General features: G+C 47.6%; 50 protein-coding genes and 1 riboswitch. Of the genes, 43 read left to right on the forward strand and 7 right to left on the reverse strand.

Annotated features, from left to right (window positions below):
* Positions 1-71 precede the first annotated feature (71 nt).
* The 6 genes from IFU39_RS22585 to IFU39_RS22610 all read right to left on the reverse strand — a co-directional run bounded on the left by IFU39_RS22585 (position 72) and on the right by IFU39_RS22610 (position 7,865).
* On the reverse strand, positions 72-3,323 hold the full coding sequence (locus IFU39_RS22585; protein WP_192134956.1) for an efflux RND transporter permease subunit: 3,252 nt from the start codon (positions 3,321-3,323) through the stop codon (positions 72-74).
* Between the two features lie 33 nt (positions 3,324-3,356).
* Positions 3,357-4,304 carry a TetR/AcrR family transcriptional regulator gene (locus IFU39_RS22590; RefSeq protein ID WP_206759583.1) on the reverse strand — a complete coding sequence of 316 codons (948 nt, stop codon included), beginning with the start codon at positions 4,302-4,304 and terminating at the stop codon, positions 3,357-3,359.
* Between the two features lie 683 nt (positions 4,305-4,987).
* A complete protein-coding gene (locus IFU39_RS22595; RefSeq protein ID WP_091012904.1) occupies positions 4,988-5,302 on the reverse strand; it encodes a DMT family transporter in 315 nt (104 codons plus the stop codon).
* Positions 5,302-5,643, reverse strand: coding sequence for a DMT family transporter (locus IFU39_RS22600; RefSeq protein ID WP_017691902.1), 342 nt, complete (start codon positions 5,641-5,643; stop codon positions 5,302-5,304). The genes IFU39_RS22595 and IFU39_RS22600 overlap by 1 nt, the downstream gene beginning before the upstream one ends.
* Positions 5,640-6,263, reverse strand: coding sequence for a TetR/AcrR family transcriptional regulator (locus IFU39_RS22605; protein ID WP_091012907.1), 624 nt, complete (start codon positions 6,261-6,263; stop codon positions 5,640-5,642). Before IFU39_RS22605 ends, IFU39_RS22600 begins: the two co-directional genes overlap by 4 nt.
* Before the next feature lie 126 nt (positions 6,264-6,389).
* On the reverse strand, positions 6,390-7,865 hold the full coding sequence (locus IFU39_RS22610) for a phospholipase D family protein (protein ID WP_192134960.1): 1,476 nt from the start codon (positions 7,863-7,865) through the stop codon (positions 6,390-6,392).
* A 228-nt stretch (positions 7,866-8,093) separates the two neighbouring features.
* On the opposite strand from IFU39_RS22610, the gene IFU39_RS33445 reads away from it, so the two are divergent.
* The 10 genes from IFU39_RS33445 to IFU39_RS22660 all read left to right on the forward strand — a co-directional run bounded on the left by IFU39_RS33445 (position 8,094) and on the right by IFU39_RS22660 (position 22,593).
* Positions 8,094-9,077 carry a MerR family transcriptional regulator gene (locus IFU39_RS33445; protein WP_341074053.1) on the forward strand — a complete coding sequence of 328 codons (984 nt, stop codon included), beginning with the start codon at positions 8,094-8,096 and terminating at the stop codon, positions 9,075-9,077.
* 267 nt (positions 9,078-9,344) lie between these two features.
* Positions 9,345-10,895 (forward strand): phytoene desaturase family protein, encoded by a 1,551-nt coding sequence (locus IFU39_RS22620; protein WP_192134962.1) that lies wholly within the window; start codon positions 9,345-9,347, stop codon positions 10,893-10,895.
* Positions 10,892-12,355, forward strand: coding sequence for a phytoene desaturase family protein (locus tag IFU39_RS22625; protein WP_192134964.1), 1,464 nt, complete (start codon positions 10,892-10,894; stop codon positions 12,353-12,355). The genes IFU39_RS22620 and IFU39_RS22625 overlap by 4 nt, the downstream gene beginning before the upstream one ends.
* Complete coding sequence (locus IFU39_RS22630) at positions 12,352-13,224, forward strand: phytoene/squalene synthase family protein (protein ID WP_192134967.1); 873 nt, start codon at positions 12,352-12,354, stop codon at positions 13,222-13,224. Before IFU39_RS22625 ends, IFU39_RS22630 begins: the two co-directional genes overlap by 4 nt.
* A complete protein-coding gene (locus tag IFU39_RS22635) occupies positions 13,224-13,991 on the forward strand; it encodes a carotenoid biosynthesis protein (RefSeq protein WP_091012919.1) in 768 nt (255 codons plus the stop codon). The genes IFU39_RS22630 and IFU39_RS22635 overlap by 1 nt, the downstream gene beginning before the upstream one ends.
* Positions 13,960-14,721, forward strand: a complete 762-nt coding sequence (locus IFU39_RS22640; protein ID WP_192134969.1) for a lysophospholipid acyltransferase family protein — start codon at positions 13,960-13,962, stop codon at positions 14,719-14,721. Before IFU39_RS22635 ends, IFU39_RS22640 begins: the two co-directional genes overlap by 32 nt.
* 1 nt (position 14,722) lies before the next feature.
* Entirely contained in the window at positions 14,723-15,871 is a 1,149-nt protein-coding gene (locus IFU39_RS22645) for a glycosyltransferase (RefSeq protein WP_192134971.1), read from the forward strand.
* Between the two features lie 8 nt (positions 15,872-15,879).
* Positions 15,880-17,361 carry a phytoene desaturase family protein gene (locus IFU39_RS22650; protein ID WP_192134973.1) on the forward strand — a complete coding sequence of 494 codons (1,482 nt, stop codon included), beginning with the start codon at positions 15,880-15,882 and terminating at the stop codon, positions 17,359-17,361.
* A gap of 226 nt (positions 17,362-17,587) precedes the next feature.
* On the forward strand, positions 17,588-18,655 hold the full coding sequence (fni, locus tag IFU39_RS22655) for a type 2 isopentenyl-diphosphate Delta-isomerase (protein WP_192134975.1): 1,068 nt from the start codon (positions 17,588-17,590) through the stop codon (positions 18,653-18,655).
* Positions 18,656-19,338: 683 nt separating this feature from the next.
* Positions 19,339-22,593 (forward strand): S-layer homology domain-containing protein, encoded by a 3,255-nt coding sequence (locus IFU39_RS22660; protein ID WP_192134977.1) that lies wholly within the window; start codon positions 19,339-19,341, stop codon positions 22,591-22,593.
* Positions 22,594-22,725: 132 nt separating this feature from the next.
* On the opposite strand, the gene IFU39_RS22665 is transcribed toward IFU39_RS22660, so the two are convergent.
* The gene (locus tag IFU39_RS22665) at positions 22,726-23,118 is read right to left on the reverse strand and encodes a hypothetical protein (protein WP_192134979.1); all 393 of its coding nucleotides are present in this window, start codon (positions 23,116-23,118) and stop codon (positions 22,726-22,728) included.
* 254 nt (positions 23,119-23,372) lie between these two features.
* Here IFU39_RS22665 and IFU39_RS22670 point away from each other — a divergent pair, with 254 nt between their 5' ends.
* The 33 genes from IFU39_RS22670 to IFU39_RS22830 all read left to right on the forward strand — a co-directional run bounded on the left by IFU39_RS22670 (position 23,373) and on the right by IFU39_RS22830 (position 57,338).
* Complete coding sequence (locus tag IFU39_RS22670; RefSeq protein WP_192134981.1) at positions 23,373-23,843, forward strand: GNAT family N-acetyltransferase; 471 nt, start codon at positions 23,373-23,375, stop codon at positions 23,841-23,843.
* A gap of 121 nt (positions 23,844-23,964) precedes the next feature.
* On the forward strand, positions 23,965-25,065 hold the full coding sequence (ychF, locus tag IFU39_RS22675; protein WP_017691917.1) for a redox-regulated ATPase YchF: 1,101 nt from the start codon (positions 23,965-23,967) through the stop codon (positions 25,063-25,065).
* A 523-nt stretch (positions 25,066-25,588) separates the two neighbouring features.
* A complete protein-coding gene (prfA, locus tag IFU39_RS22680) occupies positions 25,589-26,656 on the forward strand; it encodes a peptide chain release factor 1 (RefSeq protein ID WP_091036276.1) in 1,068 nt (355 codons plus the stop codon).
* A 24-nt stretch (positions 26,657-26,680) separates the two neighbouring features.
* Positions 26,681-27,565, forward strand: a complete 885-nt coding sequence (prmC, locus tag IFU39_RS22685; protein WP_192135133.1) for a peptide chain release factor N(5)-glutamine methyltransferase — start codon at positions 26,681-26,683, stop codon at positions 27,563-27,565.
* A gap of 85 nt (positions 27,566-27,650) precedes the next feature.
* The gene (locus IFU39_RS22690) at positions 27,651-28,871 is read left to right on the forward strand and encodes an FtsW/RodA/SpoVE family cell cycle protein (RefSeq protein WP_091012935.1); all 1,221 of its coding nucleotides are present in this window, start codon (positions 27,651-27,653) and stop codon (positions 28,869-28,871) included.
* Between the two features lie 271 nt (positions 28,872-29,142).
* Entirely contained in the window at positions 29,143-30,363 is a 1,221-nt protein-coding gene (locus IFU39_RS22695; protein WP_192134983.1) for an FtsW/RodA/SpoVE family cell cycle protein, read from the forward strand.
* A gap of 256 nt (positions 30,364-30,619) precedes the next feature.
* Positions 30,620-31,279: a stage II sporulation protein R gene (gene spoIIR / locus IFU39_RS22700; RefSeq protein WP_192134985.1), complete on the forward strand. Its 660-nt coding sequence runs from the start codon at positions 30,620-30,622 to the stop codon at positions 31,277-31,279.
* A gap of 466 nt (positions 31,280-31,745) precedes the next feature.
* Positions 31,746-32,918, forward strand: a complete 1,173-nt coding sequence (locus IFU39_RS22705) for an L-threonylcarbamoyladenylate synthase (protein ID WP_446740351.1) — start codon at positions 31,746-31,748, stop codon at positions 32,916-32,918.
* Between the two features lie 175 nt (positions 32,919-33,093).
* On the forward strand, positions 33,094-33,654 hold the full coding sequence (locus IFU39_RS22710; RefSeq protein WP_076209792.1) for a manganese efflux pump MntP: 561 nt from the start codon (positions 33,094-33,096) through the stop codon (positions 33,652-33,654).
* A 58-nt stretch (positions 33,655-33,712) separates the two neighbouring features.
* Complete coding sequence (locus tag IFU39_RS22715; protein WP_036612575.1) at positions 33,713-34,285, forward strand: low molecular weight protein arginine phosphatase; 573 nt, start codon at positions 33,713-33,715, stop codon at positions 34,283-34,285.
* Positions 34,286-34,381: 96 nt separating this feature from the next.
* A riboswitch (ZMP/ZTP riboswitch) is annotated at positions 34,382-34,463 on the forward strand.
* Positions 34,464-34,604: 141 nt separating this feature from the next.
* Positions 34,605-35,198 carry a TIGR01440 family protein gene (locus IFU39_RS22720; RefSeq protein WP_076254013.1) on the forward strand — a complete coding sequence of 198 codons (594 nt, stop codon included), beginning with the start codon at positions 34,605-34,607 and terminating at the stop codon, positions 35,196-35,198.
* 216 nt (positions 35,199-35,414) lie between these two features.
* Positions 35,415-36,665 carry a serine hydroxymethyltransferase gene (locus tag IFU39_RS22725; protein ID WP_342345678.1) on the forward strand — a complete coding sequence of 417 codons (1,251 nt, stop codon included), beginning with the start codon at positions 35,415-35,417 and terminating at the stop codon, positions 36,663-36,665.
* A gap of 429 nt (positions 36,666-37,094) precedes the next feature.
* On the forward strand, positions 37,095-37,724 hold the full coding sequence (gene upp, locus IFU39_RS22730) for a uracil phosphoribosyltransferase (protein ID WP_017691929.1): 630 nt from the start codon (positions 37,095-37,097) through the stop codon (positions 37,722-37,724).
* A gap of 223 nt (positions 37,725-37,947) precedes the next feature.
* The gene (gene wecB / locus IFU39_RS22735; RefSeq protein ID WP_036667768.1) at positions 37,948-39,105 is read left to right on the forward strand and encodes a non-hydrolyzing UDP-N-acetylglucosamine 2-epimerase; all 1,158 of its coding nucleotides are present in this window, start codon (positions 37,948-37,950) and stop codon (positions 39,103-39,105) included.
* 185 nt (positions 39,106-39,290) lie between these two features.
* Entirely contained in the window at positions 39,291-39,545 is a 255-nt protein-coding gene (locus IFU39_RS22740) for an AtpZ/AtpI family protein (RefSeq protein WP_017691931.1), read from the forward strand.
* Positions 39,538-39,915 carry an ATP synthase subunit I gene (locus IFU39_RS22745; RefSeq protein ID WP_017691932.1) on the forward strand — a complete coding sequence of 126 codons (378 nt, stop codon included), beginning with the start codon at positions 39,538-39,540 and terminating at the stop codon, positions 39,913-39,915. Before IFU39_RS22740 ends, IFU39_RS22745 begins: the two co-directional genes overlap by 8 nt.
* A gap of 45 nt (positions 39,916-39,960) precedes the next feature.
* Complete coding sequence (gene atpB / locus IFU39_RS22750) at positions 39,961-40,779, forward strand: F0F1 ATP synthase subunit A (protein ID WP_017691933.1); 819 nt, start codon at positions 39,961-39,963, stop codon at positions 40,777-40,779.
* A 78-nt stretch (positions 40,780-40,857) separates the two neighbouring features.
* The gene (gene atpE, locus IFU39_RS22755) at positions 40,858-41,082 is read left to right on the forward strand and encodes a F0F1 ATP synthase subunit C (RefSeq protein WP_017691934.1); all 225 of its coding nucleotides are present in this window, start codon (positions 40,858-40,860) and stop codon (positions 41,080-41,082) included.
* Between the two features lie 113 nt (positions 41,083-41,195).
* Positions 41,196-41,684 (forward strand): F0F1 ATP synthase subunit B, encoded by a 489-nt coding sequence (gene atpF, locus IFU39_RS22760; RefSeq protein WP_036612568.1) that lies wholly within the window; start codon positions 41,196-41,198, stop codon positions 41,682-41,684.
* A complete protein-coding gene (locus IFU39_RS22765) occupies positions 41,681-42,229 on the forward strand; it encodes a F0F1 ATP synthase subunit delta (protein WP_036612565.1) in 549 nt (182 codons plus the stop codon). The genes atpF and IFU39_RS22765 overlap by 4 nt, the downstream gene beginning before the upstream one ends.
* A gap of 16 nt (positions 42,230-42,245) precedes the next feature.
* On the forward strand, positions 42,246-43,760 hold the full coding sequence (atpA, locus tag IFU39_RS22770; RefSeq protein WP_036612563.1) for a F0F1 ATP synthase subunit alpha: 1,515 nt from the start codon (positions 42,246-42,248) through the stop codon (positions 43,758-43,760).
* 170 nt (positions 43,761-43,930) lie between these two features.
* Complete coding sequence (gene atpG, locus IFU39_RS22775; protein ID WP_076319219.1) at positions 43,931-44,803, forward strand: ATP synthase F1 subunit gamma; 873 nt, start codon at positions 43,931-43,933, stop codon at positions 44,801-44,803.
* A 93-nt stretch (positions 44,804-44,896) separates the two neighbouring features.
* On the forward strand, positions 44,897-46,300 hold the full coding sequence (atpD, locus tag IFU39_RS22780; RefSeq protein WP_036612557.1) for a F0F1 ATP synthase subunit beta: 1,404 nt from the start codon (positions 44,897-44,899) through the stop codon (positions 46,298-46,300).
* A 60-nt stretch (positions 46,301-46,360) separates the two neighbouring features.
* Positions 46,361-46,765 carry a F0F1 ATP synthase subunit epsilon gene (locus IFU39_RS22785; RefSeq protein ID WP_036612555.1) on the forward strand — a complete coding sequence of 135 codons (405 nt, stop codon included), beginning with the start codon at positions 46,361-46,363 and terminating at the stop codon, positions 46,763-46,765.
* A gap of 606 nt (positions 46,766-47,371) precedes the next feature.
* Positions 47,372-47,629, forward strand: a complete 258-nt coding sequence (locus tag IFU39_RS22790; RefSeq protein ID WP_017691941.1) for a DUF1146 family protein — start codon at positions 47,372-47,374, stop codon at positions 47,627-47,629.
* Positions 47,630-48,151: 522 nt separating this feature from the next.
* A complete protein-coding gene (murA, locus tag IFU39_RS22795; protein WP_192134991.1) occupies positions 48,152-49,498 on the forward strand; it encodes a UDP-N-acetylglucosamine 1-carboxyvinyltransferase in 1,347 nt (448 codons plus the stop codon).
* 467 nt (positions 49,499-49,965) lie between these two features.
* A complete protein-coding gene (gene spoIID / locus IFU39_RS22800) occupies positions 49,966-51,306 on the forward strand; it encodes a stage II sporulation protein D (RefSeq protein ID WP_192134993.1) in 1,341 nt (446 codons plus the stop codon).
* Positions 51,307-52,326: 1,020 nt separating this feature from the next.
* Positions 52,327-53,067, forward strand: a complete 741-nt coding sequence (locus IFU39_RS22805) for a M23 family metallopeptidase (RefSeq protein ID WP_192134995.1) — start codon at positions 52,327-52,329, stop codon at positions 53,065-53,067.
* Between the two features lie 170 nt (positions 53,068-53,237).
* Positions 53,238-53,525, forward strand: coding sequence for a sporulation transcriptional regulator SpoIIID (gene spoIIID, locus IFU39_RS22810; protein ID WP_024632710.1), 288 nt, complete (start codon positions 53,238-53,240; stop codon positions 53,523-53,525).
* A gap of 219 nt (positions 53,526-53,744) precedes the next feature.
* Complete coding sequence (gene mreB / locus IFU39_RS22815; RefSeq protein ID WP_036612542.1) at positions 53,745-54,743, forward strand: rod shape-determining protein; 999 nt, start codon at positions 53,745-53,747, stop codon at positions 54,741-54,743.
* Between the two features lie 100 nt (positions 54,744-54,843).
* A complete protein-coding gene (locus tag IFU39_RS22820) occupies positions 54,844-55,728 on the forward strand; it encodes a flagellar hook-basal body protein (protein WP_076209801.1) in 885 nt (294 codons plus the stop codon).
* A 533-nt stretch (positions 55,729-56,261) separates the two neighbouring features.
* The gene (locus tag IFU39_RS22825) at positions 56,262-57,101 is read left to right on the forward strand and encodes a flagellar hook-basal body protein (RefSeq protein ID WP_076319216.1); all 840 of its coding nucleotides are present in this window, start codon (positions 56,262-56,264) and stop codon (positions 57,099-57,101) included.
* A gap of 12 nt (positions 57,102-57,113) precedes the next feature.
* Positions 57,114-57,338 carry a DNA-directed RNA polymerase subunit beta gene (locus IFU39_RS22830; RefSeq protein ID WP_017691949.1) on the forward strand — a complete coding sequence of 75 codons (225 nt, stop codon included), beginning with the start codon at positions 57,114-57,116 and terminating at the stop codon, positions 57,336-57,338.
* The last annotated feature ends 333 nt before the right edge of the window (positions 57,339-57,671 follow it).

The raw sequence follows: 57,671 nt of genomic DNA on the forward strand, positions 1-57,671 counted from the left end.
CGAGAGGTTAGAGCGTATAGTCTGTATTTAAGATGTAATCGAACCGTTACATGAGCACGATCAACTACTTCTTAATCTTCGATTCTTTTCTTTTTAAATTTCATCAGGAACTCATACACAATCGGTACGATAACCAGCGTGAGCAGCGTGGAACTGATCAGACCGCCGATTACGGTAATTCCCAATCCTTTGGAGATGATACCCGCACTCTCTTCGAGACCCGTAACCAGTGGCAACAGGGCACCGATGGTTGCGAGAGCGGTCATCAGAATTGGACGCAGACGTGTTGCACCGGCTTCCAGCAAGGCTTCACGGGTAGGCATACCCTCTTTTTCCTTGTGAATAACACGGTCGATCAACACGATGGCGTTGGTGACCACGATCCCGATAAGCATCAGTCCACCCATCATAGCGGAGACGTCAAGTGTACCCCCAGCGATGAACAGACCTACCATAATACCAATCACCGTAAATGGCAGGGAGAACAGGATGGCGAATGGTGCCAAACCGCCGCCGAACGTTACAACAAGCACGAAGTACACAATGGCGATGGCTGCCAGCATGGCGAGACCAAGCTGAGTAAAGGTATCATTAATCTGTTCAGTTGTACCGCCGAACTTCACTTCAACGCCGTCAGGCAGATCCAACTTGTCGATCTCAGCCTGTAAGCTACTTGAAGCCTTCGTTACATCCGAAGCCAGGATGTTGGCTGTCACTTGTACAACCACCTTACCATCAATTTGCATGATGGAGTTCGGGGATGTGCCTTCTTCCACTTTGGCAACATCTTTAATCGGTACTTCGATGCCAAGCGGTGAAGTGACGGTTTCATCCTCAATCTCATTAATGCTGTTGAATGTTTTATCGTCGGTCTCTACATATACTTTATACGTTTTGTTATCAATATCGACTTCCGTGAGCACAGGACGTTCGCGTGCCGGACTCAGTGCCATAGCCAGTTGGCCTGCAGTCAAGCCCAGGGAACTTAATTTCTCCTGATCTGCCACGAGCGTATACTGCCCGTAGGTGTCAGCGAGAGTCGTATCTGCTTTTTCAAAATTATCCGTATCCGCTTCAACCAGTTTCAGAATTTCGTCCGATACAGGTTTGAGTTGCTCTACATTATCGCCATAGATGGATAGGCTCAGGCCACTGCCACCCAGACCGCCGGACATGTCGAGCTCATTCCAGGTTCCTACGGTAACTTCTTTTTTCAGACCTTCTACTAGTTGTTCTTTCACTTTTGTAAAGTCTTTTGTATCTTCGTTATATTCAATATAGAAGAGGGCCGAGTTGGAACCACCGCCACCCATGCTGCTCAGTGGGTTACTTCCGCCGATGGAATATTGCATTTTCTCCAGACCCGGTTGTTTCAGCAACCACTTCTCTGCAACGAGTGCTTCTTTTTCTACATCTTCACGCAAAGCTCCTGTTTGTGGACTGTACGTAATGGTCACATATTTATCCTGTTGTTCCGGCAAGAAGCTTGCACCGATGAATGGGTACAGGAACAAACTGCCGACCAGCAGGATCACTGCAATACTGACTGTGATGAGTTTGTGTGATAGTGTCCAGTTCAGCAGGCGTTTGTAACCTTCCGCCATCTTGCCTGGTTTTTCTTCGTGATTCTGCTTGTTCTTGAGTCCTTTACGGAACAGGGAATGTGCAAGCATCGGCACGATGGTAATGGCAACGATCAGGGATGCCAGCAAGGCAAATACCATGGTCAATGCAAATGGCAGGAACAGCTCGCCCACCATACCGCTTACCAATGCCAGTGGCAGGAATACCGCAATCGTTACGATTGTGGAAGAAAGGATTGGCACAAACATCTCGCGCGTTGCTTCGCGAACCAGTTCACGACCTTTCAGTTTCTCACCTTTGAGTGTTAATCTGCGGTAGATGTTCTCGATAACCACGATGGAGTCATCGACAACCCGTCCGATGGCAACCGTCATGGCACCCAGTGTCATCATGTTCAAGGTAATATCCATTATATTGAGCGCAGTCAATGCCATGAGCAAGGAGAGCGGGATCGAGATTATGGAGATAATGGTTGAACGAATATTACGCAGGAACAGCAAGATGATCAGGATAGCAAACAAAGCACCAAAAACAGCTTTGCCCAGCATCGTGTTCACCGAGTCCTGGATCGGTTTACCTTGGTCAAGCAGTACAGTCAGATCTGCATTTTTGAACTGCTTCTGCAATTCTTCCGCTTTGTCTTTGACTGCATTCACGACATCAACCGTGTTGGCGTCATTGGATTTTACAACGGAAATACCGATGGATTCCTTGCCGTCTGTCCGGGAAATGGATTCCGCTTGACCGATGACTTCGATCTTGGCAATTTCACTTAGTGTTACAGTTGGAATACCAGGCGCATTGGCAGCACCTGTAGGGCTACCCGCACTGGCATTACCGCCAGCTGCTTGGCCTGCGGCCGGGTCTGTTCCTTGGGCAGAGCCAGGAGCGGTAGCTTGACCTGCTCCGCCAGCCGAGCCTTCACCTGTTGGTGCTCCAGATCCTTGTGGGGCTGCACCTGAACCATTGCCTGCAGAAGCGCCGGCACCGCCGGGTACAACTGGAATGGCAAGGTTTTTCAGATCATCGATGTTGACGATGTTGCCATCTACGACAACGGCTTTCTGGGATTTATCCAGTTCGAACAGTCCCAGGGGAACACGAATGGATGAACCTTGAACGATGCCGTTTACCGTATCTTCCGTTAGGCCCAGCTCGGCCATTTTGGCTTGATCAAACTTCAATTGAACTTCTTTTACATATTGACCGGAAACCTGAACCTGAGCTACACCGTCAATGTCTTCGAGTGCAGGCTGAATATCCGATTCAACCAGTCGTGTCAATTGTTCCAGGTCACCACCGTCCTTGTCGGACAGGCTTAGAGATACAACCGGGAAAGAGTTAATGCTGAACTTGGAAATGGTCGGCTTCTGTACGCTGTCAGGCAGTTGTACTTCATTGAGTGCCTCACGAACGGTTGCCGTCGCGTTGGTCAGATCTGTTCCATAATCAAATTCGAGTGTGATGGATGCTGCATTCTCCATGGAAGTGGAGGTAACCGTCTTAACGCCATCAACATTCCGCAGTTTTACTTCCAGCGGCTTCGTGACATCTTCAACAATTCCCTCCGGTGCAGCCCCCGGATCAATGGCAGTGACATTCAGAAACGGTACGTTGATGTTCGGAATGGTCTCTTGCTTCATCGTCAATCCGCTGTACAAACCTGCGAAAGAGATGATGATTGTCAGAATCCAGATCGCAAACTTGTTGTTCAGGGAAAAATTAATAATACCTTTCATACGATGGTTTCTTCTCCTCTCTGTTTCTCCTGTTTATGTGTGTGACGAGTCAGCAGGGATGAACCGGCTATACATGGCATCCAAAATATGCTGAAGCTCGGAATGCAAGGGTTGAATGGCAGTTACGTTCTCCAGATTGTGCATCATGCCTAGAATAATGGCACGCCGCGGCGTGAATTCCATCATCTCCTGTCTGAGAATGGCAATGGTTTCAAGTGCATCATTCTTCGGTTGCCCTGCGGGCAAATCGGAGACGGCGATATCCTGCATTTGTTTGATGATATGGATAGGATGTCGCATCACCGTGGAATCTGGTTGGGCCTCTGTAATCCAGGCAGGCCATTCCTCCAGAGGAATCAAAGGCTCAGGTCGCTGGTTAAGAAATCCATGTGTGGCATAGTCCATCATTTGCAGCAAGTTTGTTGCCATTTTGGTAACAGTGAGAGATGGCATCTCTGTAAACCAGATTTTTACATAGGAGAGGAACAGTCCGTGTGTCAACAAAATAAGATCAATCGTATATGGTTCAATCTCCCGTCCATACTGCTCTTCCAGCTTATCCTTAAACCAATGTAAGGTACGGATCTCCAGATCTCTTTGCTGTGGATGGCACTGTTCCTTGCGTTGCTGTTCATCATCCATCATCATGCTTCGCAATTGTACCCGCAAAAATTCCTTGAATTCGGCTACATGAATGAGCAGTGTTTCGATCTGCTTGTGCAGGCGTTCTCGCGAGGAGAGGCTGGTTTCATGCTCAATCTGCGTCATCTCGTCCATTAGTGTGTACATGCAGTACTCCAGGGTACTGGCTTCTAATTCCTCTTTGGATTTGAACATGATATAAAGGCTGCCTTTGGACATCCCGCATAGTTCGGCAATCTCTTGCATGGATGTTGCAGCACTGCCTTTGGATGAGAATAACTTGAGTGCTGTAGTAATGATGAGCTTTTTCTTCTCATTCATCTCATGTATAGGGTTCATTAACGATGCATTCACCTCATCAGGGAACTTGTGAGTTCTTGAATTGACTTTAAGGTCAAACCAAGTATAAACGATCTGGTTGAAGGAATTCAAATGGGAGTAAATTGGAAAACTAATATGGAGGAAAGAGGACGATCAAAGGGAAAAACAACAACATGTAACAAAGTGTAGCCTGTATGTACGATAGGGTGTTGCTATCAAGAACGTTTAAGTTAGGCTCCTCCAGTGAAGGCGTACAAGGCGAGTATGATAATGGCGACTAGCGCGAGGAGATAGAAGATGGCCATGCCGATCAGCAGGGCATACCCTGTATAAGAGCCCATGCGTGCCAATAATTTTCTCATGATTACAACATCCTTTCTTACGTGGCAGAGTATAAAGAGGTTCCCTATCTATATCATATCCCAAAAAAGACGACTTCCTGATCGAAGTCGTCTTTTTTATTTTACTAAATTTAATAGATATCCTAATGGAAGCTAAGAAGTACACGATACCGGAGATTGCAGAACCGACTTGAAGAAACGAAGTGTTCGCCTTAAAGCTTTCTGTAAGAAAGCTTCTTCGGAAGCATATGCTATCACCGGATTTATCCCTCTTCAAAGGGAATCAAAGAAATCTGGGGATAACAGCGATCAGAAAGTGGTACTGGAATCGGAGTTATAAAGTGTAATTCAGTTGTTCCATTATGTGATCAGTTTCAAACCAACGGCTGCCACCAAAATCATCGCGATAAACAGGAGACGCTTCGCTTCTTTCCGTTCACCGAACAGGAACATGCCTGTAAGCGTACTGCCGACCGTCCCGATCCCCGTCCACACGGCATACGCTGTGCCCATCGGGATGGACGTCATGGCGTAGGACAGCAGCGAGAAGCTGAACACAAATGATACCAGCATCAGTACGATATATGGCCATCCTTTCTTGGTGGAAGCACCATTAATACCGATTACGCCGAAAATTTCACATATCCCTGCACCTACAATTGCCATCCAAGCCATTATACTGCACCTCCTTTGGCTTCTTGCTGATCCGTAACCAGCTTCAGTCCGATTACGCCGCAGAGCAGCAGCCCGATGAGCAATACTTTGGCCAACCGGAACGGCTCACCGAACAGTACCATCTCCGTAAGGACGGTGCCCGCCGTACCAATTCCCGTAAAGACGGCATACACCGTACCCACAGGCAGCCTTTTGGAAGCGGCAATGATCAGTCCAAAGCTGATCACGATGGCAATCCCCGTCAAAGTCCACTCCCAGGCATTCGAGGCATGTTTCAGCCCGCTTACCCAGACAATCTCAATAATTCCACCAATAAATACATATAACCAGTTGCGGTTCATGTTGTTAAATCTCCTTCCGGCACAACGCTTTGTGCCTCTTCGTTCAAATGATGAATGCCATGCCAAAAGACAGGCCAGGATGCTTCCAACCGTCTCTTGTACCGACGGGAACTTCCATAGATAATCTCCACGGTAATCCCGTCGAGGAACGTCATAAATGCAATGGCTGCCTGTTCCGCAGGAATGGGCGGAATATCTCCATGACGCATTGCCCGTTGCAGCAAACGAGTCAGCGCACGTTCCATACCATCGATAAACGGATACACTTGATCCATCACTTCGCCATACAGAGAAAGGGGTGGGTAGAAACAATTGCGCAGCATCAAGCGGGCTGACGCATGGGCATTGTATTCTTGTTCGAACCAGATCAGCAAGCCCTTCAGCCTCTGCTCCAATGGCAGATCCTCATGATCACGGAAATATTCGAGTGTGTGCCGTGTTACTTCGTGAAAAGCAAACGATAGCGTGTGTAAAAACAAGTCATCCTTGCAGCTGAAATGTGCATATATGGACGGTTTTTTAATCCCGACTTCATCAGCAATAGCTCTCAGAGAAGCCCCCTCATAGCCATCTCTGGCAAAATGGAACAGGGCTGCATCCCGAATGGATTGTGCAGTCATCAGATCACCTTCCTAACGGTCGTTAGGTAATTATATTTTCACACTTCACATCCCCTGTCAAGATGAAAATATCCGCCTGCACAGTAGAGTACAGGCGGATATAACAGGTATGAATGTGGTTTTTGATCAAAAGGTTGTAAAACCCAGAATCAGTTGCAACTTATATAGGATACCTTTCAAAAACGTAGTCTTCTCCTGGAACTCATCCAGGTCTAACGTGAATTCGGCATCATTATTATTCCAAATACGCTCGAAATAATTCGCGATATCAAGCGTGAACTTATTGTCTGGAGGAGCAGCAATCCATAAATCATTTTCCAGATTGTAGTCATTCAGGTTTCGAGGTGTGAAGTTGGTTGAACCCCCGAGGACAATATGATCACCAGTTGCTTTGGCAAGATAGATCATCTTGGTGTGGTATTGCTCCTTGGTGGTGTTATACCAGCGGATCTGAATTTTACCGTCGGATTTATCATGCAATTCAGCAGCGACAGGGCGGTTCGGAATACCGATCTTTTCCTGACCAAAGGCATTTTCATTTGGATCCAGTACAAGCCGGATCTCGGTTCCTCGTTTTGCCGCTTCCAGCAGGGCTTCCAACACTTTCGGAGAGGCCACATAGAACATGCCCATCCATAAGGTGTCACCTTTGCCAGCTTGATTGATCTCATGGAGTACGGCGTCATTAACCTTGCCTTCAGTTAAATAGCGAATTCGTAGGTCTCCCGTGTTTGAATCCGTGGAAGGGTCCGTGTAGGTTGGAACCTGGCCTCCGCCTGAGATATCCAGTACAGCTTGCTCTGACTGAAGAATATCGCCAATGATTGGACCTGTTACTTCAAATGCAATATTCGAGTGGTAGGCACTCGCATCATGGATATTGCCAGAAGAGACAATCGCCGTCTTCTCACTAACCACAACTTTGCGATGATTGGCCTTCACATTGAGCAGCTTGAGATAGGAACGCACAGTGACATCCGGACCATCCGTGGCCATCAGGTTTTTGATCCAGCCATCTCCAGATTGCCCAAACCATTGGAAGAAGGTCCGCCAGACCGCAGAGTATACTGGAGTTGAATCACGCAAAGGGTCCACATCCGTGATTACCACATGAATGCCTGCTTGTTTCATTTGTTCCAGCAACGGATTAGGTGCTGAGTTATAGTTGGTATTTACTTCATCAGTAATAAACCAGATGTCCATATCAGGATGCTGATTTTTTTTGGCGACCAGCGCTTCGGTGAATTCAGTACTCACGGGAGGAAAGTTCTGTCCCTTATGCTGATAATTATTGAACAGGAACATATCCACCAGGACAAATTGCTCTGCTTCCTCCACAATTTGCATCATGCGCTGGAAAATCTGCTGTTCGTGCTGCATCTGTCCGTCGGAGGAAGGATAAGTGAGGTCATGCAGGAACTCGACTTGATCCACCCGATACTCCGGACTTTCGTAGGAAATGCCCGCTGGTAATGGTTTGTAGGTTTGATAGAGCATGACGGCGATGAGCCATAGGACCAATAGGACGATTCCTGTTCGTATGTATGGAAATTTGCCGCGTGAAGACTTGCGGTCTGATGTATGGCGGCGTAATGAGACCAACGGTGGACTCCCCCTTCTATACTTGCTGACTTCTATTACCACACGGATGATAACGTTGACGCAGGAGAACCCGCTAGCATAACGAATGTAGCGGTAAAATGCATATGGCAAAATTGGCAGGATGCAATCGACAGGTGTCTGAGCGTTGTGTATAATGAGTGTATTATTTTTGTAGAATGTTAGGGTTTTCATATGCCTGACAAGGACGGGGAACCAATGATATAACCTGTGAAATCTGGACATTTAGGAAAGAAAGTGGGTAATAAGGTGTATTCCATCAAACAAGTCGCTGCCATGCTCGGTATCCCGACGGTGACGCTCCGGGCTTGGGAGAATCGGTATAGTGCGGTCACCCCTGAGCGGACGGAATCGGGTTATCGAATGTATACCGAAGAGAATGTTGCGGATCTGCGCTGGTTGAAAGAACAGGTTGAGCTACATCAGACCAATATTTCGGAAGCGGTACGGATGCTGAAAGTAAACAAATTAAATCCGCCCGAAGCTATACCCACGCCGATCATGGCTCCGGTGCCTACGATGGAAGAAGCCTACGCACGCATGGCAGATCAGATCTATGACTCGCTCTACAACTTTCAGGGTGAACGTGCCAATGGTCTGATTGATTTTGGTTTCACCATGTATGGATATGACTCGATGTTCTATCATGTGCTGGTGCCCATACTGGTTCGGGTTGGAGATGCATGGGAGCAAGGCAGGGCTTCGGTGGCTCAGGAACATTTCATGACACAGCTGATATCACAGCGGTTTTATCAGTTTTTCCATCTGTTCCCGATCTATCCGCATCTGCCCAAAGTTCTGGCGTTGTGTCCGGAAGGGGAGCACCATCAGGTTGGATTACTGCTGTTCTCTCTTTTTATGCGTAAAAATGGAGCGGAAGTACTGTATCTCGGTGCGAACACGCCAGAAGAAGGCATCTTCCCGATTATTCGGGAGCAAAAGATCAAGTTGGTCTGCCTTTCGATCACAAGTCCAGGGCTTCTTGAACGGTGTGATCAGCTTATAGAGCGAATTAAAAACGAGTTTCCACATATTCGCTTTGTACTTGGTGGAAAGGGCTATGAGCGTGCAGAACATGCTCGTTACCCGGAATGGATTATGCCAGAGGATTCAGCGGATTGGCAGTCATGGATAGAACGTGAGTATCTCGCAAATCGACCACCTGGTGCGAGGTTTGGACAGGCGAATAATTAAACATATCTTATTATTCAATGAATAAGCTAGTGTATACAGGACATCCTTTGACGAAAGTGATCAAGGGATGTTTTTTTTGCGTTTATGAATGGAGTATTCACGTGTTTTGACCGACGGGTCATTTTTTGGTTTACAAGGTCGTATAATATTTGTATTATATTTGTATAATGTTTTTGCTGGTTACCGCTTAAAGTGTTCTTGGGCGGTTTAATAATAGGCTAGGGGCTAGAGAACTATAGGAATTCCCTACATAGAGAGGTGAGTGGCATGATACCGAATCAACAACGCAAACGTGCAGCTGTGATTGGCGCGGGTCCGGGTGGACTTGCAGCAGCGATGTTATTGTCCGGTCAGGGGTACGAAGTAGATGTGTATGAGAAACAGCCGGTCATCGGGGGGCGTTCTGCCAGATTGGAACTGGGCGAGTATCGATTCGACCGGGGGGCAACATTTTTGATGATGCCTCAGCTGATTGAAGAGATGTTCGACGTCGTGGGACGCAAGTTATCCGATTATGTGCATATGAAAGAACTAACCCCGCTGTACGCACTGAACTTTGGTGATACGGTGTTCACACCTTCTCGTAATCGGGAAGATACAGCTGCACAGATTAAGGAATTGTTTCCGGGCAATGAAGACAATTACCTTCGGTTCATGCAAGAAGAGGAAGTGAAGTTTGGCAAAGTCATGCCTTTGCTGCGCCGTCCGTTTGGCAAGCTGACTGACTATCTACGCAAAGACGCGGTAACTGCTCTACCTAAGCTTGATGTCCACAACACCGTCTATGGGATCTTGTCCCGCTATTTTACAGATGAGCGTCTACGCTGGGCATTTACATTCCAATCCAAATATCTTGGTATGTCTGCCTGGGATTGTCCGGGCACCTTTACCATATTATCGTTTATTGAGCATCACTACGGATTGTTCCACCCCATTGGTGGCGTGAATCGGATCTTCCAAGCCATGGCTGATGTCGTGGAAGAATACGGAGGACGCATACATACTTCCACCCCGGTGAAACAGGTCATCGTTCGCAATGGTCGTGCAGAAGGTGTGTTGCTTGAGAACGGTGAACGCATCGACGCGGACCATGTGGTGGTGAACGCTGACTTTGCACATGCGGTGAACCATCTGTTCGAACCGGGCGTACTTAAGAAATATACCCCGGAGAAAATGAAACGCAAAAAGTACTCCTGCTCGACAGCGATGCTGTATCTGGGTGTGGATGGTGGAGTGGATCTGCCGCATCACTCGATCTATTTTCCCGAGGACTACCGGTTAAACGTGGATGAGATCACAAAGCACAAAATGTTATCAGCCGATCCATCTCTATATATTCATAACCCTTCCAGACTCGATTCGACGCTGGCACCGGAAGGGAAATCCGCTTTATATGTTCTCATGCCTACGCCTAATCTTACCGCAGGCATCGATTGGGAAGCAGAACGTGAAAATGTGCAAGAGGCCATGTTGAAGCGCATGGAAGGTATTCCTGAGCTGGCAGATATTCGCAGCCGGATCGAAGAATGTATGCTGTTCACTCCACTCGATTGGGAGAATGAACTGGATGTGTACCGCGGAGCAACGTTTAACATGGCGCATAATCTGGGTCAGATGATGTACCTGCGTCCCCATAACCAGTTTGAAGAGTTGAAAAGTGTATGGCTGGTAGGCGGCGGAACACATCCGGGCAGCGGGTTGCCCACGATCTTCGAATCGGCACGGATCAGTGTCAGACTGATTCAGGAAGAGGACGCGCGTACAAGCTCCAAACGATCCTCGTATGTGAAGACGGCAGAAGCCAGAGGGCATTCATGAAGCGGGCCGCTATTGTAGGCGCAGGGATTGGCGGACTTACTTCGGCGCTGTTGTTGAACCGTCAAGGTTGGGATGTCACTGTCTATGAACGGGGTTCTCGCGTTGGCGGACGCATTGGATATGAGCAGGAAGGGGAATACCGGATCGATCAAGGGCCGACGATTGTGCTATTGCCTGAGATGTTGCTTGGCATACTGGAGGAGGCAGGCGTAGATCGTTCGAAGATTGAACTGCTTCGCTGTGATCCGTTATACAGAGTGCATTACCATAGTGGTCGTGTCATGACCAAGATGACGTCACGTGAAGAGCAGACGGCGGAGATTGAACGTTTATTCCCGGGAGAGAGCCGGGGATTCACACGATTCATGAAAGATATGGACACGTTATTTCCAGCAGGCCGGGCAGCGTTTCTGGAAAGGGCTTTTCCGCGCAAAAGGGATTTCTTCACCCCTTCGCTCATGTCCCTCATGGGCAGATTGCGTGCACACAAAAGTGTTCGGAAAGCGGTAGGCGATTATTTTGAGCATGAGGAATTGCTTGATGCATACTCTCTGCAAAGTCTATACATCGGTGGATCACCGTTTGGAACGCCAGGTATCTATTCCCTTTTGCCTTACGCAGAGCATGAATATGGTATCTGGATGGTGAAGGGCGGGTATGCAGCATTACCGGCCATTCTGGAACAGGAACTGATCTCACGTGGTGGACGTGTTGTGCTGAATGCGGAAGTTACCGGGCTCACGATTAAAAACGGTGTATGTGAAGGTATAGAAACGGTAGCAGGCGCAGAAAATGTGGATGCAGTTATCTACAATGGCGATTTCCCCCATCTTTCGGGTTTGCTTGGTCAAGCACCAGAGGTAGCGCGTAAAAGAAAGCCATATCTCCCCTCTTCCGGATGTGTATTGCTCTATGTGGGCGTGGACAAAACCTGGGAAGATGCAACGACGCACCAGTTCTTCCTGCCACCGAGTCTGGAAGGTAGTTTACAGGAAGTCTTCAATCAGCGACGCATTCCGGCAAAGTCCTCATTTTACGTATTTAATCCGGTCGCATTGGATGAGACAGCAGCGCCTTCAGGACAGAGTGTATTGTATTTCCTCATTCCCGTGCCCGATGCCGAAGGTGTCGACTGGGATCAGGAGAGCGAAGCATTGGCAGAACGTGTATTGGAAGAAGCGGAGCAACGTGGATTCCCGGGACTTCGTGCAGCGATCAGGTGGAAAAAGGTGCGTACACCCGCTGACGCAGAGCGAGACGGGCTATATGGAGGCGGAAGCTTCGGTATTGCGCCAGTGTTGTTCCAGTCCGGTGTATACCGACCACAACCCAAACCATTCCCTAATATCAAGGGGTTATATGCCGCAGGAGCATCTGTACATCCTGGAGGGGGAGTGCCGATTGTGATGCAGAGTGCACGTATGGCCGTCAATCAACTCACGAAGGAGATGGGAACATGAATGAAGCGATTTTGAGCAGGTGTGAAGAGTTGATGCAAAAGGGTTCTTCCTCTTTTTATCAGGCCTTTAGAGGGCTGCCAAGTCCACGTCGGGAAGCGGTATATGTCATTTATGCCTTCTGCCGCATGATTGATGACAGTGTAGACGAGCCGGAGCATTCGCCCTATACAATTCACGAAATCCATGATTTATTTGGTCAGTTGGACGACGCGGAAGGACATTTTATCTGGCCAGCACTGAGATGGTTGTTCAGCAGTTTTCCTCATCTGGATAAGAGGCCATTCTTCCGCCAGATGGAAGGGCAGCTCACGGATCTTAAAGTAACGCATTATACAACGATGAAGGAACTGGAGCATTATTGTTATCTGGTGGCCGGAACCGTAGGCGAGATGTTGTTGCCTGTATTGCGGGATGATAACGGCGCAGAAGTAGCCGTGAACGGGATTGCTTTGGGTAAAGGGATGCAGATCGTCAATATTATTCGGGATGTTGGTGAAGATCGGGCCAGAGTGCGCCGGTATGTTCCGCTGGAGATCATGGAGAAGCATGGTTACACCGAACAGGACTTTGAAGACGGAATCGTGGACGAACGCTTTATTGCCATTGTTCATGAATTAAAAGCGGCAGCATTGAACTGGTTCCGTATTGGCATGGATCGTCTGGATACGTACCCAACGGAAAGTGCGTTTTCGATTGAGCTGGCAGCAGCCTTTTACTCCACCATTCTACACGCGGTTGAGCGCAACGACTATGACGTATATACCAAACGGGCATATGTTAGTGATGAATTGAAACTGGAGATGCTGGGTGCGATTGTGAAACGTTACCCGATGCTGGCCTATCAAGCCTCCCGAACGGCGGTATCCTAATGATCCAGTGGCTTTACTGGGCTTGGTATGTCATTGGAGCAACCTTGATGCTGACGATCGGCGTGCCGGATGTGTTGTCCTTTTCAAATGGATTATTTCTAATCTTCTACGCATTGTATGTGCTGGATCTGATCTACCAGGGGCGCAATCGGACAGGTCTGTCCGACCAGTCAGTCATCTGGTTGAAACCCGGGCTGTGGATCGCTTCCGTGATCATCTGGTTGGGTGGTATGGGCGTGGAGTGGGTAGGGGTGCATACGCATTGGCCCTTTGGTGAGTATGCTTACTCTGACTTTTTCGGGATTCATCTGTTCAGTGTGCCTGTTACGCTGGGTTTCGCCTGGATCGCAGTGGTGGGTAACTCGGCGCTGTTAAGTGGCGGGGGTTCAACCTGGACTGGAAAACTGCTTCGAGCCGTGAAGACCGGGTTCTGGGCGGTGGTTCTTGATCTGGTACTCGATCCTGTCGCGCATGCAAGAGGATTCTGGGAGTGGCAGGCTCCAGGTGGATTCTACGGGGTCCCGTGGACCAATTACATAAGCTGGTTTATCATGGGCGCATTCCTGTCCCTGTTCCTTCCGGCCATGCCTGGTGACCGTAGCTCATTACTGCGTGCAAAATGGTTGTATCAGCTCTTTATTCTTCTATTCGGCCTACTCGCCCTGAAGGAAGGAATTACAGGCAGCTTTATCATCGCCATTGCAGGAGTGCTTCTTGCGGAAGGGAGCTGGCTGTATGATTCGCGCCGTAAAATCAAAACCGTTTAACCATATTTTTGCCTTATACAGTCACTATTATCTGCTGCGTCGGCGCTTCCGCTCCTTCACGCTCACGGGGTCACTGGACCCGCAGGTGGACATCAGGGACAACTCCCCGATTGATCCGACTCGTCCGGTGATCTATTTCATGAATCACAGCTCCTGGTGGGATGGTCTGCTGCTCTATCATGCGGCCAGGCAGACATCGCGGGGTGATCATTATGTGATGATGGAGGAGCAACAGCTTCAGCAATATGTTTTTTTCCGTAAATTGGGTGCGTATTCGATCAATAAAGAGAGTGCGTCCGGTATTCGGACTTCTCTACAGTACACCAGTGAGCTGTTGAATTCGGGCAAAAGGGTCTGGATTTTTCCGCAAGGAGAAATATTGCATCAGGAGGCCAGACCGATTCAGTTCCGTCCAGGCATCGGACTATTGCTTCGTCGCTCTCCGAATGCCATTGCCGTACCGGTAACCTTGTGCCATGGGATGGTTCAGCATGATCTACCGGAAATCTCGATGCAGGTAGGCCCGCCTGTGATGGAAGACTGGAAGGCATGGAAGAGTGAAGAGATTGCCACCAGACTTGGTCATGTGCTGGAACGGCAGTTAGACAATCACAGATCAGAGCTTGTACGGCTGGGGCAGGGAAGTTTGCCAGATGCGCTTCCGCTGATTCGTCATGGACGTTCGACAAGTGAAAAATACGATGCCACGCGAAAGCGGGTGAACCGTTAGGATGAATACATCTGAAATCTTCTGGATTGTGCTTACAAGCATATTGGGAATACAGTTGCTGTTCGCTCTATGGAACGTCTCCTGTCTGCCCAAAGTACGTTCATTCCGGTCAGACAAGATACAACCCCCAGACCTGATGGTCTCGGTACTGATCCCGGCCAGAAATGAAAGACTACATATCGAAGGATGTCTGGAAAGTGTGCTCGCGAGTGATACGTCGGGATTCCGGATGGAAGTGCTGGTGCTGGATGATCGCTCCGAAGATGAGACAGCCGCCATGGTCCAGGCAATCGCGGAGCATGATGAACGTGTGCGACTGTTGCATGGTGTCGATCTTCCCGAGGGCTGGATGGGGAAATCCCATGCGTGTCACAGGCTGGTTCAGGAGGCCAAGGGAGAATGGTTTATGTTTGTGGATGCGGATGTCCGTCTCGAGCCAAGTGCCATTCGGCAGACGCTTGCGGCAGGGTGTGAGCAGAGCGGGGGGCTTATAACCGGTTTTCCTTATCAGGTAACAAAGACATGGATGGAAAAGCTTGTTGTGCCCATGATGGTCTTCACCATCATCAGTCATCTGCCCATTTTCATGATACGCAGATCATCCAGTCCGATGTTTGTGGCCGCTACGGGGGCTTTTTTGCTGATTCATCGCTCCAGTTACGAAGCATCCGGCGGTCATGCTGCCATTCAGGCACATCTGGTGGATGATATGAGTCTCGCCAAAGCAGTCAAGCGTGCAGGTCACCCGGTGATGCTGACCGATGTGCATGATGTAACGAATACCCGCATGTATCAGAACGGTGTTGAAGTATGGAACGGATATAAGAAAAACATGTACGAAGGTATGGGGCGCAAAGACGTACTGCTGCTTGGCACGATGTTAATGTATACGCTGATGTATATTGTGCCTCCCATGGGCTTGATTATAGGATTAATCTCAGGTAGTTCGACGCCCATTCTGTATGGAGTGTTAGGAACATTACTAGGTATGGCTGTGAAAAGAGTAGCGGATCATGCTGGCGGACAGCCCTGGTGGCTTGCCCTTCTGCAACCGGTCAGCATGGCCTGTGTCATTGCCATCGGACTTGCTTCCTGGCAGGCAGGCCGCTCCGGCAAGGGGTATGTATGGAAAGGTAGGCGGTATAATTGAAGGGTCACATGAGAGGTAACGTCACAATTATTGGTGCAGGATTCGGAGGTCTGTCATGTGCGATCCGATTGGCTTCACAAGGTGTGCAGGTGACCATTCTGGAACGACAGGATCATGTAGGTGGCAAACTGCAACAGATTGAGCGGGACGGGTATCATTTTGACCGGGGACCGAGCACAATCACGATGCCATCCACTTTTCGTTCCGTCTTCGACTATGCAGGTGTAACAATGGAAGATTACGTACAGCTATATGAGTTGGAGCCACGCACGCGTAATGTATTTGCAGATGGCACAGTGGTCGATTTGTCAGGTAATCGCGGGTGGATGAAGGAACAGATCGCGGCGTACAGTCCGGTGGATGCGGCTCATTATGATGCATTTATGGATGAGTCTGCCGCACTGTATGCGGAAGCCAATCGTCATTTTCTCGGTAAGTTGTTGCTATCTCCTTCTGACAAATACAATCTTCAGATGCTGCGCAGTCTGCTCCGCGTGCGGCCAACGGTGAAGCTGGATAAGTTGCTGCGTTCGTATTTCCAGCATCCGCATACACTCGCTATGTTCGGGCGGTACGCGACCTATGTGGGATCATCGCCGTATCAGTCTCCTTCGATCTTTGCCATGATGGGTCATGTGGAAGCAGAGTTGGGCATCTACGGGGTCAAAGGAGGAACCTATCAACTGATTGAAGGCATGACTCGATTGGCACAGGAAAAAGGTGTACAGATCATTACGGGCATAGAGGTCCGGCAGATTGTTGTTCGGAATGGCAAAGTGGCAGGCGTGGATACGGATCAAGGCTTCCGGGAAGCCGATCAGGTGGTTGCCAATGGAGATGTGCTTAGCGTGAATCGACTACTGCTCGCACCGGAACATCGGAAAGAGATGAGTGATGCCCGCATACGGAAGTATGAACCATCCATTTCGGGATTTGTGACGTTAGCAGGTGTGCGAAAGCAATACGATGCACTGTTGCATCATACGGTTTTCTTCCCGGAACGGTATGAACCGGAGTTTGACCATATTTTCCGTGAACGTAAAATGCCAGACGATCCGACGATCTACATCTGTTACTCTGGTTATTCCGAAGCAGGCATGGCCCCGGCGGGAGCCAGCAATCTGTTCATTCTCGTTAATGCCCCCTACTTGTCGGATTCATGGAATTGGGAGCAGCAGACGGAACGTTACGGAGCGTTTGTACTGGAGCAATTGGCAGCGTGGGGAATTACCGGGTTGAACCAATCCGATGTGCTGATTCGATACACACCGCGAGATATCGAACGGGATACGTTGGCGCATCAAGGGTCGATCTACGGCATCTCCTCCAATTCGGTAAAACAGACCTTCATGCGACCGGGCAACCGAAGCAAAGATGTACAAGGACTTTGGTACGTAGGCGGTACAACACATCCAGGCGGCGGAACCCCGATTGTGACCTTATCCGGGCAGCTTGTTGGTGAGCAGTTGGCATCGGAAATCTTGAGATAAGTAGGCATGAAATAGTGGTGCTCCGGGATTTAAGTGAGACATTTGGTGTCGGGGCATTCTTTCAATAGCTGGTTTGGAACGTTATACTGGGTAGAGTTAAACTGCTGAGCTGCAATGCTTATAGGATTATTGTTTTTGTCTTTTGCAAAAGACGTATATACATAGAAGTAAGGGACGGGCAGGTTATCCTGTCGATCCGCACGATTCTCACATAGGAGGTCTCATCATGAATGAACAAGAGCGAGCCGGCGAACGGCTGCTTCCCGAAGTGGCTACGGGAGAACGGAAGCTAGAGCACGTGCGCCTCTGTCTTGAGGAGAATGTGGCAGGAGAAGGGGTAACCAGCGGTATGGAGCGGTATGCGTTTCGCCATCACCCACTGCCGGAGCTGGATTTTGAAGAGGTGCATCTGGAGACTTCGTTTATTGGCAAAAAAGTACGTACACCCTTGCTCATCAGTTCGATGACGGGTGGAAGCAAAACAACGGGCGCTATCAATGAGCGCCTCGCCCGAGTAGCGAACGCCAGAGGCTGGGCGCTCGGCGTAGGTTCGATCCGGGCTGCCGTGGAACAGCCGGAACTTGCGAGTACCTTCGATGTGCGGCGCTGGGCACCGGACATCCCGGTCATTGCCAACCTGGGCGCTGTGCAGCTGAACTATGGTTTCACAACAGCTGATTTCCAGCGTGCCGTAGATATTGCGGGTGCGGACATGCTCGTGCTTCATCTGAACACGTTGCAGGAAGTTTTCCAACCAGAAGGTAATACGAACTTCAGCGGATTATTTCAGCGGATTGAGAACTTGTGTCGTGAGCTAGATGTACCTGTTGGCGTAAAAGAAGTCGGTTTTGGCATCGATGGCGTGACAGCTCAACGCCTATATGAAGCGGGTGTTGCGTTTATCGATGTAGCTGGTGCTGGTGGTACAAGCTGGGTGCAGGTAGAGAAGTATCGTAACAATAACCCGGTACGCCGGGCGGCAGCTGAAGCTTTTGCTGACTGGGGCACTCCGACAGCGGAGTGTATTCAGGAAGTACGAGGGCTGAATCCAGCGGGGGCCCTGATTGGCAGCGGTGGACTGTACACTGGCGTGGATGCGGCCAAAGCCCTCGCTCTCGGTGCAGATCTCGCCGGCTTCGGTCGATCTCTGCTCGAATCCGCAGTCGCTTCCGATGATGCGCTGGATGAGCGGTTAGAACAGGTCGAATTCGAGCTGCGTACCGTGATGTTTGGCATTGGGGCTGGGCGGATCGAGGATTTGAAGCAGACGTCACGTCTGGTGGAACGGCGGTAGATAAACCAGACATGGCATCTTGCTGAACAGTCTGACTTGTGAGCGGCGTATTCGCTGGGTCTGATGGAGCAACGTTCGCTAACGAACCTGTAACACCTTATTTGGCGATTTAGGCGTTAGTTGGGAATCTGACGAATCTCACACACGCTAAGAGGCCAGAAAACAGCGATTTAAAGCGGATGACGCCAAAGAAAGAGTAGTTAACGAGTCTATAGTTCGTTACATTTTCAATATGTATGAAAAGTGCTGAATAGTGTCTCTCAGGTTCGTTAGATTGTGAGGGAATGAACTTAGCACATCAACTTTGGACTGCGGTAAGTCAATTAATTAATATTGGTGTATTACTTTGAGCATGTCGACGATAATTAACGGCATGCTTTTTTGTCATGTATAACAAGATGAAGATTTAATTCAGAGTAAAATTTTTTATTGTTTGTTAATACATTACACATTATGATTGATGAGTCTTAAGGAATGGTTTTTAATGACTTTTTTAGGTAAAAAGACTCACTTATAATTAAGGGAAGGATGGATTGATTTACGACTAAAGGTTAACACTTTGAACGTATAAGTATATATTTAAGTTTTAGATAGCCAAAGTAATAACGAAGGTTTGTTAAGATTATTTGTTAAACTCATACATATAAGGCATACTACACAAATTCTAAGAGGTGATACATAACATGAAGTTCAAGAGGCTATTAATTTTCATGCTAGTTATTAATTTATTATTGGTTAATCTATTGATTACAGGAGGAGGTACAGAAGTAGCTCATGCGAATTATGAGCCTCGTACAGATAGAATAACTACGAAGTCTTCCAAGTCGAATGATAACTTCATAGACTCGTATAATTCCAACAGTACTAGTACGTCTACATCAATTAAAACAATAAGCGACACTATTACTACGTCATATTTGCCGAAACCTAACGTAACGGTAACCACAACGGATAACTCCATAACGTTGTCTTGGGATGAAGTTCCGGGAGCGGTAAAATATGCCGTCACGGTTAATCGAGATGGCAGAGATGTGGGGGAACTGAGAACATATACAATAACAAGAGCGGTACCTGAGTATACATATAGGATCACGGTTCTCGCTCATGACGGAGAAAAATATGGAGAACAAGAGTTACTCTTCGTTAGATTGAAAGACCCTGCACCAATTTACGATGATGCGGGTAGAATTGATTTTACTGGAAAGCTCGCAGGGAAATTAGATCGAATTGATGATGGCTTCAATTATGTAAACTGGGGGCTTGTGAATGGCAATGCGATCAGTCTGTTTTACAAGCAAGATACCAATGTACAGGCAGAGGTGTACGTCAATGACGTGAAAAATACTGATCTGAACAGCCAATCCAGTTCGAGTACTTTCATTAATGATCTGAAACCAGGTGAGAAAAATGTGATCAGGTTAGCTTGGACGAATCCTACAGACTCCACTCAACGTTCATTAGAATTTATAATCACGCCTCCTGCACAGGATGCTTATACTTTAGGAGATTCCAAGGCAGGATTTGGCGCCGTCGTTGATCTTAAGAAATACGGCAAATGGTACCTGGTGGATAATCAGACCTTAATCTCTCAAAATACAGTTTCAAAATATATTGATACACAAGGTGACAGCGCTAAATGGAGTGTGGACGAGTACTCCAAGTTCACGGATAGTGTGGGCTATGAATTAAACAAAATAAAAGAAGATAAGCAATCTCCTTTTCAGACGTTATGGTGGACAGTCAATGCGTTTGATAATGGGGAGTACGTTCATGGTTATTCAACTCCTGTAGGGATCGTTACCAAGGAGGATCTAGAGAAATATACAGGGATTGTTTTGTATGATCCTAAACGTCCGAATCAGATGATATCCAGCCTGGCTTTGGCTAATCCTAGTACATATAAGCATGCATTTGGAAAGTCGGGGAATCAGGGGCCTGTTTTTACGGAGATAGCCACTGGATCTGATGAATTCCCAAATAATCATATAAACTTTGTTCCAGCAGGCAGCGCGTTACAGAATTTCAAATACAAAGCCTTCTTGAAGTATGATGGTGCATTTAAAGGACAGGGGACTTCTGAAGATCCTTACGTTATTCCGACGCTAGCTGATGGGGAACCTGTGATCACGAAACTAGATAGTCCTAGATACTCCCAGTCGAGTGCTGTGGGTAATAATGCGATTCGGTTGCAGTGGCATGCAGTGGAAGGTGCTGAACAATATATTCTCAAGCGTGGTTCTGAAATTCTATATGAGGGTCCGCTTTTAGAATATGTGCATGAAGGTGTGAATTTTAATTCGATCACTAAGTATACATTAGTAGCTCGCAAAGGCGATGTTTACAGTGAAGAAGCGAAATTTACAATCGGAATTAGAAATTTTATTCCATATCCACCTGATTTCCGAGCTGAAGCACTGGATTCCACCAAAGTTAGACTTACGTGGAGCAAGGCAGACTATGCAGTAGAGTATGTGATCACCCGTAATGATCAGCCTCTAGCGGTAACTAAGTCAACCTCATACGAGGATGTAAATGTAACACCTGACACCACATACATCTATAAAGTGGTTGGCAGGGACGGAGACAATGAAGGTTCAGCCGCAGTTAAAAGTGTGAAAATTCCTAAAGTGACTGAGGACGAGGCACCGAAAGGCCAAATTAACATAAGAGTCAATCGAGTGTACGATAATAGAGTGGACCTACAATGGAATCTGGTGGAGGGAGCAACCCAGTATGAGATCTACCAGGATCAAGTGAGTAAAGTATGGTCAGGTCATTCAAATACGATGATAGCGTACACGCTCCAGCCAGGAAGAACATATACCTATCGGGTTGTAGCGAGTAACAAATACGGAAAGGTTGAATCTAGTACAATCGAAGTGCAGACGGCGGGCATACCTCAACCGATGAATGTGGCTCCAATGAATGCCTCGAACGCAACGATTGCCTTTGAATATCAACCTATTGAAGGAGCAGTTCATTACGTTGAACGTAATCCACAAACGAAGTACGAACCTCTAGGAAACGGTGTTTACCGTAAGACGTATTTGAATACTGCCACTGGAGAAACACGTGATGAGGGTATGGTGACTGCTGTGAACGGTAAGTTGCAGTTTAGTGAAGTGGGCGTCGAACGAAATAAATATTATGAGTATAATGTCATCGCTGTTCGTGTCAGACCTGATGGATCAGAAGAGGTCATTGGCAAGCAGACGGTTGCTGTAACAACTCCAGCAGATGGAAGTGGTGCAACGGTATATGGATATAGTTATCCTGTTCCTCCTTACCATAATGTTAATAATACCCCTATCCCTAGTACGGTTACGGGGAAAAACGACAGCATTACAATTGATACTCAAGTTGTGGCTTCGAATGGAGAAGTGAAAAATCCAGCAAGTGTTACTTTTAGAGATATAGAAAGTAGTTATGCTAAGGAAGCTATTATCTACTTGGCACAGAAAGGAATTGTTAAAGGTTATTCAGACGGTTCGTTTGGTGGACATCAAAAAGTGACGAGAGCCGAATTTGCAATTTTCTTACAACGGGCCCTTGGATATAATTCTGTGGTTCCTTACATTAATGAATTTAAGGATGTTCAATCTAACTCTTGGTATTATTCGGAGATAACTCCTGCATTACAACAAGGTATACTTAAAGGATTCAATGATGGTACGCTTAGACCGAATGTGGACGTTACAAGAGAAGAAGCATCAAGTATGATTGAGAACGTAATGAAAAAACAAGGGTATGTATTATCATCATTCACACTCTACGATGACAACCAAATGATCTCCAATTGGGCTAGAAATAGTATCAGTCTTGTAACTCAAGAATCTGTTATGAAAGGATATCCCGATCAGAAGTTTATGCCTAAAAAGCAGCTAACCCGACAGGAGGCTGCAATGATAATCTATAACCTATTGCATAGCAAGAAGTAAAAGGCCCGTTACAGTTCTTTTTTACAAACTTATAACTGTGGTGAACGATGTGTTGAAATAAAATAGAACCAAAACTGCAATCTTCTTAAGAGGGAGATTGCAGTTTTTTTGATGATTGACTGATATACCCTTTTACATACATTCATCTTTCACGGTGACATTCTCATTGGTTACAGTAACGTAGGAATTGCCGGACAAGTATTCCGTATAACCGCAGACCGTTTTATTATAGGTTTTTCCGCGGCTGTCCGTAAACGCCAAGGATACGGCCCCCTCCCCAGAGAGTTTCAGCTGTGGGGCGAATTTCATCTTTGCTCCGCTGGAAATATCCTTATCGACTACATAGGTGGAGCCATTCTCATTGTTGTTTAACGAGTTGTCGCCTTGGACCAGGCTAGCTTGAATATTGGTGAGGTCATAGTCGGACTGATTATGGATTGTGATCCTTAAGTGGCGAAAGGGATCCATTGCATTCAGAAAGCTCATAAAAGCGACGATGGCGATTCCGAGTATGATAGCGGACAAGATAATAATTTTCTTTTTGGAGAATCGGCGACGTGTGTTGAATATAATGCACTCCTTTCCTATGAGGTATAAACGACGGGAGGAGATCAAAAGTTATAGATAAAATGGATACATATGAAAATTGGAGTTCAAATCGTCAGAATTACTTCATGCGCCAAGCGGGAGAACAGGATACAATAAGATACTAGCAGTGCAAAAAGGACTTCACAGGGATCCTACATAATGAAGATCACTCAAAATAAGGAGGGGAATAAATGGAACTTTCTCCCATGAATCAGGAAGATTATGCGAGTTTTTGCATTCGATCGATTAAGGATTTTGCACAGGAAAAAGTAGAAGCAGGCACTTGGGCTGAGGAAGAGGCGCAGCAACTGGCGGAGGAATCTTATGAACGTTATCTGCCAGAAGGCTTGAACACACCCGGAGCGTATCTCTACAATCTGATGCATCCTGTAGACGGAAATGTGGGGTATATCTGGTTTAACATCACGGATAATCGTCGTGGCAAAGATGCATTTTTGCTAGACATTGTGGTTGAAGAAGCACACCGCGGTAAAGGGTATGGAACAGAGACGATGGAGGCGCTTGAACAGACGGCCTTGAGCCTTGGCGTGGATCGCATTGGTTTGCATGTGTTTGGACATAATGTGCGGGCGAGCAGCCTGTATCGCAAGATGGGATATGAGGTAACGGATCTGACCATGTACAAGGAAATCAAAGGGTAAACCAATAGCGGATGGGACTCTGGTCGAATTGGCGAAGTTCCTTGATGCCTTGAGGTTTGTCATATATAATGTATAGGATTATCCATACCGAACAAGTAATCAATGAGGAGTTGTCATATACATGGCTTTGAAAGCTGGAATCGTGGGTTTGCCTAACGTTGGTAAATCTACATTGTTTAACGCAATAACACAAGCAGGTGCCGAATCGGCAAACTATCCGTTCTGTACAATTGACCCTAACGTGGGGATCGTTGAAGTACCCGATGAGCGTTTGGACAAACTGACAGAACTCGTTGTACCTAAGAAAACAGTGCCAACGGCGTTTGAGTTTGTAGATATCGCTGGTCTTGTTCGTGGTGCGAGCAAAGGCGAAGGTCTTGGTAACAAGTTCCTTGCCCACATTCGTGAAGTAGATGCAATTGTACACGTGGTACGTTGCTTTGTAGATGAGAACATCACACACGTCGATGGCAAAATTGACCCGGTAAGTGACATCCAGACGATCAATCTGGAGCTGATCTTGGCCGATATCGAGAGTGTTGAGAAGAAAATCGATCGCTCCAAGAAAAACATGAAGGGCGGCAACAAAACTGCCTCTCAAGAAGTAGAAGTATTGGAGAGAGTGAAGGCTGTTCTGTACGATGACAAGCCGGCACGCAGCATGGAACTTACGGATGATGAGCTTCTGATCGTACGCGATCTGCACTTGCTTACACTGAAACCTGTTCTGTACGCAGCCAATGTAGCTGAGGACGAAATCGGCGATGTGGCGAACAATGCTTACGTGCAAAAAGTAAGAGAATTCGCAGCTGCTGAAAACGCAGAAGTGGTGCCAATCAGTGCGAAGGTTGAAGAAGAGATTTCTGAGCTGGAAGGCGAAGATAAACAAATGTTCCTGGAAGAACTCGGTATCGAGGATTCCGGTCTGAACCTGTTGATCAAAGCGGCTTACAAATTGCTCGGTCTGTACACATACTTCACAGCAGGTGTACAGGAAGTTCGAGCTTGGACAATCCGTAAAGGTACAAAAGCGCCTGGCGCAGCGGGTGTCATTCACACCGACTTCGAACGTGGATTCATCCGTGCAGAGGTTGTTTCCTACGACGATCTGGTTGCAGCGGGTTCCATGAACGGTGCCAAAGAGCGCGGTCAACTTCGTCTTGAAGGTAAAGAGTACGTTGTAAATGACGGCGACGTTATGCACTTCCGTTTCAACGTATAATTCCTAAACCGTTCACTATGGTTTAAAAAATGGTTATAGCAGCCCTGTTATCTTCTTTGGAAGATAACAGGGCTTTTTATGTTTTTGATCGCTATATATTGTGTACAAGCACTGGATTGATCGCGCGTAGTGGATATAATAAAAGGAAAAGACACAATCCGAAATATGTAAATAGAATTATTTTTGTATTGCGCGCCGAACAGTTACTATTCAGAACCATAAGAATATGCTATAATTAAGAGTCGTATACCACGTTAAATTCGCGCTGTAACAGATGAGTTGAAGCGAGTTTCATACAGGGTACACGATTTCTTGATATCAACTTTAAAAGTAAAGGATTTGATGACGTTGTAGCGATGTTATACGTCGATCATACATGAATGTGAATACATGCTGCGGTCAGGGGATTCGTGAGAATCCTGTGCGTTGTGGAATATAGATTATAAATGTAATTAATGTTGAATTGAAATAATTATTGAAAATGTGATGTGCTTGGACAAAATAATGCGTGAGGTGACTATACATGTTGGATAAATTACAGGCGTTAGCCGACCGTTATGACAAGTTGAGCGAGCTTTTGTGTGACCCGGATGTGGCAAGTGACAACAAAAAGTTGCGGGAATACTCCAAAGAACAATCCGATCTGCAACCGACTTATGAAGCGTACAATGAATACAAGCAGGTAAGTCAGGATCTCGAAGCTGCAAAGGAAATGCAGGGTGAGAAACTGGATGATGAGATGCGCGAAATGGTCAAAATGGAAATAGACGAACTGAGCACTCGTCAGAAGGAACTGGACGAATTGATTCGTGTGCTTATGCTACCAAAAGATCCGAATGACGACAAGAACGTTATTGTTGAGATTCGTGGAGCAGCTGGTGGAGATGAAGCAGCATTGTTTGCAGCAGATCTTTATCGGATGTACACGCGTTATGCAGATGCACAAGGCTGGCGTGTAGAGCTGATGGACGTTAACACAAATGATCTCGGTGGATTCAAAGAGGTTGTTTTCCTGATCAACGGACGTGGCGCATACAGCAAAATGAAATACGAAAGCGGCGCACACCGTGTGCAGCGTATTCCAACAACTGAGTCTGGCGGACGTATTCATACGTCAACTTCAACGGTTGCGGTTATGCCTGAAGCCGAAGATTTTGATATCGAAATTCATGATAAAGACATCCGTGTGGATACGTTCTGTTCCAGTGGTGCCGGTGGACAATCGGTTAATACCACGAAATCCGCAGTACGGGTAACGCACGTTCCAACGGGAATTGTTGCGACATGTCAGGATGGAAAATCACAGAACTCCAACAAGGAAAAAGCGTTGCAGGTTCTGCGTACGCGTATCTTCGATATGAAACGGATGGAAGAGGAAGCGAAGATCTCTGTTGAGCGGAAGAGCAAAGTGGGAACGGGTGACCGCAGTGAGCGGATTCGTACGTACAACTTCCCACAAAGCCGTGTGACGGATCACCGGATCGGCCTGACAATGCACAAGCTGGATCAGGTGATGAACGGAGAGATTGAAGATATTTTGTCTGCACTGACCATTGCTCAGCAGACTGAGATGATGGATAGAGGAGAATAATCTGTGACCCGCGCGCAGTTTGTCATGACGCCGGAACAGAGCTGTCGGGAAGCCTTCGTGGAGGCTTCCTCTTTTTTGGAAAAGTGCGGCGTGTACGAGCCGCAAAACAATGCTCGGCTGCTGCTGGAACATGTACTCGGCGTCTATGGCGCCGCGTACTACATGATGCAGCCGGAGCCTTTTCTCAGCGAGCATCGCAGCCGCTGGGAGGACGCCGTCACGCGCAAGGCTGCGGGTGAGCCGGCGCAATATATTATCGGCAGCCAGGAATTCTATGGGCTGCCGTTCGAGGTCACGCCGGCCGTGCTGATTCCGCGGCCGGAGACCGAGCTGTTGGTCGAAGCTGTGCTGCGCGAAGCCGACCGCGTGTTTCCTGACGGCGCTCCGCTCGCCGTCGATATTGGCACGGGCAGTGGTGCCATCGCGGTGACGATGGCTTCACTGCGCCCGCGCTGGCAGGTCGGCGCCGGGGATCTCTCGGCGGCTGCCCTGCAAGTGGCCGCGCGGAACGCGGCCGCGAACGGGGTACAGATCGACTTCCGTGAAGGCGATCTGCTGGCCCCGTTCGCCGGGGCACGGGTGGACATCTTGGTGTCCAACCCGCCATACATCCCGGCGTCGGATATCGCCGGGTTACAGCAAGAGGTGCGCGATCATGAGCCGCGCATGGCATTGGACGGCGGTCCGGACGGGCTTGCACCGTACCGTATCATGCTGGAGCAACTGTCGCTGCTGCCTGCGCCGCCGCAGATTATTGGTTTTGAGCTGGGCCAGGGGCAGGCTCGCGACATCGCGGCTCTGCTTGAATCGGCGGGACATTGGTCGGAGATTATCATTGTACCGGACCTTGCCGGAATCGAGCGGCATGTCCTGGGTGTTCGTACTTCGGAACAGGTGACGAAAATGTAAGGTTCCGCGGGTTTTCTTTTTACCGTGAAATCCTCTACAATGAGATATACCGAAGATTTCTGAATGCTTGGGGGAACATAATTACATGCTGCACAAATTTAAAAAGATAGACTATTCTATCGTGTTTATACTTGTTATTCTGATGGTTATCAGTATTTTGTCGATTTACAGTACAACGTTTGGTCGTCCGAAGCTGGAGGGACTCCCGAAAAGTGCAGTGATCTTTTATATTTTGGGATTCATCGTCTTTTTTGGAATGTCGATGATCAACTATAAATTCATAATCAAAAATTATTTATATATCTATGGCGTGGGTATGTTACTGCTCATTTTCGTAATGTTTTTTGGTAAAGAGTATTACGGTGCAAAAGGTTGGCTGTCCATCTTCGGGGTCAGTTTGCAACCAGCTGAGTTGTTCAAGCTATGTCTGATTGTGTTTTTATCGGCCTTTTTGGCCCGAAAGAAGAATCGTCCGCTCTATTTCGGACGTGATGTTATTCCGATCTCACTCTGCGTTCTGCCGCCATTACTACTCGTATTGCTTCAAAATGACTTGGGAAATGCGTTAAGTTATGTTGTCATTCTTGTGGGCCTATTATGGATCGGCAACATTAAATTTACGCATGCCCTCATTGGTTTTATTATTGCTGTGGCTACCTTTATCGGTGGTACACAGGCATATATTCATTATCATGATGAGATTGTTAAATTCCTGAATGACATTGGACGTTCGCACTGGGCAGATCGTTTTGACCCCTGGCTTGTACCAGAGTTGACCTCAAGAGATGTACTCTGGCAGACGTATAATGCAAAGCTTGCGATTGGTTCTGGCGGGATTACGGGCAAAGGTTATATGGAAGGCACAACGATTCAGTCGAATCGGGTGCCGCTGGCCTATGCTGACTCCATCTTTGTGCAGATTGGGGAAGAATTTGGTTTCATCGGTGCCTCGGTACTGCTTCTCCTGTACTTTATCCTGATTCACAGGCTGGTGCTGATTGCACTGGAGTGTAAGGATCGAGCGGGGCCTTATCTCATTGTTGGGATTATAGCGATGCTGCTCTACCAGATCTTTGTTAATATTGGCCCATTTATTGGTCTGATGCCACTGACAGGGATCACACTGCCATTTATCAGTTCGGGCGGTACCTCCATTATGCTCAACATGATTAGTATGGGGATTGTGATGAGTATCAAGGTTCACACGGAAGAGAACGAAGATATTCTCGGCTCTTCGGAACAACCGAGTATTACCGATCTGGTGATGAAAGTGCTGAGACGCAAGCCATCCCAGCAGGAGCAATAACGTTCTCGAATCAAACCTTGAAATAGCAACGTCAGATATTCGTATATAAGCCGCTTAACAATAGAACCCTTAAACAGATCAGCCCTATTCACTTAGGGGTGAAGGTTTTGGGGTTTTTATTGTTTTAAGTGTGGGAGACAGGCCGTTGAATGGTTGAAAGTCATCCTGAAAAGATCCAGATTTCCATTTTATTATCCAATTATATACAATGGTAATATTGAGTTCAATTGGAAATGATAGATTGTTAGATTTCAGGGGGATGGACGGAGTCATGTTGAGAATGTTGAAAAAGATGGATGGTGTGATTCTCTTTGTAATGCTGTTGCTCATGATTATTAGTGTATTTGCGATTTACAGCGGAACACAGACAGATGCCAAACTGGCGAATCATCATGTCAAAACGATTTATTTCTATGTGGCTGGGTTCATTGCGGTGCTTGTGATCGGGCTTGTGAATTACAAGTTATACGTGAAATATGCGTTTTATTTGTACGGGTTGGGAATTATACTACTGATCCTGGCTAATGTCCTGGGCAGTTCGATCAATAACGCCAATGGTTGGCTGAAGCTGGGCGAGAACTTTTCTTTTCAACCGGCAGAGCTGTTCAAGATGATTCTGATTCTGTTTCTCGCCCATTTGATCGTGAAGAGACAACGAGGCACGCTGAAATTTTGGAGAGATATTGTGCCGATTGGCTGTTGGGCGTTTATTCCGTTTGCCCTTGTTATGGCTCAGAATGATTTGGGGAATGCGCTGGGGTATGTAGTAATTTTGGCTGCGGTATTCTGGATCGGAAATATGAGGCTGAAGCACGCATTGATTGCATTGGCGATCGTGGGGGTAGCGTTCTTTGGTTTTGTTAAAGCCTATACCTTCTACCATGATGAAGTTTTCACTTTTCTTGAAAAGATAAAACGGGAGCATTGGGCGGAGCGGATTGATCCTTGGCTTGTACCGGAAAAGGCTACCTCCAAAGCTTCCTGGCATACGAAAAATGCAGGTTTAGCCATTGGTTCAGGAGGTATCATCGGCAAAGGTTATTTGCAAGGAACATCCGTTCAGAGCGGACGAGTCCCCTATACGTATTCTGATTCCATTTTTGTTGTGATCGCAGAGGAGTTTGGCTTTGTTGGTGCATCCGTACTGATTCTGTTGTACTTTATTCTGATTCAACGTATGGTGCTGATTGCTCTGGCATGCAGAGATCGTGCTGGACCCGTCATTATTGTAGGTATTATCGGAATGTTATTGTATCAGGTGTTTGAGAACGTGGGGGCGTTCCTCGGACTGATGCCACTCACAGGTATTACGTTACCGTTCATCAGTTACGGCGGCACCTCTTTGCTTATAAATATGGCTTGCATCGGTGTAGTCATGAGCATTAAGTTGTACGGGCAAGAAGAGGAGGATGAACTTCTGATGGGAGAGCAGCAACCCCGGTTGTCGGAACGTTTATGGAATATGCTCAAGAAAGAGAAAAGTGCTGTGTAACTGTTGAGTCGGTGTAGGTGAAAAGTAAAGCGGTGAGACGTATAACGTGATCGTTTATAGGAATGAAGAGGTTGATTTGCCCTGTAACCAGGTGCGGATCAGCCTTTTTAACATGATGGGTGAGAAAGTGTAAATCATAGAAACGATTTAGTAGATTTATTGCAAATGCTAGGTTTACTTCCGTCTCTACCGGGCATACTGATAGACATGAGAGAGTTGCAGGCAACGTGATCAGAGAGCCGAGGGGGAGAACGGAATGAGCAGACGAATTGTAAAGCAAATTGGACTTATTATTGTATGTCTTATGATGATTATCATGATGTGGGAAGGTCAGAAAACGGATGCAGCTGTGGCGGCAACAGCAATTCCTGAACAATCGATTCGCTTGCGGATTCTAGCAAACTCGGATGCACCGGGAGATCAATTGGTGAAACGCGAGATTCGGGATGCTGTCGTTGCTCAGATGGGCGAGTGGGTAGCCGAACTGGAAAATCCGCAAAGTCTGGATGAAGCGCGCAAGGTTATTCGTGAGCATTTGTCCGAGATTGAGAATAGAGTAGGAGAAGAGTTGGCCAGTCGCAGTTTAAATTATGAGTATCAGGTGGAGCTGGGTTCTGTTCCGTTCCCGACGAAGCTGTATGGGGGTACCGTCTATCCTGCCGGAGATTATGAAGCGGTTCGGATCACGCTGGGCGAAGGCAAAGGTCAGAACTGGTGGTGTGTGTTGTTCCCGCCGTTGTGCTTCATTGATGCAGGGACCGGGGATGCACTGGCGAAACCTTCAACCGTATCAGCCGCAGCTGCTGAACCAGGAGATGCCGAGGCATCTGTGCAGGGAGACACACCGGAAGCGAGATTCTTTCTGTGGGATATGGCTGTGAAACTGTGGAGTTGGGTAACTGGATTGTTCTCATAACAACGTATTTATAATATAGTAGAGGGCGACTTCGATTCAGGGAGCTGCCCTTTTGATATGAATTAGTGGTGAAATTCCGAGCGAAGTATGAAGGGCATCCGAGTTGGGATAGGTATGTTATAATTACTTATAGTGCGTGTTCAAAAAGTCTGGTTTTCAGTACCAAGAAGATGGAATGAAGCTAGAAATGGAGTAGCGGAGCGTAGGCAAACTACGTGAGCAACCAAAATGTTTCCTTCGGAAACATACTTCGTAAGCCTCCCGCTTATTTCGGCTGAATTTCATATTCGACGTTGATGATGCTAGGCATCTATCGTAATCAAAAGCGTACTTTTTAAACAACCTCTTATATTGAATATGGATATGAACTAACCTACTTGAAGTTTAGGAATGATGATATATGAGCAGAGAAAACGAACCAGTGCAACACACCTCTGAGATGAGGGATGGTAGAGAAGAACGTGATATGAAAGCTCCGGGAGAGCTGGTCACCGAGATGTGGGATGTACGTGTCTTGGTGAGCGCTGAGAACGATCACGGATTGGGTAATATTGAATTAATGGATGTGAAAAAGGGGAGCGCCGATCAACAGGCGCTCGCTGACTTGCAGGCTGCCGCAGCCTGCATTCGTCAAGGTCAGACGGTGGCCTTTCCGACCGAGACGGTCTATGGCTTAGGTGCCGATGCGCGTAGCACAGCAGCCGTGGAGGCTGTATTTGTCGCCAAAGGCCGACCTTCCGACAATCCACTGATTGTGCATATCGCGCACCGTGACCAGTTGGATTCGCTGGTCACGGAAGTGAACGAAACGGCGGAAGCGCTGATGGCGGCCTTCTGGCCGGGACCACTGACGCTGGTGTTGCCGGTTAGGCCAGGGGCGGTGTCCCCGCGTGTCACCGCCGGTCTGGACACGGTGGCCGTGCGCATGCCGGACCACCCGGTGGCCTTGCAGTTGATCGCCGCGGCGGCATGCCCTGTGGCTGCGCCAAGCGCCAACCGCTCCGGGCGGCCAAGCCCCACACTCGCGTCTCATGTGCGCGAGGATCTGGATGGCCGCATCGGCGGCATTGTGGACGGCGGCCCCACCGGGGTGGGCGTCGAGTCCACGGTTGTGCAGGTCGGTGACGACGGTACCGTCACCATCCTGCGCCCTGGCGGCATTACGGCGGAACAACTGTCCGCCGTTGCCGCCCGTGTCGCCACGGACCCCGCGCTGCTCGCGGAGGGGGCCGATGGCGTGGGTAGCCCGGCGCCACGCTCGCCGGGCATGAAGTACACGCACTATGCACCCGCAGGGGCGCTGTGCGTGGTGGAGGGGCCGCCCGCAGTGGTGGCGGCCTGGATCAGCGCCGCCCTCGCAGAGGCGGCGCAGCGCGGAGAGCGCACCGCTGTGCTGGCGTTCGCCGAGCACGCGGAGCAGTACCGCGCCGATGCCGTGTTCTCGCTGGGTGACGCCAGCGAGCTGGAAGAAGCAGCGCGCCGGCTATACGCCGCGCTGCGCAGCTGCGATGAGCAAGGCGCCACATATATTGTGGCTGAAGCCTGCTCACGCGAAGGGCTGGGAGCAGCCGTCATGAATCGGTTGCTCAAGGCTGCGGGGAACCAACTCATACAAGTTGGCAATCAGCAACCCTCATAACCTCTCCTGATCATACAGTCAGGAGAGTAATCACTCTTTTTCCAAAACAAAATCAAGATTCTATAAAGCCAGCAACTGACCAGACATCCGTCGCCGTTTGCCTTTCATCGGTCATGTTTAGGTCCTTGTCCGCATATCGTGTACAAGAACCTTTACGTGACTTGGGGGTATGGGGATGTGGGATGTGTCTGCCCATGTAGGGCAGTTGGTAACCATTTTGATCATGGCTATTGCGCTTGGCCTCGATGCGTTCTCACTCGGGATCGGAATTGGCATGAAGGGCATTCGGCTGCGGGATGTATTGCGAATCAGTATTGTAACGGCGCTATTTCATATCATCATGCCGCTCATCGGCATGTATATGGGCAAATACGTCAGCTCCCTGCTCGGTGACATTACGACGTATGCGGCAGGTGGATTGCTTGTTTTGCTGGGTGCTCATATGATTCTGAATGCATTCCGTGAAGGCGATACAAAGCTGGTGGACCACCGTTCCCTGCTCGGCGTTGTTTTGTTCTCCCTCAGCGTAAGTGTGGATTCATTCTCCGTTGGCGTATCCTTAGGGATGTTCAGCAGTGATCTGATCTTAACTGTACTTGCTTTCGGTGTGTGTGGCGGGGTGATGTCGGTTATGGGTCTGCTATTAGGCCGTCGGGTGAGCCAGAATCTCGGGGATTACGGCGAAGCCATTGGTGGCGCAATCTTGCTTGCGTTTGGACTTTTGTTTATATTTTAGAATAAAACTTGAGATATCATATCATTCGCATCATATGTAAAATGGGGAGGCTAACACAATGAAACATATTTTATTCGTGTGTACAGGAAATACGTGCCGCAGCCCCATGGCAGAGGGGCTTTTGAGAAAACTGGCATCGGAGCGTGGCATTCAGGTAGAGGTTCGCTCCGCAGGTGTGGCAGCAACGTCGGGTATGCCGATCTCCCGACATGCTGAAGCGGTTTTGAGAGATCATAACGTTGAAGGTCCACCTCATTCCACACAGCTTAGCTCTAACCTGGTAGGTTGGGCCGATCTGGTTCTTACATTAACACGGAGTCATAAGCAGCATGTCATGCAGGTTTTTCCCGATTCAGTCCACAAAACCTATACATTGAAAGAATATGTGGAGGATGATGAACAGGTATTAAGTGATGTTCAGGAGTTGGACAGCCTGTTTGCAACGCTTGAGATGAAACGTGCCCTTGGCCAAGAGATCCTGGCATCGGAGCGTGAGCGAGCCATTGAGATTAGACAACGAATTCCAAGTTTCGACATCTCCGATCCGTTTGGAGGAAGTCGTGATGATTACAATATAGCTGCAGCTGAGATTCGGACGGCATTGGACCGGCTTTTGGATAAGCTGGGATAATTCTGATCCTGCGAGGCAGGTTATAGAAATAGGACACGTGATGTAAATTAACCGTTGATTTTAGCCGCGGGTTGTTTTATGATGAAGGGGAAAACAGGGATCCGGTGTAACTGGCGACGAAGTGGGCATAACCACGATGGAGCACCGGAACAAACGGCCGGTCGCCTGGGCAAAAGAGCAATTCTGCGTTACCCGCAGACTGCTCTTTTTTTCGTCTTTCATCTGATTATTCGCTATAATAGTACCTGAGATGCCGTGCAAGAATACGAAGGACAACCAAGAGTTAGCGGGCATGATTTTATCGGGAGGCGATAATAGGATGACTATAGAGTTAGATTCGGAACAACCCGGATTGCAGGAACAGACCGCGTCTATTCTGCATGAACTGGCGCTTGCCGGACAGCTTGGGCCTGGACAGATCGTTGTGATCGGTACAAGCACAAGTGAAGTCGCAGGCGCTCGGATTGGTACGAGTGGTGCCATTGAAGTGGCGCAGCAGCTTCTTGCGGGTATACGCGAGGTGCAGGAAGAGTTCGGTTTTGACACGGTATTCCAATGTTGTGAGCATCTGAACCGTGCGCTGGTAATGGAACGTTCTGTGCTTACTCGACTTGGATTGACCGAGGTTGGTGCAGTACCCGTGCCCAAGGCCGGAGGTTCAATGGCATCCGCAGCATATCGTTCGCTGACCGATCCATGCCTGGCTGAACATGTGCAGGCCCATGCGGGACTGGACATTGGGGAGACGATGATTGGGATGCATCTCCGGCATGTAGCCGTACCCTATCGTACAGCGCTTCGCTATGTTGGAGATGCTCGTGTAACCACAGCGTTGACCCGTCCGAAGTTGATTGGCGGCGAACGCGCGGTGTATCGTATGGAAGAACAACCAGATTCGACATTTTGTGACTAACATATAAAGCGAGACTAATTGGGTTACACTCCTGACTTTGATTGCATCACCATCTTCCGATCGCTGTTATCCCCAGATTTTTTAATTCCCTATTTAAAAGGGGAAATCCGGTGATAAAGGCGACCACTTCGTTTCTTCAGATTGGTGTTGCACTCGCCGTTTTCGTGTAAACATTAGTTTCACTTTATAACTTCACTTATAACTGGGAGGAATTTAATCATGGAACAATTGCGCAAGAATGACCCGGCAGTACTGGAAGCGATGAATCTTGAACTGAAACGTCAACAGAACAACATCGAACTGATCGCATCCGAGAACATCGTAAGTGAAGCAGTAATCGAAGCAATGGGATCTGTTCTGACCAACAAGTACGCTGAAGGATATCCAGGTAAACGTTACTATGGCGGTTGTGAGCATGTGGACATCGTTGAAGACATCGCGCGTGATCGTGCAAAAGAATTGTTCGGAGCAGAACACGTGAATGTTCAACCTCACTCCGGTGCACAAGCGAACATGGCAGTTTATCTTGCAGCGTTGAAACCTGGTGATACTGTACTTGGTATGAACCTTGCCCATGGTGGACACCTCACACACGGTAGCCCGGTTAACGCATCTGGTTTGCTGTACAACTTTGTAGCATACGGCGTACAGGAAGATACATTCCTGATTGATTATGATGAAGTACGCAAAGCGGCTTTCAAACACCGTCCTCGTCTGATCGTTGCAGGTGCAAGTGCATATCCACGTACCATTGATTTTGAAAAGCTGGCTTCCATCGCCAATGATGTAGGCGCTTTGTTCATGGTGGACATGGCTCACATCGCAGGACTGGTTGCTGCTGGTTTGCATCCAAACCCGGTTCCACATGCGCATTTCGTTACAACAACTACACACAAAACGCTGCGTGGACCTCGTGGTGGTATGATTCTGTGCCGCAAAGCATGGGCAGCAGCGATTGATAAAGCCGTATTCCCTGGTTCCCAAGGTGGACCTCTGATGCACGTGATCGCTTCCAAAGCGGTAGCATTCGGTGAAGCTTTGCAACCATCGTTCAAAACGTATGCAGAGAATGTCGTGAAAAACGCACAGGTTCTGGCTGAAACACTGATCGCTGAAGGATTGAACATCGTATCCGGTGGTACAGATAACCACTTGATGCTGATCGACACACGCAGTGTGAACATCACAGGTAAGGAAGCTGAGCATGTGCTTGATTCCATCGGTATTACCGTGAACAAAAATGCAATTCCATTCGACCCTACAAGCCCGTTTGTAACGAGTGGTATTCGAATTGGTACACCTGCTGCAACTTCCCGTGGCATGAACGAAGAAGCGATGGTCGCTATTGGTAAGATCATTGCTAAAACGCTGAAAAATCCAAAAGATACAGCGAAGCTGGATGAAGCCCGTGCAGAAGTGACTGCACTGACAGACCAATTCCCGCTCTATACAGATCATAAATACTAAAAAACTTTGCTCATGCTGTTTGTATTTGAGATGTTCTTAAAATGGGATACAAAAAAACGAAGCAGACAGAATGAGACCGCAGAAGCGAAGCGCTCGCCTTTATCCCCGGATTTTTCCCTTGTTAAAAGGAGAATAAAAAAAATCTGGGGATAACAGCGATCGAAGGATCATTCTGTAGGCGGAGTGCCATTGTATTCATCATTTTCATTTTCTCAACGACATAACAGCAAGAGCAAAACAGGACCGGATGGATCATTTTCCGGTCCTGTTTTTTATAGGATTCGGTAATCTGTAATGATTGGGTGCCCTTTGATGGTGTAATTCGTTGTTGGTGATGATATAATATACAGGATTTATCGAGCCCATGAATGGTGGCTAGGTATATTTGGAAATGCTGAACATGAAGAACTTACCGGAGGGACAAATTAGATGGGAAAATTAGTAATATGTGATCACCCTTTGATTCAACACAAACTGACGTTTATACGCGACATGCGTACGAATACGAAAGATTTTCGTGAATTGGTGGATGAAGTAGCAACGTTGATGGCTTATGAGATTACAAGAGATGTTGAACTGGAAACGATTGATGTACAGACACCTGTAGCTGCAACACAAGGTAAAGTCATCTCTGGACGTATGCTCGGACTGGTGCCGATTCTGCGCGCAGGACTCGGAATGCTGGATGGCGTTGTGAAATTGTTGCCAGCGGCAAAAGTTGGACATGTGGGTCTGTTCCGTGACCCGGAAACACTGCAACCGGTAGAATACTACACCAAACTGCCTACAGACGTAACAGAGCGTCAATTGATTGTAATTGATCCGATGCTGGCAACGGGTGGTTCGGCAATTGCAGCTATTGATGTGCTCAAAAAACGTGGCTGTACCCAAATCAAGATGATGAACCTGGTTGCAGCACCGGAAGGCGTAAAAGCTGTACAAGATGCACATCCCGATGTGGACATCTATGTAGCAGCATTGGACGACCGTCTGGATGATCATGGTTATATCGTTCCAGGGCTTGGAGATGCAGGAGACCGTCTATACGGCACTAAATAAGCATATCGCATGCTTTGTAAGAGGTTGTTCAAAAAGTCCAATTTTGATTACGAAGGATGCCCAAGGGCATCATCGGCATCGAATATGAAATTCAGCCGAAATGTCCGTTGCTCACGTAGTTTTCCCTACGCTCCGCTACTCCATTTCTACCTTCATTCCATATTCTTGGTACTGAAAACCGGACTTTTTGAACATGAACTTATAGAAAAGGGGCTTTGCTCGAATGTCCAACAAAATTAAAGTCATGACGATCTTCGGGGTGCGTCCGGAAGCCATCAAGATGGCTCCGCTTATTTTGGAATTGCAGAAACACCCTGAGTCTATTGAATCTATTGTTTGCGTAACTGCGCAGCATCGCCAGATGTTGGATCAGGTACTTGAAGTTTTCGACATTCATCCCGATTATGATCTGGATGTGATGAAGGACCGTCAGACATTGAATGAAATCACAATTCGTGTGCTTGGCGGTCTGGAGCCAGTGTTAGCCGAAGCTAAGCCGGATATTGTACTGGTTCACGGGGATACATTAACTACCTTTGTAGCGAGCTATGCAGCATTCTTGCAACAGATTCAGGTAGGACATGTGGAAGCGGGGCTGCGGACGTGGAACAAGCTGTCTCCATATCCGGAAGAGATGAACCGTCAGCTGACGGGAGTACTGGCTGATCTACACTTTGCGCCTACGGATTGGTCTTCTTCCAATCTTGCCAAAGAAAATAAATCGGAGTCTAGTACGTACGTCACAGGCAACACGGTAACAGATGTGTTTCAATATACTGTACGGGAGGACTACACACACCCGGTACTTGATTGGGCCCAAGGCAAACGCCTTGTGCTGATGACAGCTCATCGCCGTGAATCTCAAGGCGAGCCTCACCGCAACATTTTCCAGGCCGTCAAACGGATTGCCGACGAATTCGAAGATATTGCCATCGTGTACCCGGTGCATCCAAGTCCTGCTGTGAAGGAGCCGGCTCACGCGATCTTGGGGAATCATCCCCGTATTCAATTAATTGATCCACTAGACGTGGTGGATTTGCATAACTTTTACCCGCACACTCACTTGATTTTGACCGATTCAGGCGGTTTGCAGGAAGAAGCACCTTCGTTTGGTGTGCCTGTGCTCGTATTGCGCGATACAACAGAACGCCCGGAAGGTATTGAAGCCGGAACGCTGGAATTGGTAGGTACCGAAGAGGAACGTGTGTATGAACGGACCAAAGCTCTGCTTACAGACAAAACCCTGTATGCAAGCATGAGCCAGGCTGCCAATCCATACGGTGATGGACATGCTTCGGAAAGAATTGTCAATGCGATTTTGCATCATTTCGGTGTAAATAGTGAGCGTCCGGAATCATTTCACAGAAAATTCAAAAAATAATACATTTTTTCTGACGGATTTATAAAGGGCAAGCATACAGTTAAACTGTACGGTTTACGCGGGTTTATGGGCTTTGAGGGTCTGTATTCCCGTCGTTTCCCCCTTTAAAACGCTAAAATCATTCAATTGACAAAGGCTCTCATCATTCAGTAAAATTAACTGGGATTGCAAGGGTGGCGTGGAAAATGGCCGATTCGAACAAACCAAATTCATCCCGTAACCATGACGATAATGTATGGAAAGCGATGGGACTCGTGACAGCTTTTGGGATCGAGATTGCCATTCTCGCTGTTGCCGGATATTACGCTGGCTCCTGGTTGGACAAGACCATCGGAGGTAACGGAATATGGATCGCCGTAAGCGTTCTCTTTTTTCTTGCGGCAGGCGGTGTAAGCATCTACTTTATCGCGAAAAAAATCATGGGGGAAAGTGATGAGTGAACTAACCAGATACCGCAGATCGATGACTGTTTTCGTCATGTACTTTCTTATGATTTGTTTTCTCGCAGCGGCCTTTATGCCACGTGTGGAGACAATTGCTTTGGGACTGGCCCTGGGTACAGGAGTTAGCTGGATCAATGCATTTTACCTGGGCTACAAAGTAAGGAAAATGTCTGATGATGCGGCAGAAGGTAACTTGAAGCGTGTCAACTTGGGATTTTTGACAAGAGCGGCATTCGCTGTGCTCGGTATATTCATATCGATGCGCTTTCCGCAGTACTTCAATACATATGCGGTTGCAGGCGGTCTCGTCATTGCACAATATTCCTTATTGATTATAGGGATTGTCTATTCCCGCAGAGCAGAATGATGTTAAGGGCTGCAGCTTTCAAGTCGAGAAAGGGGTGAGAAAAATATGCATGAAGCTCCAATTATTATGCTTGGCGGATTTCGACTGGATCTATCGGTTCTGTTGATGCTGGTAGTTACAGGTGCAATTGTTTTTATTTTTGCTGTACTGGCAACACGGAGATTATCCGTTGAAAATCCCGGCAAGCTGCAAAATTTTATGGAGTGGGCAGTAGAATTCGTCCGCAATCTGATTTCCAGTACAATGGATATGAAGAAAGGTAAACATTTTATCTCTCTCGCTCTTTCCATGATTATGTTCATTTTTGTAGGGAACATGCTCGGCCTTCCGCTCGTGGCTGTATCTGAGGTAACAGATGTTAATCAGGCACAGGTATTCGGTAAGCCGATTGTTACAGCGGTGGAGGCGTTTGAAAAAGCGCATGCCAAGGACCCTGAAGCACACCCACACGTTGAACTGGCCTGGTGGAAATCACCAACAGCCGACTTGTCTGTAACGATGGGACTTGCTCTCGTAGCGTTCCTTGTATCTCATGGACTTGGATTGTTCCGTAACACGAAAGGGTATCTCCAGCATTACTTCAAGCCATTCGCCTTGTTCTTGCCAATCAACTTGATTGAGACGGCATCCAAGCTGTTGACACACGGTATGCGTTTATTCGCGAATATCTTTGCAGGTGAGGTACTGATCGCAACGATCCTGAAACTGACCACATTCAAAGTGTTTGGTGCTATTGCAGCGATTCCGCTACTTATGGTGTGGCAAGGCTTTAGTATCTTTATCGGCGCGATCCAGGCATTTGTGTTTGTTATCTTGATGATGGTGTACATTTCACAGAGCATCGAGACGCATGACGAGCATTAAGTTTCAAGCCCTACGAAGATTTCTTCACCAGGCTGAACAATAAAAAATTCGATTTATCATTTTAAGGAGGATATACAAATGGGAGCAATGGCATTAATCGCAGCAGCAATTGTTGCAGGACTGGGCGCGTTTGGCGCAGGTATTGGTAACGGTATGGTAATCAGCAAAACGGTGGAAGGTATTGCCCGTCAACCGGAAGCAAAATCCACTCTTCAAACAACAATGTTTATCGGTGTAGGTTTGATCGAGGTATTGCCGATCATCGGTGTGGTACTCGCGTTCATGTTCTACGGTATGGCTTAATCAAATTTTAAAGGTTTGGCGGGGAAGGCCATAGCCATCCGCGCCTTCTTTTTAGGTAATGTCCGTTCTAACGGATGACGTTTCAAGGATACCTCCAGGAAGGAGTGAACAGATTGAGTTTCATATGGGAAAATACGCTTCTTGCGATTGTTGCATTTGCAATTTTATATTGGCTGCTTAGCCGTTATGCCTTCGGGCCTTTGTTCTCCATTATGGAAAAACGTCGTGAACTCGTGATGACGCAGATGAATGAGGCTGCACAGACTCGGGAACAGGCCATTGCCTATGTGGAGGAACAAAAACAAGCTCTTGAGCAAGCACGTCAAGATGCTTACGACATCATTGAACAGTCCAAACAAACAGGTGGCAAACAAGCTGAATCGATTTTGGCTGATGCAAAAGCTGAAGCTAATCGTCTGAAAGACGATGCAGTACGCGAAATCGAGAGCGAGAAGAACAAAGCAGTCGCAGCACTTCGCAGCGAACTGGGTACAGCTTCCGTTCAGATTGCATCCAAGTTGATCAAAAAAGAAGTTGAGAACGGTCCTGCACAAGAAGAGCTTGTGAACCAATACCTCAATGAGGTAGGAGGCCGACAATGAGCCGCGATACGATAGTTGCCAAGCGTTATGCGAAAGCATTGTTCGAAGTTGCTCTTCAGCAACAGCAGGTGCTTGAGGTTGAACAGGAACTGGTTGCAGTAGTCAGTGCATTGACCGGAGATGCAGATATCGAGAAGTTTATCGTATCCCCTAACATTTCTGATGAAGCCAAACAGAACGTAATTCACTCAAGTCTTGATGGCAAGGTATCCGATTCAGTCCTTCGTACAGTCTTGTTGTTGATTGAGCGCGGGCGCGTTGAATTGCTGGGAGACTTGCTGAATGATTATCGGAAGATCCAAGGTGAGTCGCTGGGCATCGCTGATGCGCGTGTCTACTCGACTTATGCGTTGAATGATGAAGAAAAAGAAGCGGTAGCCCGTGAATTCGGTGGCCGTGTGAATAAAAAGATTCGTATCGAGAACATTGTTGATCCGACTCTGCTGGGCGGATTGAAAGTCGCCATTGGCGATACGATCTATGACGGCAGCTTGGCTGGCAAGCTCGAACGTCTTGAGCAGTCTTTTAACAGACGAGTACAGTAGATTGGGGTGAGGACACTTGAGTATCAAACCAGAAGAAATCAGTACATTAATTAAGAGCCAAATCGAACAATACAAGACCGATATCGATGTAGTCGAAGTCGGAACGGTAATCGAGGTTGGTGATGGTATCGCTCGTGTTTACGGACTTGAGAACGTCATGTCCAACGAGTTGGTTGAATTCCCAAGCGGTGTTATGGGACTCGCCATGAACGTCGAAGAAAGCAATGTCGGTGTCGTTATCCTGGGACCTTACTACGATATTCGTGAAGGTGACCAAGTGAAACGTACTGGTCAAATCATGCAAGTGCCTGTAGGCGAAGCATTGATTGGACGCGTTGTGAACCCGCTCGGTATTCCTGTAGATGGCAAAGGGCCAATCGCTACAACGGAATTCCGTCCGGTTGAAGGTAAAGCACCAGGCGTAATGGATCGTAAATCGGTTCATGAGCCGATGCAAACAGGGATCAAAGCCATTGATGCAATGGTTCCAATCGGTCGTGGACAACGTGAGTTGATCATCGGTGACCGTCAAACAGGTAAAACATCCATCGCGATTGATGCGATCCTGAACCAAAAAGGTAGCGGCATGAAGTGTATCTATGTGGCTATTGGTCAGAAACAGTCTACGGTTGCTCAAGTTGTGGAAACTCTTCGTCGTAAAGGCGCAATGGAGTACACAATCGTTGTAACTGCAGCAGCTTCCGATCCATCACCACTCTTGTACATCGCACCGTATTCCGGATGTTCGATGGGTGAGTACTTCATGTACAAAGGCGAGCACGTTCTGGTTATCTATGATGACTTGACCAAACAAGCCTCTGCATATCGTGAGCTTTCCTTGTTGCTTCGTCGTCCACCGGGCCGTGAGGCTTATCCGGGTGACGTCTTCTACCTGCACTCCCGTTTGCTGGAGCGTGCTGCGAAGCTGAATGATGAACTGGGTGGTGGTTCTTTAACCGCACTGCCGTTCATTGAAACACAAGCCTCCGACGTATCAGCATACATTCCAACGAACGTAATCTCCATCACGGACGGACAAATCTTCCTGGAAGCTGACTTGTTCAATGCTGGACAACGCCCGGCAATCAACGTAGGTATTTCCGTATCTCGTGTCGGTGGTTCTGCTCAGATCAAAGCGATGAAAAAGGTTGCAGGTTCCCTGCGTCTCGACCTCGCTCAATATCGTGAGCTTCAAGCGTTCTCCCAGTTTGGTTCCGATCTGGACAAAGCGACTCAGGCTCGCCTGAATCGTGGTGCACGTATGATGGAAATCCTGAAGCAAGGTGTAAACCAGCCTCTGGCCGTAGAACAACAGGTGGTCAGCTTGTACACAGCCGTTAAAGGATTCCTGGATGAAATTCCTACAGGTGATGTGACTCGTTTCGAAGGTGAGTTCCTTGCCTTCATGGAGAGCAGTCATCCGGAAATTCTTGCATCCATCCGTGATACTAAAGAATTGACTGCAGACAACGAAAATGCACTGAAAGGTGCAATTGAGAAGTTCAGAAAGAGCTTTGCTGTCTCTGTCTAAATAAATGACTGCAGGTGCGGAGTTGTCTAACCGATTCCGCATGTCTGCATGTAATACTTTGACTCTGTCAAAAAAGATGATGCTTACGATGTAGTTTTGACTTTGTCAAAACTAGTGGTGATGCTTACGAAGTAACTTTGACCCCGTCAAAGTTTTGAGGTGGTGAAATCATGGCAAAAGGCATGCGCGAAATTAAGCGGCAAATTAAAAGCGTACAAAGCACCAAGCAGATCACCAAAGCAATGGAGATGGTAGCTGCTGCAAAACTGCGTAAAGCGCAGGAAAAAGCGGAAGCAGCCCGTCCTTATTCGGAGAAACTGAAAGAAGTTGTAGCTAGTATTGCATCAAGCACGCAAGGTATACAGCATCCGATGCTGGAGAGCCGTCCGGTCAAAAAGACAGCTTACCTGATCATTACATCGGACCGTGGTCTTGCAGGTGGATACAATGCGAACGTTTTGCGTCAGGTTAATCAGACGCTCAAAGAGCGCCACAACTCCCAAGATGACTACGAATTGTTCGTCATTGGACGTAAAGGACGCGATTACTTCAGACGTCGTGAAATGGCGATGGCATCCACAACAACGGATCTGTCGGATTCGCCTTCATTTGCAGATATCAAATCCATCGCACACGAGGCTGTTCATGGGTTTGAACTGGCTGAATTTGATGAATTGTACATTTGTTATAACCGCTTTGTGAATGCGTTGACCCAGATTCCTACGGTAGAAAAACTTCTTCCGATGGAAACACCTGAGGTAACTGCTGCGGAAGGACCAACGGCAAGCTACGAATACGAGCCGTCTGCTGAGGCTGTACTGGAGGTTTTGCTTCCGCGTTACGCGGAAACGCTGATCTATGGTGCGCTTTTGAACGGTAAGGCGAGTGAGCTAGGCGCGAAAATGACGGCGATGGGTAATGCAACCAAAAATGCATCCAAAATGATTAACGAATTGTCATTGACCTATAACCGTGCCCGTCAAGCGGCGATTACGCAGGAGATTACGGAAATTGTGGCAGGTGCCAACGCAGCACAAGGCTAACTGTTTTTATTAATGAAGGCTTGCAGAGCAAAGATAAACGAACGGTACATTATTTTTGCAAAAGTAGCAGGCTTGTAGGAGGGGAACGTTAAGATGAACAAAGGACGCGTTGTGAGCATCATGGGTCCGGTTGTTGACGTCGAGTTTGATCGCGGCGGTCTGCCGGAAATCCTCAATGCCATTACGATCACTACAGTAAGTGAGAGCGGCGTAAGTGTGAACCTTACACTCGAAGCTTCGAGACATCTGGGTGACAACCGAGTACGTTGTATTGCGATGTCCTCCACGGATGGACTTGTTCGTGGTATGGAAGCTTTAGATACAGGAGCACCAATCTCTGTACCCGTCGGAGAAGCAACACTGGGTCGTGTATTTAACGTACTCGGCGAAGCAATTGATACTGGCGGTGCCGTAGCTGCTGAGCACAAGAACCCGATTCACCGTTCAGCACCTGCATTTGATGAACTGACTACCCAAGCAGAAATGCTGGAGACAGGAATCAAAGTTATCGACTTGCTCGCTCCCTACGCTAAAGGTGGTAAAATCGGTCTCTTCGGTGGTGCCGGTGTAGGTAAGACGGTAACCATTCAAGAATTGATCAACAACATCGCACAAGAGCACGGCGGTATCTCCGTATTTGCGGGTGTTGGTGAGCGTACACGTGAAGGTAATGACTTGTATCACGAGATGAGTGATTCCGGCGTTATCAACAAAACAGCAATGGTCTTCGGACAAATGAACGAGCCTCCAGGCGCACGTCTTCGTGTAGCCCTCACAGGTCTGACGATGGCGGAATACTTCCGTGATGAAGAAGGCCGTGACGTGTTGCTCTTTATCGATAATATCTTCCGTTTCACCCAAGCGGGTTCAGAAGTATCTGCCTTGCTTGGACGTATGCCTTCCGCGGTAGGTTACCAACCTACGCTGGCAACAGAAATGGGTCAACTGCAAGAACGTATCACATCAACGAAAAAAGGTTCTGTAACATCCATCCAGGCCATCTACGTGCCTGCGGATGACTACACTGACCCGGCTCCTGCAACGACGTTTGCCCACTTGGATGCAACGACGAACTTGGAGCGTAAAATTTCCGAGATGGGTATCTACCCTGCGGTAGATCCACTGGCTTCCAGCTCCCGGATCTTGTCCCCTGAAGTTGTAGGTGAAGAACACTACAGCGTAGCTCAAGGCGTTAAACGTATCTTGGCACGTTACAATGAATTGCAAGATATCATTGCAATCCTGGGTATGGACGAGTTGAGTGAAGAAGATAGAGCGCTTGTATACCGTGCTCGTAAAATCCAACGTTTCTTGTCCCAGCCTTTCCACGTTGCTGAAGCATTTAACGGTATTCCAGGTAAATACGTTCCGGTTAAAGAAACGGTGCGCAGCTTTAAAGAGATTCTCGAAGGTAAGTATGATGATCTTCCGGAAGCAGCTTTCCTCTTTGTTGGTACAATTGAAGAGGCAGTGGAGAAAGCCAAAACACTGGTTTAGTCTGAATCCAGGATTGTCCTTATGTGGGCTATCCTTCGGATAGTTTCAGGAGGGATGGAATTGAGCACCTTTTTGTTGGAAATCGTAACACCCGAGCGTTTGGTCTATTCAGAACAGGTGAATAGCATTACGGCTCGTGGTATTGAAGGGGAACTGGGCATTCTGCCAGGTCATATTCCTATGGTTACACCTTTGCAGATTGCACCAATCTATATCCATAACGGAAAAGAAAATAAACGAGTTGCTATCGGTGGCGGGTTTATCGAAGTTCGTAAAGATAAGGTTGTTGTACTCGCAGAGAGTGCTGAATTCCCGGAAAGCATTGATGTGGATCGTGCGCGTGCGGCGAAAGAGCGGGCAGAACGTCGGCTTGCAAGCCAAAGCAATCAGGACCACTTTGATCACCGTCGTGCAGAGATTGCGCTGCAAAAAGCGGTTAACCGGATTAATGTGTTCGGCAAATAAACGATTCTTGGAAGCCTGGCGGCTTAGTCTGCCGGGCTTTTTTGAGTTTGTTTAATAGAATTGTTTTATCGAATATATCAAAAGGGCTGACCACAAATCCATCCTATCCCTTCAGTAAACAGAAGTATTTTAAGCAAAATATTCACCGATTATGATTATTTGAATAGAATGTAGGACTAAAGTAGTGGGCGCATTTACCACTAAGAGAACCATTTTTTTCATGAGTAAATTTAAATTATTTCCGAGGAAATGACAGAATCGATATCGAAATAGCGCTCTTTTATGTCGTTTTAGTCACAAAATCCCGGCATTTTAAAATTAAAATATTTTAGAAGTGGAAATCAATGTAATTGACAATGTATGATGAAAGAGCCTATATTCCATAGAGTCAGCAGAAGCAGGAAGCTGCGTAGTAGATTCCATAGTCATGCACAGCCGCATTGTTGCTGCTCGGTGATTGGGCATCAGGAGATTCCTGCCTGGCAGGAGTAAATCTGACAGTACGCTCAGTATGTTGTGCTTAAGACATTCCAGTATACTAACAAGTTATGGGTGCCGGGCATATGATATGCTGATCGCTGCAACAAATGTGGAGGTAAAGAATATATGGATACTGATCTGACGAATCAGGTGAACCAGGCGTTAAGCACCAACGGCTTGGTCTCAATCATCGTCTCCCTGTTATGTATTGCGTTGTCTTGGTGGGCTTTGACAAATCTCAAACTGGATTTAATCATCAGGCAGCCACGAGGTGCCCAGGGAAGACTGTTGCATTTGTTGCTCGCCATCATTTTGGGGCATGCCGTTGCTGGCTTTGTCATTGACTACTTGTCCTGGACTCAAATGTTGCGTAATTTGTTTTAATGTTGAGATGGTTGGTTAATCATCTGTTAGGTTCTTCAAGCTGCTCATTGTCGAATAACATCGATTAATTGTGTTAACAATTAGAGTATGAGTTGTCGGTAAAGAAATTAAGAAAAAAATGTGACGTAAAATTGGATGAATTTGAGATGTTTTATGTAAAAATGCTTGTATCGTACAATTCAACAATGTTATGATGGAAGTTAGGGAATTCACAATTGTTCACTTATTTTGTAGTTATAAACGGGATATCCGGTTCATGCCGGCTAATAACCATCCCACTCTGTCTGTTCTGATGCTCTGCTGGCTTGTAAGACACTGATTTTTACATGCTGAATAGCAAGATGCACGGCACATGGTATCATTGATATGGATTATAAAAACCAATTCTTTTCTGAACAGACATCTGTGGCAATATGCCAGAATATGTCGAAATTCCACACACAGCAACAGTCCTTTCTAGCATAGTGGGGCTTACGTATTCCGGAATGAAGAAAAGGGAATAAAAGCGCGGAGGGAACCATGATGAGCAAATTTATCGTCCGCGGTGGCAAAAGGTTGACCGGAAGTGTCAAAGTTAGCGGCGCTAAAAATTCTGTTCTTCCGATCATCGCTGCCTCTCTCTTAGGGGAAGAAGGACAAAGCGTTATTATTGACGCGCCTCCTCTAGACGATGTGATGACGATTAACAAGGTGTTGGAATCGCTGGGAGCGGGAGTTACATACCGGGACGAAGTGATTACCGTAAATGCGGAGAAACTTACTTCCTATGAAGCCCCGTATGAATGGGTAAGTAAAATGCGGGCGTCTTTCCTGGTCATGGGGCCTTTGTTGACTCGTATGGGTCATACAAGAATCTCACTTCCTGGTGGATGTGCCATCGGTACACGGCCTATTGATCAGCATTTGAAAGGTTTTGAAGCCATGGGCGCAGAGATCAGCTTGGGCCAAGGTTATATCGAAGCTCGTAGCCAAGGTCGGTTGCGTGGCGCGAAAATTTATCTGGATGTGGCTTCCGTAGGTGCCACTCAAAATATTATGATGGCTGCAACATTGGCCGAAGGTGTAACTGTTCTGGAGAACGCGGCAAAAGAACCTGAGATTGTGGATCTTGCCAACTTCCTGAATGGAATGGGTGCCATCGTACGTGGTGCTGGTACTGGAGTGATCCGCATTGAAGGTGTGGAGAAACTGACAGGTGTTACACACACCGTTATTCCGGATCGGGTAGAAGCTGGTACGTATATGGCTGCTGCTGCAATTTCGGGTGGTGACGTGTACATTGAAGGTGCAATCTCTGATCATTTAGGCTCCGTTATCGCGAAGCTTGAAGAGATGGGTGTTACAATCCAACCGGATGAGAATGGCGTGCGTGTAATCGCAGATCGCCCTCTTAAGGCTGTGGATGTAAAAACATTACCATACCCAGGATTCCCGACAGATATGCAATCCCAGATGATGGCACTTTTGCTTGCATCTGAAGGAACAAGTGTCGTGACAGAGACTGTTTTTGAAAACCGATTCATGCATGTGGATGAATTCCAATTGATGAATGCGGAGATCAAAGTTGAAGGACGTTCGTCCATCGTCACAGGTAATGCCAAACTGAAGGGTGCCAAAGTAACGGCTACCGATCTGCGTGCGGGTGCCGCACTCATTATTGCCGGTCTTGTTGCTGAAGGTACAACGGAAGTGGGCGGTGTTCATCACATCGACCGTGGCTATGTACATCTCGCTGAGAAGCTTAACGGACTTGGCGCTGACATCTATCGGATCTCGGTTGATGAGCCTAAGCTGGAAGCAACCAAAGCACCTAGTGAAAAAGTGGAGAAAGAAGTACCGATGTTTAAGGTGCAACCAACTTTGGCTTAACACTGGATTGAATAGAAAAAATATGGTCCCTCTATTATAAGTCACACGGTTGTGTGGATTATGAATGCGATGGAACGTAATTGTCAAAAATGATAAAGCTAAGCCATCTGGCTTGGCTTTTTTTGTGTTTACTTTTAAGAAGACAACGAGATATTTGATACCTGATTCTATTAATAGCTGGTCCTAACTTGTATAGCATAACATCGTATTCTGTATCGATTCTGAACCAAATGAAAGAGCATACTTTATATGGGTGTCGGATCCAGCTAAACACCGGTATACAGCGACAGATCAACGTTTCTAAGATGTACATAGCAAAAGAAAACAAGAAATTGAACAGAACGAAAAGGGCCTCGTTTCTCTCAAATCAGGTTCTATCAGATCAAGCCAGCTCATAACCTAAACTATGGATTTGAACAACACGACCGGCACATGACCGGCCATAGATAACGGAGGGTTATATTCGAATGAAAGAAGCTCGTGTACAGGTAAAGGTACCCCTTGTCCCTCGTCCAGATATGCAAGAGCCGGAGGGAAATACCGTTTCTGGAGTGGAAAAAGACAAGTCTGCCCCATTGAACCTGAGGACTGTTCCATCACAGCCTGCAAGATTATCCAATCCAGGACGGGTGTCGGCAGATGAACTGAACCGAAAGACAACCGAGCATATTCATATACCTGTTATTGAGCTGGACCAGTTCCGCCGAGTGAAGCGTCGCCGAATGCGGACATTTGGACGAAAACCCCGATGGGGACGTAATACGACGCGATGGCAACCTGCTGCCGCTGTATCTGCCTTATTGGCAATGGCGTTACTGATTCCGGTAATTCTGGTATGGCCGCGGACAAGCGAATCACCAAAGCCGATCCCTGCTCCAACAGATTCAAGCAGTACAAGAACCCCAGCTCCTGCGCCAGCCGTTCCTGTTACGTACCCTGAACCTAAAGTGCGCGTATACCTGTCTGCAACGGGCACAACGATGAATCTGCCATTGGAAGACTATGTTACCGGGGTTGTGGCAGCTGAGATGCCAGCGGAATTCAGACTGGAGGCGTTAAAGGCGCAGGCAATAGCAGCTCGTACATTTATCGTGCGTAGGTTAGCTGCGAGTGATACAAGCGGTGTTCCATCAGGTGCGGCGGATGTAACGGATACGGTCAGCCATCAGGTGTTTATTCCGCCAGATCAGGTGAAAGCGGATTGGACGCGTCTAGGGAAGGCGAAGGAATGGGAGAAGCTGCAACAGGCTGTGCGCGAAAGTCGAGATACGGTGATGACATATCAGGGCAAGGCAATCACCGCATCCTTTTTTTCCACAAGTAATGGGTATACCGAGAATGCTGAGGATGTATGGGGGAACGCCGTGCCGTATCTGCAAAGTGTAGACAGTCCGTGGGACAAAAACCTGGCACCAGGATTCAAACAGACCGTCACCATGAAGCGTAATGATATTCTGCAGAAGTTAAACTTGGATGCTATTCCGGTTACCGCCCAGAAGGGTGGATCGTGGATGGAAGTATTGTCTACAACCAAAGGGCATCGGATTAAAGAAATGCAGATCGCAGGTGAAACATTCAGCGGACCCGAGGTGCGTAAGCTGCTTGGATTAAGATCCAGCCAGTTCAGTTGGAAGACCACAGGTGAAGAAATCCAGATTACAACGTACGGTTACGGTCATGGGGTTGGCATGAGCCAATGGGGAGCAAACGGCATGGCGCAGGAGGGACACACGGCCACCCAAATTCTCAAACACTACTATACCGGCATTTCATTCGGACAGGCATCCAAGATGCTTGCATCGAAGTAGGAGAGATGAACACGGATGGATAAAGCGAAATAATTCGAATGAGTAGGAGTATGTGCGAATGTATATGAATAAGAGCAGTTTTGGTTTGGAACTCATCAGGCTTCCTTTCCACCAGTGGGGCGCTAACGAATCTGAGAGATCTTATTGGGCGTTATCACAACGAATGGAAATTCTAACGAATCTCAGACACGTTATATCACGACATACCACCGAACTGATCCGATAATAGCGCCCAAAAGAGTAATTAGCGTGTCTACGGTTCGTTAGAATTCCTAAGCCGCGATTTCCCCGCCCATAAGGCCGTCTGAGTTCGTTAGAAATATTTTATTATTCTAATCACTAACAAAATGGTGGATACTGCCATTCACTACATGCTCATTCGCAATAAGCAAGCCGAACCAGAACCAGAACGTTGAAATCAAGTTTCCAAGCCCTAAGGTTAAAAAATTGATTTATGTTCCCTGTCTACCAAGCAACTTCTAACTATACTGTAACCATTCATGATCCAGTTTCTTTTAAATCAAGATGTTAGATGGAACATTCAGTATTGGCGCGCTTTGTCTATCTCTAATCTCACATCTCACTTTCAAAGAACCTGGGTGGTTTAAATCTGCATTATCCAGTCACATCCTATATCCTTTCTCTCACCGATAAATGCACTTCATAGAAAGATTGACCCCTACAGCCAATCCGGACCAGTCTACCAACACCCATTCCGGAGCTTTCGAGATTTGGCTATATATGCGGAGATTGCTAGCCGTATGGAGAGCGCAGGGGACAGAAAAGACCTGTAGAAACAAAGTGTCCGCCTTTACTACCGGATTTCACCTTTGAAGAAGGTGATAGAAGAAATCTGGTAGTAACCAGCGGTCGAAAGGTTTTCTGGCCCCGAAGCGGCGCACGCACTAACCACTCACCCTTCACATATATAGCACTCTCTGAAACCTCCCTGAAAATAATTAGAGTCGCGCGTGTATAAAAGAGTTGCACCCGGTAACACTTGTTACTGAGGTGATTAACATGAATGAACAAAACAAAAAAACAAACCAAGAAGAAACTCCTAAAACAACTCAAGGAGTACCGGCTAGTCAGCCCTCTTCATGGAAAAGAGCAATGTCCAAACGCTGGGTCTTCCCGGCAGCCTACATCGCAGCAGCAGGCATTATACTAACCTTAGTGTGGGTCTATCAGGGCACAGGCGACAAAACGCTAAACTCGGACCCTGCTAGCGGGGTAGTAGAAACAGGTGCATCGGCGGGTACAGAAGGAACAACAGTAGGTGGAGAAGAAGAAAGTGTGGAAGTTGTTGCAAAGTCGGAGAATTTTGTATGGCCGGTAGCGGTACCGTCCGAAATTTCGGTAGTGAAACCTTTCTATGATAGCGAAGCTTCAACCGAGGAACATGAAGCGGCAATGGTGCAGTACAATGATACATTCATCCCGAACACGGGTGTGGATCTGGCACGTGGGGATAACAAAACGTTTGAAGTCAAAGCAGCACTCGCCGGTAAAGTTACCCGGGTTGAGCAAAATCCGCTCACAGGTCAAGTTGTGGAAATCACACATAGCGATAACCTGAAGACGGTGTACCAAAGCTTGGCAGACGTCAAAGTGAAACAGGACGACGAAGTGAAACAGGGAGATGCGATTGCATCCGCTGGCGTCAATGAATTGGGTAAAACGCTTGGCAACCATCTTCACTTTGAAGTGTACGAAGACGGACAGCCGGTTAACCCTCAAGGATATCTTCCGGAAAAATAAATGAATTTTACCGCAGCAACATGACGGGCAGGGGGTTAAACCTCTGCTCTTTTTGTGCTTTTCAGAAAATAATGGGACCTTCGAAGCTTGTCACACCTCTAAACCGCGAATATATAGGCATGCTCCTCATATAATGTACCAAACTATCCACACAGTAGGGAGGCGGGAGCGTGCACGATTACATCAAGGAACGGACCATCAAAATTGGTCGCTGCATTGTTGAGACGAGGAATACGGTCCGTACCATAGCCAAAGAATTCGGCGTGTCAAAGAGTACTGTGCATAAGGATCTGACGGAGCGTCTGCCGGAAATCAACCCTGATCTTGCTGACCAGGTGAAACACATTTTGGAGTATCACAAGTCGATCCGCCATTTGCGGGGCGGTGAAGCGACCAAAATTAAATACAAAAAAACGAGTGGCAAGAAACGTGAGGTGTTGGCTTCCGCCAAATCGTAAGCATCTTCACAAAGACGTAGGCCAAAAAGCTCACACATGCATTGAATCCCTCCCCTGAAGTATGATATGTTAAATGCTGGTACAGGATCGAATTATGACATCTTATCAGCCCGATTTTTACATATATATGTTGCACTTTGTCGAACGAGCGGTGACGTGATAAGGGACTCTTTTTCACAGGATACGCTGACCAAATAATATCACTTTGGGGGCTCTTTTATGTTTAGCAAGGATATCGGTATTGATCTTGGCACGGCCAACGTGCTTATTCACGTGAAAGGAAGTGGGGTTGTCCTCGATGAACCTTCCGTCGTGACCATTGAAAGAGATACGAAGCGTGTCCTTGCTGTTGGGGAAGAAGCGCGTCGTATGGTGGGGCGTACTCCAGGTAACATTGTTGCCATTAGACCGCTGCGTGACGGCGTTATTGCGGATTTCGAGATTACAGAAGCGATGCTCAGACATTTCATTAATCGTGTGGGTGCAAGAAGCTGGTACAGCCACCCTCGAATTTTGATCTGTGCACCAACGAACATTACTTCCGTGGAGCAGAAGGCCATCCGTGAGGCGGCAGAACGCAGTGGTGCCAAAGAAGTGTTTCTAGAAGAAGAGCCGAAAGCGGCAGCGATCGGTGCGGGAATGGATATTTTTCAGCCGAGCGGCAATATGGTCGTGGATATCGGCGGCGGTACGACTGACGTTGCAGTCCTTTCTATGGGCGACGTGGTCACCGCCTCTTCTATTAAAGTCGCAGGGGACAAGTTCGACGAAGCCATTATCAAGTTTATCAAAGCCAAGTACAAGCTCATGATCGGTGAACGGACCGCTGAAGACATCAAAATTGCGATTGGTACCGTACATCCGGGTGGACATCAAACAGAGATGGACATTCGCGGACGCGATATGGTATCCGGCCTTCCTGTTACCGTAACGATATCGGGAAATGAAGTACAGGAAGCACTTTGGGATTCCGTGCAATCCATCATCGTGGCAGCCAAATCGGTATTGGAACGTACACCGCCTGAATTGTCAGCGGACATTATCGACCGTGGTGTTGTATTGACTGGCGGAGGTGCATTGCTGAACGGACTGGACGAGCTTTTGTCCAATGAATTGCATGTACCGGTATGGGTGGCGGAAGATCCAATGCACTGTGTCGTGAAGGGGACAGGCATAATGCTTAATAATTTGGATCAGGTGGTTAAGAAAAAGTTCTAATCTGCCGATATAAATAGCAAAGGTTCGCCATGCTCGGAAAGCAGAACGGACAAGCAGCCAACCTGTGACAGGTCAAGCGCTTGAGGAGAGGGGTTAATTCATGTTAAGAGGTCTGTACACCGCTACTGCGGGAATGATTACGCAACAACGCCGCCATGACACAGCAACACAGAATATCGTAAATATGAACACCACGGGATATAAACAGGTGAACAGCGTAAGCCGTTCCTTCCCGGAAATGCTCATTACTTTGGTGGGCGGAGATGCAAATCTTCCAACAAAGCGGCTGGGCAAGCTGAACACGGGGGTGTTCGCGGAAGAGAGTTTGTCCATGAATTTGCAGGGGACCATTATGGAGACTGGGCAGAAAAATGATTTTTCCATTTCATCCAATATGACTGTCAATGATCCGCAGACTGGACAACCTGTCCCGTTTGACGCATCAGGCAAATTTGTACGGGCCGACGGCACGGTGACTTACCAGCCTCAGGCGTATTTTACAGTTCAGGATGCAGAAGGTAACACCGGATACACACGCGATGGTCACTTCGAGATCACTGGAACGGGACAATTGCTGAGTTCAACAGGTTCACAAGTGTTGGATAATAATGGACAACCTGTAGTGTTGACAGGTTCTGTGGAGCAATTTAAAGTGGATGAGCAAGGCCGTTTGGTAGATGCAGCAACGGGTGCACCAACAGGGGTTACTCTTGGCATTAGTGTCATTGACCAGCCGAATCAACTGGTTCGTCAAGGTAATGGCAATTTCAGTCTCAGCGATGCAAACGGGGCAACGTCCCGGATGATGGCTGCCGGTGATAATGTGCAGATCCGTCAGGGTTACCTGGAAGGTTCCAATGTTGATGCCTCACAGGCAACGGTTGATATGAACGCTGCATTCCGTGCGTATGAAGCGAACCAGAAGGTCGTACAATTCTACGACCGCAGTCTTGATAAAGCCGTCAATGAAGTCGGGCGTGTATAACGCAGACGTTTAAATATAACCGCGCAGCGGAGAGCCAAACGCCCTTTGCGTAGCAAAGCAGAGAGGCTCACGCGAAGCGCAAGAGCCTAGACGTAGCCGAGCCTATGCGAGGAATGCGTAGCAATACCTGAGCGCAGCGACGGTCTCGACAGCCCTTTGCGAAGCAAAGCAAGGAAGAGACCCCGCGGAGCGCAAGAGCCTAGACGCAGCCGAGCCTATGCGAGGAATGCGTGGCAGTACCTGAGCGCAGCGACGGTCTCGACAGTCCTTTGCGGAGCAAAGCAAGGAAGAGACCCCGCGGAGCTACACGCCGCATAAAGAGCGTGCCCGACTATGATTCAGCCATGTGAAACGATGGCGGGAATCATAGTCGGGCAGTCGCGGCGAACACACACCACCGTCACTTAGCAAGATCGTACCCCACTTACCTAATCCGCCTGTTTCGGGAGTCCAGAGGGCAGCGCCATCTGGGGCCCTCCCTACTAGGGAGGGTTTGGGAGGGTGGACAGGACACAAGGGAGGGTATACCACCAATGAATAATTCCATGATTAGTGCCAAGGTTTCCATGACTGCCATACAGCAACGTCTGGATGTCATTTCCGATAATATTGCCAACGTGAATACGGCAGGCTATAAGAGCAAACAAGCGGCCTTCGAGGATGTGCTAACCCGGGTTCAACAACAACCGGACAAGTACAAACTGGATGGGCGTTCCACACCGATGGGATATAACCTCGGTTTTGGTGCTCGTTTGGCAGATGTAACGAAGGATATGTCTCAAGGCCCCTTGAACGAGACTGGTCTTCCGACCGATCTGGCCATTGAAGGAAATGCGATGTTTGCAGTTGAAGCGAATGGGGAGAAAATGTGGACACGTCAGGGTGCATTTCATTTTGTACCTGATACAAGACCTAAGCCTACTCCGAATTCACCTGATATGATGGTGATGGTCAATGGCGAAGGCCACTTTGCCCTGGATCGTCAAGGCAATCGTATTACGGCACCGAATAATAGCAAAGTTGCTTTTGATGAAAATGGCAACCTGTTAATCCGACGCGGTAATGCGGCAAACGCAACCATTGGAGCACAGCTGCAAGTGGTAGACATTGAACGTCCTGAGGGGCTGGTGCAGTTTGCGGATAACCTGTTTGGTCTGGATGCGGGATTAACCGAAGATGATGTATTTGGCGCTAATGCAGCTACACGTCAAGCAGCGGCCTTGATCCGACCAGGATTTCTGGAGCAATCCAACGTTGATCTGACACAGGAGATGTCTTTGCTTATGCAAGGACAGCGGACATATCAGCTGGCGGCAAAGGCGCTAACTTCAAGTGATTCCATGTTGGGTCTTGCCAACAATATGAGAGCGTAAAAGGTGAATGTGATGACAGAAACACAGCAGCAGAACAGTAAGCCGGAGAAAAAGGAAGTCAAGAAGAAGAAGAGTGGATGGCGCATCGCAAGATGGTTCCTGGTTCCGGTCCTGCTTGTTCTTGCCCTCGCTGGCGGAATGGTAGCTGGATATGTGGTACTGGGCAAACAGGATATCGGTTCCGTATGGCAATGGAGTACATGGGAACATGTATATAATCTGGTATTCGCTCCATAATGTAACGAGTTAAGCGAAAACTCCTGCGCAGGCAGGAGTTTTCTTTTTGACGTTGAAAACAGTATAATGATGGATGACGTTTGACGTCACAAAAGAGGCCTCCCCTGCGAAAGACATTCGTCATCGCGAAGAGAGACCCCTTATCTTAACCTTCACTACTGCAGTCATGAAGGATATAACTAGTGTTAACCGAAAATATGCTTTCCATACAAAATTTAAAATTAAAAACCTTTTATATGAGCTTCGACTTTGTCATGTGGGGGTTGACCTTGCAGCACCGAAGTAAGTGGAGGGAACGGAATCGTTCAGAAGAAGCGAAGCGCTCGCCTTTGT

Origin of the sequence: Paenibacillus sp. CFBP 13594 (assembly GCF_014842675.1) — a bacterium.
In the GTDB taxonomy this organism is placed as follows: domain Bacteria; phylum Bacillota; class Bacilli; order Paenibacillales; family Paenibacillaceae; genus Paenibacillus; species Paenibacillus amylolyticus_B.

What these genes read in the sequence shown, in the direction of transcription:
- IFU39_RS22825 (WP_076319216.1), top strand. Translation starts at nt 56,262, where the DNA reads ATGAATAATTCCATGATTAGTGCCAAGGTTTCCATGACTGCCATACAG.
- prfA (WP_091036276.1), top strand. Translation starts at nt 25,589, where the DNA reads ATGTTGGATAAATTACAGGCGTTAGCCGACCGTTATGACAAGTTGAGC.
- IFU39_RS22600 (WP_017691902.1), bottom strand. Translation starts at nt 5,643, where the DNA reads ATGAACCGCAACTGGTTATATGTATTTATTGGTGGAATTATTGAGATT.
- spoIIR (WP_192134985.1), top strand. Translation starts at nt 30,620, where the DNA reads ATGAGCAGACGAATTGTAAAGCAAATTGGACTTATTATTGTATGTCTT.
- IFU39_RS22640 (WP_192134969.1), top strand. Translation starts at nt 13,960, where the DNA reads ATGATTCGCGCCGTAAAATCAAAACCGTTTAACCATATTTTTGCCTTA.
- IFU39_RS22790 (WP_017691941.1), top strand. Translation starts at nt 47,372, where the DNA reads ATGGATACTGATCTGACGAATCAGGTGAACCAGGCGTTAAGCACCAAC.
- IFU39_RS22805 (WP_192134995.1), top strand. Translation starts at nt 52,327, where the DNA reads ATGAATGAACAAAACAAAAAAACAAACCAAGAAGAAACTCCTAAAACA.
- IFU39_RS22745 (WP_017691932.1), top strand. Translation starts at nt 39,538, where the DNA reads ATGAGTGAACTAACCAGATACCGCAGATCGATGACTGTTTTCGTCATG.
- IFU39_RS22705 (WP_446740351.1), top strand. Translation starts at nt 31,746, where the DNA reads ATGAAAGCTCCGGGAGAGCTGGTCACCGAGATGTGGGATGTACGTGTC.
- mreB (WP_036612542.1), top strand. Translation starts at nt 53,745, where the DNA reads ATGTTTAGCAAGGATATCGGTATTGATCTTGGCACGGCCAACGTGCTT.
- IFU39_RS22630 (WP_192134967.1), top strand. Translation starts at nt 12,352, where the DNA reads ATGAATGAAGCGATTTTGAGCAGGTGTGAAGAGTTGATGCAAAAGGGT.
- IFU39_RS22715 (WP_036612575.1), top strand. Translation starts at nt 33,713, where the DNA reads ATGAAACATATTTTATTCGTGTGTACAGGAAATACGTGCCGCAGCCCC.
- IFU39_RS22625 (WP_192134964.1), top strand. Translation starts at nt 10,892, where the DNA reads ATGAAGCGGGCCGCTATTGTAGGCGCAGGGATTGGCGGACTTACTTCG.
- IFU39_RS22720 (WP_076254013.1), top strand. Translation starts at nt 34,605, where the DNA reads ATGACTATAGAGTTAGATTCGGAACAACCCGGATTGCAGGAACAGACC.
- upp (WP_017691929.1), top strand. Translation starts at nt 37,095, where the DNA reads ATGGGAAAATTAGTAATATGTGATCACCCTTTGATTCAACACAAACTG.
- IFU39_RS22650 (WP_192134973.1), top strand. Translation starts at nt 15,880, where the DNA reads ATGAGAGGTAACGTCACAATTATTGGTGCAGGATTCGGAGGTCTGTCA.
- murA (WP_192134991.1), top strand. Translation starts at nt 48,152, where the DNA reads ATGAGCAAATTTATCGTCCGCGGTGGCAAAAGGTTGACCGGAAGTGTC.
- wecB (WP_036667768.1), top strand. Translation starts at nt 37,948, where the DNA reads ATGTCCAACAAAATTAAAGTCATGACGATCTTCGGGGTGCGTCCGGAA.
- IFU39_RS22660 (WP_192134977.1), top strand. Translation starts at nt 19,339, where the DNA reads ATGAAGTTCAAGAGGCTATTAATTTTCATGCTAGTTATTAATTTATTA.
- atpG (WP_076319219.1), top strand. Translation starts at nt 43,931, where the DNA reads ATGGCAAAAGGCATGCGCGAAATTAAGCGGCAAATTAAAAGCGTACAA.
- IFU39_RS22690 (WP_091012935.1), top strand. Translation starts at nt 27,651, where the DNA reads ATGCTGCACAAATTTAAAAAGATAGACTATTCTATCGTGTTTATACTT.
- prmC (WP_192135133.1), top strand. Translation starts at nt 26,681, where the DNA reads ATGACGCCGGAACAGAGCTGTCGGGAAGCCTTCGTGGAGGCTTCCTCT.
- IFU39_RS22820 (WP_076209801.1), top strand. Translation starts at nt 54,844, where the DNA reads ATGTTAAGAGGTCTGTACACCGCTACTGCGGGAATGATTACGCAACAA.
- spoIID (WP_192134993.1), top strand. Translation starts at nt 49,966, where the DNA reads ATGAAAGAAGCTCGTGTACAGGTAAAGGTACCCCTTGTCCCTCGTCCA.
- IFU39_RS22595 (WP_091012904.1), bottom strand. Translation starts at nt 5,302, where the DNA reads ATGGCTTGGATGGCAATTGTAGGTGCAGGGATATGTGAAATTTTCGGC.
- IFU39_RS22710 (WP_076209792.1), top strand. Translation starts at nt 33,094, where the DNA reads ATGTGGGATGTGTCTGCCCATGTAGGGCAGTTGGTAACCATTTTGATC.
- IFU39_RS22585 (WP_192134956.1), bottom strand. Translation starts at nt 3,323, where the DNA reads ATGAAAGGTATTATTAATTTTTCCCTGAACAACAAGTTTGCGATCTGG.
- ychF (WP_017691917.1), top strand. Translation starts at nt 23,965, where the DNA reads ATGGCTTTGAAAGCTGGAATCGTGGGTTTGCCTAACGTTGGTAAATCT.
- atpB (WP_017691933.1), top strand. Translation starts at nt 39,961, where the DNA reads ATGCATGAAGCTCCAATTATTATGCTTGGCGGATTTCGACTGGATCTA.
- IFU39_RS22740 (WP_017691931.1), top strand. Translation starts at nt 39,291, where the DNA reads ATGGCCGATTCGAACAAACCAAATTCATCCCGTAACCATGACGATAAT.
- fni (WP_192134975.1), top strand. Translation starts at nt 17,588, where the DNA reads ATGAATGAACAAGAGCGAGCCGGCGAACGGCTGCTTCCCGAAGTGGCT.
- IFU39_RS22765 (WP_036612565.1), top strand. Translation starts at nt 41,681, where the DNA reads ATGAGCCGCGATACGATAGTTGCCAAGCGTTATGCGAAAGCATTGTTC.
- atpE (WP_017691934.1), top strand. Translation starts at nt 40,858, where the DNA reads ATGGGAGCAATGGCATTAATCGCAGCAGCAATTGTTGCAGGACTGGGC.
- atpD (WP_036612557.1), top strand. Translation starts at nt 44,897, where the DNA reads ATGAACAAAGGACGCGTTGTGAGCATCATGGGTCCGGTTGTTGACGTC.
- IFU39_RS22635 (WP_091012919.1), top strand. Translation starts at nt 13,224, where the DNA reads ATGATCCAGTGGCTTTACTGGGCTTGGTATGTCATTGGAGCAACCTTG.
- IFU39_RS22645 (WP_192134971.1), top strand. Translation starts at nt 14,723, where the DNA reads ATGAATACATCTGAAATCTTCTGGATTGTGCTTACAAGCATATTGGGA.
- IFU39_RS22695 (WP_192134983.1), top strand. Translation starts at nt 29,143, where the DNA reads ATGTTGAGAATGTTGAAAAAGATGGATGGTGTGATTCTCTTTGTAATG.
- IFU39_RS22670 (WP_192134981.1), top strand. Translation starts at nt 23,373, where the DNA reads ATGGAACTTTCTCCCATGAATCAGGAAGATTATGCGAGTTTTTGCATT.
- IFU39_RS22605 (WP_091012907.1), bottom strand. Translation starts at nt 6,263, where the DNA reads ATGACTGCACAATCCATTCGGGATGCAGCCCTGTTCCATTTTGCCAGA.
- IFU39_RS22590 (WP_206759583.1), bottom strand. Translation starts at nt 4,304, where the DNA reads ATGAACCCTATACATGAGATGAATGAGAAGAAAAAGCTCATCATTACT.
- IFU39_RS22830 (WP_017691949.1), top strand. Translation starts at nt 57,114, where the DNA reads ATGACAGAAACACAGCAGCAGAACAGTAAGCCGGAGAAAAAGGAAGTC.
- IFU39_RS22620 (WP_192134962.1), top strand. Translation starts at nt 9,345, where the DNA reads ATGATACCGAATCAACAACGCAAACGTGCAGCTGTGATTGGCGCGGGT.